The sequence below is a fragment of the Aquisalibacillus elongatus genome (assembly GCF_003843875.1).
Lineage (GTDB): Bacteria > Bacillota > Bacilli > Bacillales > Alkalibacillaceae > Aquisalibacillus > Aquisalibacillus elongatus.
Window position 1 is genome coordinate 1 of the sequence record NZ_RKRF01000013.1, and the last position, 57671, is coordinate 57671.

The following is a 57671-nucleotide window of genomic DNA, read 5'->3' on the forward strand; positions in this document are numbered from 1 at the left end:
TGTTTCGCCCAATCAAATGCGAAACATGTGAATTGACGACAGGCTATTTTGTTTAGTTTTCAAGGTTCGAATGGCGCCGCTCAAAAAGCGACTTAAGAATCATAACATCTCGCAAATTAATGCGTCAACAACTTATTTAAATTGTTTTAATGAGATGTGTTGCCGCCTCAAAAAAGCGACTTTCATAATTTAACACGTGTGAAACAGCATCGTCAATAACTTTTTTAAAGAGATTAAATAGCTTGTTTCATGTGTCATTCGCATCTTTAAATATATCATAACTTTTTGTTAGAAGTCAATATATTTTGTTGCGTTTTGTTAAGGCCGCTTCAAAAGCGACAAGTAATATAATAATATGCACAAACGTATAAGTCAATGGGTAAATCACATTTTTTATTATAAAATTATCACTTCAAAAGCAACCTTATTTTAACCAAAATGAATTAAAATATGACTTCGCCTTTCCAATCTAGCATGCCGCCTTTTAAGTTATGAACAGTGTAGCCTTGTTCAGCCAAATATAGTGATGCATTATAACTTCTTCTTCCTGAGCGGCAAACCATTACATATTCTTTGTCCTTCGAAAATTCTTCTAATCGATCTGGAATTGTATTAAGTGCGATATGTTTAGCACCTGGAATCATTCCATCTGCTACTTCTTCATCTTCACGCACATCGACAACTTCATATTTACCTGAATCTAATTGTTCGTCTAATTCTTCTGGCATTATCTCATGAATCTCTTCGCTCACATTTATCCTCTCCTTCTTCTATTTCTACTTCCATCTTATAAATACAGTTTTTATAGTGTCAATTTATATCCATTAGAAAACGCCCCCAAACAAATCGTTTGAGGACGTTAATAAAGTTTTCTTTAAACTATATGACTAGTTGGCCACAATGTTGACTAATTTTCCTGGAACGACAACAACTTTTCTTATTGTCTTGCCTTCGATCCACTCTTGAACGCGTTCATCGTTAAGAGCTAGCTCTTCTAGTTGTTCTTTTCCAGCATCTTTAGGGACTTGTGCACGCCCGCGTACTTTACCCATCACCTGAAGAACAATTTCGACTTGGTCTTCTACGAGTTTCGATTCGTCATACGTTGGCCACGCTTCATAAGCGATGGTGCCTTCATGGCCTAGAATGGACCAAATTTCTTCTGCTAGGTGTGGTGCCACTGGAGATAGTAGTTTTACAAATCCTTCTGCGTACTCTCGTGGAAGAACCTCATTTTTATAACATTCGTTTACAAACACCATCATTTGAGAAATGCCTGTGTTAAAGCCTAGTTCCTCAAAGTCTTCGGTTACTTTCTTAACCGTCTCGTTGTAAACTTTCTCTAAGCTTTCGTTCGCTTCATCTGAAATGCGTGATGAAAGCTTATCTTCTTCCACATATAATCTCCACACACGATCAAGGAAACGTCGCGCGCCATCTAGGCCGTTCGTGCTCCACGCAACCGATGCATCTAGAGGCCCCATGAACATTTCGTAAAGGCGAAGTGTATCAGCGCCATGCGTTTGAACGATATCGTCAGGGTTTACTACATTACCTTTCGACTTACTCATCTTCTCATTACCTTCACCTAGGATCATCCCTTGGTTAAAGAGCTTCTGGAACGGCTCTTTTGTTGGTACAACATCAAGGTCATAAAGGACTTTATGCCAGAAACGTGCGTAAAGTAGGTGAAGAACCGCATGCTCAGCACCACCAATGTAAAGGTCAACAGGTAGCCATTTCTTAAGTTTTTCAGGGTCAGCTAGCATGTCGTCGTTGTCTGGGTCAATATAACGAAGATAGTACCAGCAGCTTCCCGCCCATTGCGGCATCGTGTTTGTCTCAAGGCGACCTTTTTTACCTGTTTTAGGATCAGTATATTCTAGCCACTCTGAGATATTCGCAAGCGGTGATTCGCCAGTGCCAGATGTTTTGACTTGGTCCGTCTCAGGCAGTTCTAACGGCAGCTCGCTTTCATCAAGCGCCGACATCGTTCCGTCTTCCCAATGCACAATCGGGATTGGTTCACCCCAGTAACGTTGACGACTAAATAGCCAGTCGCGAAGACGATACGTGGTCTGACGTACGCCGTGACCTTCATTTTCTAGCCATTCAATCGCTTTTTCAATGGCTTCATCTGTATTTAGACCATTTAAAAAGTCCGAATTGACGTGCGCACCGTCTTCCGTATGAGCTTCTTCATCAATATTTCCGCCAGATACAACCTCAACAATTGGGAGCTCAAACTTACTCGCAAACTCATAGTCACGCTCATCGTGAGCTGGAACCGCCATTATAGCGCCTGTTCCATAAGTCATAAGCACGTAATCCGCAATCCAGATTGGCATCTTCTCACCATTTGCTGGATTAATTGCATAAGCACCCGTGAAAACGCCCGTTTTATCCTTAGCTAGATCGGTACGCTCAAGTTCACTTTTCTTTTGTACTTCATCTTTATATTGTTGAACGGCATCTCGTTGATCATCAGTTGTAATGTCATCAACTAGCGGATGCTCAGGCGAGAATACCGCATATGTCGCACCGAAAATCGTATCCGGACGTGTCGTGAACGCCTTAAAGGTTTCGTTGGTACCATCTATAGAGAATGTAATTTCAGCACCTTCAGATTTTCCGATCCAGTTACGCTGCATATCTTTTAGACTCTCTGGCCAATCAAGCTCATCAAGGTCTTCAAGTAGGCGGTCAGCATACTCTGTAATCTTAAGCATCCACTGACGCATCGGTTTTTGAATCACCGGGTGGTCGCCGCGCTCACTTTTTCCGTCAATGACCTCTTCGTTGGCAAGAACAGTACCAAGCGCTGGGCACCAGTTAACTGGAACTTCATCCATATAAGCGAGCCCTTTTTCGTACATTTTAAGAAAAATCCACTGCGTCCACTTATAATACTTCGGATCTGTTGTGTTAATTTCGCGATCCCAATCGTATGAAAAACCTAGTGACTTGATTTGACGCTTAAACGTCGCGATGTTTTCATTAGTAAATACAGCAGGGCTGTTACCTGTATCAATTGCATACTGCTCAGCTGGAAGGCCAAATGCATCCCACCCCATTGGATGAAGCACTTCATAACCTTGCATCCGCTTCATGCGCGAGATAATATCTGTCGCTGTGTAACCTTCAGGGTGCCCGACGTGAAGACCTGAACCTGAAGGGTACGGGAACATATCTAGCGCATAAAACTTTTGCTTTTCTGAATGAGAATCTGTTTTAAACGTTTTGTTTTCTTCCCAATATGTTTGCCATTTTTGTTCAATACTCTGATGATCAAATGCCATATCAATTCCTCCTATTATATTTTTAAGGGCCAACCAATAAAAAAACTCCCATCCCAACTATTGCTGGGACGAGAGTTTACCCGTGGTACCACCCAAATTAGTACGTTTATGTACTCACTTGAAATCCTTAACGCGGATGAGACGGCTCATCTTACTTCAGTTCAGATGAACAACTACGAAGGCGAGTTCAAAAGCTGTAAGGATAGCTCGCACCAACCGCTACCTCTCTGAAAACTTACAAAACTTCTTACTACTCCTTCATTCACGTCGTACTATTTTAATTTAATACATATTCTATTCAATTGGCCGCGAAATGTCAACTGTCTTTCTATCTATATTATTAACCATGATGACGTGATATTATAAGTATGAGATTTTTTATTTAGAAGGAAGATGAACATGAAGCAGATTATCCCATTTGCGCACGACCTACTAGCTCAATCTATAACTACTGGTTCGACCGTCGTCGATGCCACGCTCGGTAACGGCCATGATAGTTTGTATTTAAACGAATTAGTTGGACCTGAAGGAAAAGTCATCGCGTTTGACGTTCAAGATGAAGCCCTTCAGTCGTCAAAGTCATTGTTTGAGCAACACGGGATTAAACAAGTTGAGATGCATTTAAAAGGACACGAAAACGCTCCATCAATTTTAGATGATAAAGGAATCCATGAAATAGATGCCGTCATATTTAATCTTGGCTTTTTGCCAGGTAGCGACCATCAAGTAACAACCTCTGGTGACACAACCATTCAAGCGATCAACGGCCTGTTTCCAATACTGAAAAGTGGCGGCTATATCGTCATCGTTGTTTATCCGGGGCATGAAGAGGGACAAGCTGAGAAAAATGACTTGATGAACTACCTCAAAACCTTTCCTGCCAATAAAGGTGACATTGCCCAATACAAAATGGTCAACCGAAGTGACAAAGCACCTTTTGTGGTCTATTTATATAAAAAATAAAACCTTATGTTATAAATTTCGATGATACAAATTGAATGAGTAAACTTATATGAAAATATAATATGGCAGGCATTAAACCCATTATTATTAACGCAAGCATGTTAAGATCAAACAAGTTCCCTTGCAGTAATGCAAAAAGTGAAATCGCCACCATTCCACCTAATCCAAAAATAGCAAGTGACATTATATATTTTTGAAAGGGTCTATTAACATTAATTTTATCCAATACGTAAAATTCAGTTATATATGTACATACAAGGCCTGCTATTAAGAATACAGGTAAGGATATCAAAAATACTGGTTTGAAGTATTGAAAATCGTTAGCAAGTATAACTGCCAAAATGAAAGCACTTAGTATGGAAGTAAAGACCTTTTCAATTAAAAACATAAAATGACACCTCTTCATAAGTAATATAGCCAAAATACAATAAGTTCTGAATAATCCTCTTTAACACAATTCAATCAACACTTCTGAAAGGCAACTGAAGCTCAACGTTATACAACCTATCTTCACCAAAATCCCAATAACGACCTTCAACCTCTAAATTCATAACTTTTTTATAATAGCCCATTTTAAATAGCGTTTCTTCATTATGATTAAAATGCACTTCATAATCAGGTGAGTCAAAGTCCATAGATGCAGTTGAAGCTGTTCTGGCACGATCTAACTCATTTACAAGTTCTTCTATAAATTCTTTATCCTCAATAGTAGCGACCAGATCTTGACTTTCCCATTCGTACACCTCGATACTTGTAACATCGTCGCTTAAGTTTAAGTTATTATTTTGGCAACCTATTAATATAAAAGAAAATAACAAGAGTACAAAAACTAATTTAGTTTTAGCCATGAAATATTCTCCTTTAATTATGTATACTTATTTCTCATTTTTCTTTCACCTGTTTTAACAACTCTATAATTTCTTTGTTTTGCTCAATGGCTTTCCTCAATTTAGCTTCAATTGATAGAGAAGTTATAGCAATCATAACAACTCCGATCGTTATCACAATTATCACAATATCCATGCCATCTTCCTCCCACTATCACAACTTTATATAGTTACTGTTCAATTCTTTCTGTCATTGGGAAATGTCCTTCTAACATTTCTTCTTATAAAAAACCAAAGTTGCATGATTATTTATTTTCTTGCTTACTTCTGTTCTGGAGTATCCCATCTTTTCGTAAAGGTGACAGGTACGCTCTTCTTCCAAGATTGTAGCTAGTTCCCAAGACCTTGCTTGAGGAAACATATTCTCGGTTATTTTGATAACCTCCTGAGCTATACCTTTTCCTTGGTAATTAGGGAGAATGAACATAGGACTGATCCAAAACTGTATATTCTCCTTCCAAAATATGCATATAGCTCCCACGAGTTTGTTGTCATCTAATATTTTATAAAAACAACCATTTGGATTATCAATTCTTGACTTTACTCTTTCAATGGTTTCATTAGCTGGATTAGTATCATAATCTTTATATTTATCCAATAAAGGGGTAAACGCCTTAACCTGAATCTCGAAAATAGAATCTGCATCTTTATCGGTTGCCTTTTCTAACCTAATTCCCATTTAATTCACCCACTCTTCTTAAGAACATTATTTAACTAATTTTACCATAAATAAATTAATTATCTTAAAATTCCCCCAATTATTTTTTAATATAAAAAAAGCAGTTTAATTAGGGGTACTTCCCAAACTGAACTACTTAAGTTTGCTTCACAGCTATTTTATTGCCCCAACCCTTTTTTCTTCTTCCACTTACGATAAGCCCGTCCGTTTAAATAAATCAATCGGGCTTTATGGCCACTGTGACGAAGAAGTTCTTTCTTAAATTTTTCACCATTATGAAGTTCATCTGCTTTTAAGTCCGATAAGTACAAGCCGACGAGGCCTGAGACAATCAGTTGGTGAAAATCAGAGTCCGGTAAGTTTTGGGTCGAATCTTGACTGCCATTAATAAAAAACTTTAACCGCTCGATCGTCTTTTTCTCATCATCATAATAATGACAAAAGTTTAAATCGCCTTCTTCTTCATCCTCCTGTTGATCGATGTAGTAATCTAATAAAATATGTAGGCCTTGCATGTAAGGAAAATAGGCATTCATGATTTGGTTACTATAATTAAAGCCATTTAACGCATAGGACACAATCGAAAAGATGCCGATCGTTGAGCCCGTTACCGCCGAAAATTCATTCCACAACACATCGTCGTGCTCGTTTTCGTTATCATACCAATGAGTCAGCCGAGGTACACGTTCATCGAGTTTCACGTGTTTATGTACCTGGAGATCGATGTATAACTGCGCGAGCCGCCTGACCTTAGGATATACCGCTTCATAATTCGGAGTCGACTGCACGACTTCTTGGCACGTATCAACTAATGATGCCAAGTAACCACCATCATCTTGATCTTCTCTTAATTCGTAATAATTCGTTTGATTGGCGACCGGATCTTTGGAAATGGCATTTAACATGGAATCATGTAGTCGTCTAAAGTCATCAGGGTCCATCGACGTGCTTCTGTCACACAAGTTGTCCAAGTAATCGCTAATCGTCTGATAAGCGACAATAAACCGGATCGCATCGTACCAGCGACTTTTGGCCAGTGTGGCGTAAATTGCTCCGCCCTCACAGTGAAACGTCTTCGTATCAATGCTTGCCAAAGCCTGTGTGCGCAGTTCCTCGTTTGGGATTCGCTTAGCATAATCTGTCCAGTAAGCTAATTCCTTCCGCACCGCGGGAAAAATATGTTTATAGCATGTAATTAATAATGTCGGTAACGTTTTCGGGACACGCAAAGACAATGTAACGTCCTCCTAGTCAATGTGCTGATTGATAAAGTTAATGACATCATCCAATACTTGATCACGTTCGGGTTCGTTTAAAATTTCGTGGTATAGATTTTCCCATATTTTAATAGATTTTTCTGTCGTGTCAATGCCGTTAAACCATTCTTTAACAGCGTCAATGTCGACTAAATGATCGACGCCACCTTGAAGTAAAATCGTTGGTACATCATTAGGATATTTTTTAATGTCTTTATGAGCATGAGCAATTGCTTTTTCAAACTCATGGTACCAGCGAACAGACACTTTTCTTAAAAACAACGGATCAGACACATCATGCGCATTATATCCTTCATTACGTGTAGCCACTTCCGTTTTGACACCTGTTTTAAACCGCACAGAAGGCGTTGCGACATTTAAAATTTTAGATAAATAATAGACTGGGCGCGCCAAGCCATTTTTCATGCCTAATGCCGGAGATGATAAAATGATCCCCGCAACATCTGGTTTATATAGTTGGGCTGCTCGGATTGCGGTCAAGCCACCCATACTATGGCCAAACAGAAAGACAGGTAGCTCGTATTTTTTCGCTTCATCGAGCCAAGATAGAACGGTCACAATATATTCTGTAAACGACTTGATATGTCCTCTTTTTCCATTTGTTTTCCCTTGGCCCGGCAAATCGCCAGCTACGACATGATAGCCGAAATGATTAAAGCGATCGAACAGCCACTCGTACCTTCCAGAGTGCTCAAACGCCCCGTGGACTGCGACAATGACGGCCTTAGGGTTCTTCGATTCTCTCACCAACATCCCCATCGCTCCCAACTATGTATTGTTATTATTATATTAGCATAAGACATCAAAAGTGGCACATAGGAAACATTTTCGATTAAGCATATCAAGCTACTTTTCATTCATTTTATCAAGGATCAATCGCAATTGTGAGATGATATAGCATAGGAGTAGTACAATTACAGTTCCTATTGGAAGAATAATTTCCTCTAAATTATTTCCACTGTGAATGAGAATGTTCGAAACAATAAAAATTAAAAAACTTGATAAAAACGCTAGAAAAAATGTCTTGATGAATCGCTCCATATTACAACACCTCTATTTTCAAATTTTAATTTTACTCTCCCATTTTTCAAGCTTTTGACTGATGAAATGATGGATTTCCTCTTCGTCATCACTCAATTGATAAAACATTGCCAAAGCCACGAGCACAACATCGACACATTCCTCTTTGACATCATTAATCCCTAATTGCTTATAATCGCTACCGCTTGCCTGCTGGTAGGATAGGACTGCTTGGGCGGTTTCACCCGCTTCTTCCGATAATTTCAACGCCATTTGTTCTAGAGTCTTTGGTTCTTTTTCACTCAGTACCTGAATTTGTTTTAACAACTGTTCCATTAATTCATCCCCCTTTGTCAACACATATATTAACATAATATTCCAAGTTCGGTTGTCAAATTTTCAAAGTTTTATGTTAAAATACTAATCACATTGAGGTTTAATAAAGGAGGCGCAACATGATTCTTCCATACAAAGGTCAACATCCAAAAATCGATGAGACAGCCTATATATCTAGCGACGTCGTCATCACGGGCGACGTAACCATCGGTGCTTACAGTAGCGTGTGGTTCAAAACCGTCATTCGCGGTGATGTGTCACCGACGATCATTGGTGATAACGTCAACATTCAAGACCAGAGCATGCTCCACCAAAGTCCGAATACGCCTCTTATACTTGAAGATGGCGTGACTGTCGGACATCAAGTGTTACTTCATTCGTGCCATATTAAGAAAAATGCTCTTATCGGTATGGGAGCTACGATTTTAGATGATGTCGAGATTGGCGAAAACGCGTTTATCGGGGCAGGGAGCTTAGTTCCTCCAGGCAAAAAAATTCCGGCGAACACGCTGGCATTCGGCCGTCCTGCGAAAGTCGTTCGCGAACTGACCGATGAGGACTACCAGGAGATGGACCGCATCAGGCAGACTTATGTAGATAAAGGACAGGTTTATAAAGAAATAGAAGAAGAAAATTAAGGTGACGCTTGGAGACAGCTCCAAGCGTTTCGTGTTTACTAAGTGCTTAAAAGGAAGCAATTAGTACTCAAAAGAGCCTTGTGAGTGCTCAAATTCATTCGATTACTGCTCAAAACCAAGTTGCGAGTGCTCAAATAAAGTCTAAATGCTGATTCCCATAGAAATTTTTCAATATAAAATCCTTAGCGGGGACATTCTCCTTTTCGAACTGTAATAAAAACGCTTTATTGTCATAAGGAACTTCAATAAAAGAGACATCTATCTCGCCTGATTCTCCAATTTTCACTTTAGCATATGGAGCTAGTGGGTGCTGGTGACACCCTAAAGAGCTGGGATTGATATATAGACCTTGGTTTGATCTAAAGTGATGAATGAAATGATGGTGCCCGAAGCAAATAATATCTGCTGGGGCATCTTGATAGAGCTCATCAAGCCGATCAATTGTTGGACGATGATCAATCGGCAAAAAATGTAGGTTTTGGTCCATATGATAATGAATAAACCTGCACTTCTTACCGGCAATAGTTTCCCGATGTTCCTTAGGCATGTTTTGTAACTTAGGTAAAAATTCGCTGCTAAGCCCTGCCGCAACCCATTGGTGATGTTCTCTTTCTTCACCAACACTTTCAGGCTCCTTGCCCGAAAGAATATCCAAGACCGCTTCATCATGATTACCTATTACATATATAATATCGTTTCTAGAAAAAAGCTGGTCTAACACTTCATTCGTCTCATGACCGATGCCGATTAAATCGCCTAAACAATATATGTGGTTGATGTTGGGGTCACAGTCTATATCGTTTAACACAGCGCTGAGCGCAGCATTATTACCGTGAATGTCAGTAATTATAGCGAATTTTTGTTCCACTAATATCACCATCTTTTGGGGGATTTAAATGATTAAGAAAAGTATTCAGTTACCTATCATATATCTAATTGCAGCGACTATTTGGCATTTGATCGCTTCGCCAAACATGAGTTGGCTAGAGCACTTAATGATATCTTTTATAATATTTCTAATATTAGTGTTCTACCATTGGGCTAAAATATCTCATAAAACGTAATTGGTTTACCCGCAGGTTTTTGATACTTATCAGCAGGTTTTCGGGAAATACACGCAGGTTTTTGAAATTTACCTGCAGGTTTTTCCTATTTATCAACATGTTTTTGAAATTTACCAGCAGGTTCCTTCATTCATACCACGCCTTAATCGGTCTATCATGAGGATGACCGTTAAGTTCACGATATGCCTTCCGTTCATTTGTAAAATCAAACCACTGCTTATCACTTTTGGGATGGTTCGCATAATGAATGACGCAACGAATTTGATCTTCCACACAGCTATCCGTCCACACGCCTAATCGTTTTTCTAATTGATCAAACAGATCAGCACCGTCTTGATCTTTTATATCAGTCAATGAATAAATATTTAGCTGATAAACTAACTTCTCAGCCAATTGATATCCAATAGAAGGAACAGATTGAAAATCAGCTAATCCTTTTAAGATATCTGCCCTATGCCGTGGGATGTTTAGCATGTCTATGAATTCTTCGACACTACAATGTTGTAGATCACTGATTTTGACCTTAGCTTGTCTCAGGTTGGATTTTTCTTCAGGTGTTAGTGGTAATTTTACTCTTGAGCTCATAACACCTTCCTCCTTATAGCTTTAAAAATTTTAAAAATAAGAGCACCGAATTTATCTTCGATGCTCTTATTCCTTAGACCGTCTTATGACTTAAATAATTTTTCAATTCCTCTACTTTATCCGTCTGCTCCCACGTAAAATCTTCATCCGTACGTCCAAAGTGACCGTATGCCGCTGTTTTCTTATAGATCGGGCGGCGTAGGTCTAGCATTTTGATAATTCCTGCTGGGCGTAAGTCGAATATTTCGCGTACCGCTTCAACTAATTGTACTTCACTAACCTTCCCAGTTCCGAACGTGTCAACCGAAATCGATACTGGCTGAGCAACGCCTATCGCATAAGCTAGTTGAACTTCGCAGCTATCAGCTAAGCCTGCTGCAACGATGTTTTTCGCAACATAGCGAGCCGCGTATGCCGCTGAGCGGTCAACTTTTGTGGCATCCTTACCACTAAAGGCACCGCCACCATGACGCGCATATCCGCCATACGTATCGACGATAATTTTGCGGCCAGTAAGTCCAGCATCACCTTGTGGGCCACCGATCACAAAACGGCCAGTCGGATTAATAAAATACTTCGTTTTGTCGTCAATCAAATGCTTCGGCACCACTGGGCGGATGACTTTTTCAATTAAATCATCATTGATTTGCTCTAGCGTGATTTTTGGATGATGTTGTGTTGAAATAACAATCGTATCAACACGTTCTGGCTGTCCATCATCGTCATATTCCACTGTCACCTGAGTTTTTCCATCAGGACGTAAGTAACTTAGTTCGCCCGATTTACGAACGACACTTAAACGCTTCGCTAGCTTGTGAGATAACGAAATCGGAAGTGGCATTAATTCATCTGTTTCGTTTGATGCGTAACCGAACATTAAGCCTTGGTCCCCTGCACCGATCGCTTCTATTTCATCATCGGTCATTTGGCCTTCGCGTTTTTCAAATGCCTCATCTACCCCCTGTGCAATGTCAGGGGATTGTTCGTCAATCGAGGTCAACACCGAACATGTTTCAGCATCAAAACCGAACTTCGCGCGCGTATAGCCGATGTCTTTAATCGTTTTACGGACAATGGCTGGAATATCCACATAAGTAGTAGTCGAAATTTCCCCTGTTACTAGTACTAATCCAGTCGTTACTGTCGTTTCACATGCGACTCTGGCATTGGGGTCATCTTTGATAATTTCATCTAAAATTGCATCCGAAATTTGGTCAGACATTTTATCCGGATGGCCTTCGGTTACGGATTCCGAAGTAAATAGGCGTCGTTGATTTGTCATTTAATCGTTTCCTCCTCGATTATTGGCTTCAACGGCTCTCTTATGTCGTGAAAAGCTTCTATTATTAGTCTTACCATAATTCTTTAAACAAATAAAAAACCTTCCCCGCTAGAGGAAAGGTTAACAAAAACTGCCTTTCACTCTTATCGTTCAAGGGTATTCCCTTGCATCAGGTTAGCACCTGTCACGAATGTGATGGTTGCCGAGCTTCATAGGGCCTGCTCCCTCCGCCTGCTCTGGATAAGAGAAATTCCGTTTCTGCATTATCATAACGTGAAACATTTTGCCTGTCAATTCTCGTATGAAAGAACTATAATAAGGGATATATAATAAAAATAAGAATAAAATGTGAAAGTTAAATAAATAGTATGGTTTATTTAATCAAATGTGTTATACTATTAATCGAATAAGACAAAATGATAAATCTGGAGTGTAAAGGATGATCAATGTGAAGACGATGAATACGCAAACTGCGGTTTCTCAATTAACTGACCATAAACAAAATCAGGATAATTTATCCATTGCTAGTTTAGTAGAACGTATTTTAGCTCGTGATGAGGGAATTATCACGTCAACAGGTGCTGTTAGCGCGACAACAGGTAATTATACAGGTCGTTCACCAAAAGATAAATTTATCGTAAATGATGAGGAATCATCTGATAAAGTCGAATGGGGTTCGGTTAATCAGCCAATCGATGATGACACGTTTTTAAATTTATTTCAAAAAGTAACCGATTATTTAGGCGAACAGGAAGAATTTTTTACATTCAACGGATTCGCTGGTGCTGATGAAAAATATCGCTTACCGATTCAGGTTGTCACTCAGTTTGCTTGGCACAATTTATTTGCCAACCAATTATTTATCCGCCCGACAAAAGAGGAGCTAGACAATCATAATCCACAATTCACAGTTGTATCCGCTCCAAAATTTAAAGCTGATCCTGCTGTTGATGGTACGAACTCAGAAGCTTTTGTCATCATTTCATTTAAACATAAAATCGTCTTAATCGGTGGAACTGAATATGCCGGTGAGATCAAAAAGTCCATTTTCTCAGTCATGAACTATCTACTTCCAACAAAACAAGACGTGCTACCGATGCACTGCTCAGCAAACGTTGGACCTGAAGGTGATGTTGCACTATTCTTCGGACTTTCCGGTACGGGTAAAACGACATTATCTGCTGATCCAAACCGCCGTCTAATCGGTGATGATGAGCACGCGTGGTCACAACACGGTATTTTTAATATCGAAGGTGGCTGCTATGCAAAATGCGTGAATTTGTCTGAAGAAAAAGAACCGCAAATTTATAACGCAATCCGATTCGGTGCCGTTTTAGAGAACGTCGTCGTCAATGACGATACGCGCATGCCGGATTATGACGATACAAGTTTAACAGAAAATACACGCGCAGCCTATGCCATTGATCATATTGATAATATTATTACGCCAAGTATTGCAGGACATCCGAATACGATTATCTTTTTAACCGCAGATGCGTTTGGCGTCTTACCGCCGATCAGCAAATTGACAAAAGAACAAGCGATGTACCATTTCTTAAGCGGATACACAAGTAAATTAGCTGGAACAGAGCGTGGCATCACAGAACCTGAAGCAACGTTCTCGGCTTGCTTCGGCTCACCGTTCTTACCACTTCCAGCGGCTGAATACGCAAAAATGTTAGGTGAGAAAATTGATGAGCACGACGCACAAGTTTTCTTAGTGAATACAGGCTGGACTGGAGGCCCATACGGCGTAGGTTCACGCATGAAGTTAGGTTACACTCGCGCGATGGTTCAAGCTGCATTAGAAGGCGAGCTTGCGAGCGTTGAAACGTTGCAGGATGAATTCTTCGGTTTATCTATTCCAAAACACTGCCCTGGCGTTCCAAGCGATGTTCTAAATCCAAAGAAAACGTGGGATGACCCTTCTGCTTACGATGAAAAAGCAAAAGACTTAGCATCTAAATTCCACGACAACTTCAAGAAATTTAACCATGTGACAGAGGATATTGTAAAAGCTGGCCCTGTGTTTAGAGGGTGAATTCACAAAAAAACTTTTTCTTAACCTTCCGTTGTGAGGTGCAAAGCGATAAACCGCTGTTAAAATCACAATACAATTCACTCTAAAATAAATTAGTAACCACCACACAAAAAGGACTTAGATTTTTTTCTAAGTCCTTTTTGCTTATATTTCCCTTCTTCAACTAACGCCCCCGTTAGTGTAATAGGAGCTTTCAGACTCAAAATTTATTTAAATGATTTCTATAGTCATTTAAAATACAATGTTTGATTCTCTTTTATAATCTCATTAAATTTTTCAATACTCATTTTTTTATTAATTTGTCCTTGTTCTTTTGAATCTTCTTTCACTTTTTCTAATGCTTTTTTGATATTGTTTAGTTTTGATTTCTCATTTTCGGACAAACTTCCATCTTTGGCAAACTCCATTATAGGTTGATGATAAAAAAATCCTTCTAAGCTACTACGATTTATACCTCTATTTAAAAAAAGATGCCCGGATTCCATTACAAGAGCTGTACGTGTCAAACTTTTATCTATTCGGTTAAGTTTATAGGTTAACTCGGTACCTTCATCATCTGTTGATACATTTTCAATATCGGATATTGTATTGTTTAGCTCATAATAAAATGATTTAAAAAATGCTTCTTGCAGTTTTTGATTTTCATTCTTCTCTTGATATATAACAATTCCTTGGACAATTACTGTAATTGTGAGAATTCCTATTAAAAATGGTCTTATCGTTTTAAAAGTTTTTTTAAACAAATTAAATTCTCCCTTCTCAAATCATCCTGTCCGTTAGCTTAAGAACAAACGCTCTTACTGAACTAACGCCCCCGTATAGTTTAAGTATTTTTTTCTGTTCCAATTGAGTAATTTAATATAAATCCAGCTTTAGAAACAATTTGTGAGACTTGTTGAAGAAAGCTTTCACAATTCGTTGTTATTGAATTTTTAAACCTAGTTTATTTTTTGATGGAGAGTAGGTTTTATAGATTTCACCAGATTCAATAAAACTTAGGTAAGTATTTATTTTTTCTTAAAGTAATAACAAATGTTCACGTTCATTATCCCATTCAAGGCTATCAATTATCGTTAGAGTACAAAAGTCTGTTTCTTTATTAATTCCAATAAAGTCAACTTGGTTTGTATGCTCAACACCCACATTAATTCACCTCAAGTTCTAAAGACTAGGTTATTATAATTTCATTTGGACTTTCTGTTTGTTTTTCAATTTTAATTGAACAAAATGGTGATGTCGTTATTAAACTATTGCCCCCTATAGTTAAAGAAGAATTAACAATATAAAATAAGTACATCTATTTTAAATGAATAAAACCTTATTCAACATAAGCCCCTTTAGCTTAATATCCTACTCCAAAACTTGGGTCTGAGATTATAAATGCTATGTACAATAAAACCAAAGTAATAATTGTAAGTAAAACTGAATTGTATTTTTCCATTTAAATATCCTCCCTTTAAAAATAATGTTAGAGATTATTGTCTCTATAGTTGGTCAACACGGGATTTACATATTCAACTCTTGCCCCAATTAGCTGAATAAACGTTTACTTATTTGTTGACTGACCCTTGTTACTAAAGGTCCCAAAAACACCAACAAACAGACCTAAATTCATAATCAAGAAATTCATTGTTTGATGTCCATTTAGAAAAAGGATGCCACCAAATAAAATTATGTGAATACCTAATAGTTGAATTTGTAATGATGTTGGCTTTATAAAACCTAAATAATAATAAATACCAAAGAACAATATCATAACAAAAATAATAATAAAGGAAATTATGTCTATCATTATTTTTCTCCCCCCTAAAATTTTAACCTATTACAGGTGGTTCGACGATTACTCCTATTAAAGAATTACACCCGTTACTTGAATTAGAACAAACTCGATATGTTCTTTCTCAACACACGTATAGGACATAACTACAATAATTATTTCAGGTATCTATCCTACTTCAAAATCAAATTTTAAATTAACTTGTTCATGTAAAGGATAAAAGTGAAAATCAACTAAATATTTTCCGCTAGGTATAATATCACCTAAAGCTCCCTTAGTTAAGACCATTTCCTCTTCTGGTGCAAGAAGAAAACTATTTTCGTTTCCTTCCTTATTCCAAACGCTAGTACCAGTGGCTGTAAGTATTGTCTCTGATTTATCCTCTAAAATAAAATCATAGCTGTATTTTAAATCATCTTCTAATTGTAAGTTATAAGACTCTGATGACGTATTCTTTAAAATTATCGTATACTGATATTTAGGTTCTGATGGCTTAGCATCCTCTATAGGCTCGAAATGGAATGTTATATCGATAGGATGTCTCTCTGCTCTTATATCTTCCTCTTCTTCATTGATAGTATTTTGTGAGCAAGCTGAAAGCATAATTAATACAAGTATAAAACCCAAAATATTAATTAATTTCTTCAAAAATTCTTTCCTCCTTTCGAAGTTATTGAGAAGTTTATCTAATATATTAAAAACGAAAACTTAAGAATAAGTGCTAATTAAACTCTTCTGCCCCGTTAGCTTAAGAGAGATCACTCTTATTGAACTATCGCCTTCGTTAGTTCAATATTCTCTGAAAATAATTTAATACTTTTCAAGCTCTCTTACCAATTCATTTAATATATTTAACGCTTGATTCGATTTTTCTTCTAGCCGTTCTCGGGAAACTTCCGTTAGCATTTCTGATAAATCTGTATCAGTGACAGAATAATAAAGGTCTGCAACTTCTTTGACTTTTTCATGAATTAACTCAGATTCTTCCTTGGTTATGTCATCTTCTAATTTTTTATACAAATAATTTAATGGTTCTTCAAATTCATTATATGAAATTGGTCGACCACGATAGTCACCATTAATTCTACTCATTTTGGCGTGAGGATTTGCTATTCCAAAAAATGTTTTCGATAGTTCATGAGGCTGTTCATTATACAAAAATAACTCACTAAGATTATCAAAACTTCTTGCTAATTCAAATATTTCCATACCATGTTTATCTCTTGAGTCTTCTAGTAGTTCGTTATATAAATTCCAATAGTGATATGTACTCCATGATAAAAATAAAATTAAAGAAACACATAAAACCCTTATAAAATTTTTATTCTTCAAAAACTCATCCCTCCCAAAAAATTCCTTACAAAACTAAACTGCCCAGTTACTTTAAGTACATTTCTTCACAAACTTTTTACTCTAAGCTCTTTTTTGATGTCAATTTTTTATCTAAATAGAATTCTTTAGCTCAAAGTGAAAATATAAAATGTTCCAGAGAATACAAATAAAAAGGTCATAATACTAAGCCAACCATAACCTTTCCGTCCTTTTTGTAATTCTTCTAATCCCATTACTAACATCATTAGACTCAAGAAAAGAAACATATATGGATAGACCTCAAAATTCTTAGTCATTAATGCATAAACAGCAAATATACCAGCAATGACAGAAAAAATTATTCTTAGGATTTTTAACATTTGTAGTCCCCCTTTTTTCAGACGATTCTATACCTTCTTCTCAAAGTTCTTTATTGTCCAACCTTCAACTTCTCAATTTGCTTTTCTAAATCTGAAATTCGGTTTTTGAAATATGTATTTTGGCTTTCAATGTGAGCGGCTACCTTATAAATCGAGTAACTAATGAACATCAATATAAATCCAATGGCTAAGGTGAGGATCCCACTTGAGTTTTGACTGATCAATGCCTCAGTTAACCCAAAAATTAATATTATCGTACTAACAACGCCAATTGAGATTGTGAATTTATAAACAATATCCATATCCACCCCCCCTTCTTTTCTGCCTATTTTACTATAAATTTCTAATTTTTGTACCAGTGTTTATGGTAAAATATAGCTTTAGGGAGGAGACATTTATGAGCACAATACAAAAACTAATTACGGTAGGTATATTGATCGTTTTCTTATTTGGATGTCAGGAGGATCAAGAGAGTGAAGCTAATCCCGAGCCTGTCATTGATGTAGAATTCTTATCGGTTGAAGATGAGCTTCCTAAGAAAGCTAATGAATGGTTACAGAGATCAATGAAGTCTGGCGGCGTTCATAATTACAGTCTTGAGGGTGAAGAATACGTTTATGCCCAAGGATTCGAGCAAGCCAAGGCTTCCTATTTTTATGAGGAATTTGATGGAAGAAGCCATAGCACCGTCCAAACGACTTTCCTTAAAGGTGATGAACTGGATGAAGTTCTAATTAGGGTTAAGTTTAATAAAGAAATTAACAGCGTTACGATGGATTTCATAGATGATCGAGATCAGTTTTATAATTAGTGAATGACACCCTGTTGGAGGTGAAACTCACCCGCTGGATACATAAAAAATCCTGTAATGTCAGTGACATCACAGGATTTTACTTTATAAGTAAGTTTCTTGAATAACTTTTAGCGCATGATTCAGCACTTGGTCTTTCATCATGAAGCTAAATCGCGAATCTTCTAGAATTTTGGTGGGTAGAGTGTCCATCAAGACAGGACCTTCTGTTTCGTAATAATGCTCTTCCTTTTCTAACACATCTACCTTAGCGAAATAAATGTTCTTTATGATTTCGCTGCCTTTACCATCAACATGGTACTGGCCTACGAAATACAGCTCCGAGACTAAACCTCCAGTCTCTTCTTTTACTTCACGGATCGCGGCTTCTTCGGCGATTTCCCCTTTTTCGACCTTACCGCCAGGAAACTCCATCCCTCGATCGGCGTGTTTAGTGAGAAGCCACTGATTTTCATAACGTGTGATTACCCACACATGTTTTGGATGTTTTGAGAAATGTTCTCTTCCGATGACTAATTTTACCGTATTGTGATAATAATCTTTAAATACTTCCACTAGCTGCTAACAGTCCTTTTGTGTTTATTGGTATTGTACGTTTATTATATACGGTTCGTCATTTTCATTCAATTTTATATCAAAGATCACTCGATATTTTCCATATAATTCGATATCATTGGTCTGCGTTACACGGAACGTATCGTCACTTAAGCGTTCTGTGTTAAAATCATTGTCAGGAATTAACCAAGCTGGAGTTTCTGTCGGTTTAATGTATAATGCTTGTCCACGTTCCTCATAATAATAATCTACGAATTGATCGACAACATTTTTCGAAGCTAAATCTTTGAAACTAGATTTATATTCTTCTAAAGATTGATAGTTTTTAACTTCATAATCAGATTCAGTTTCCTGAATTAAGTGATCCATGAACTGATTTGTGATCGTGATTACCTGTTCATCTGATAGTTCTTTTTGCTCTGTAGCTTGTCCTTTAACTTGACTGATCGGCTCTTTTCCAAAAGCCACGCGTTCTTGAGCTTGTTGTGCTTTGTAAGAATTCGAATCAGCCTCTACATGAGCTAATGTAAATGGAATTAAAACTAGTATAAGTGCGACTAACGTTAATAGATAAATAAGTTTTTTCACGATCCTACCCACCTTTCTATTAATTTAACTCTCATAAATACTATTCCTATTTCGAACTATTTATAAACGGGATTTTCAAATTTTATTCAAAATAGCACTTTTAGTCTATAATTTAGGAGGTTTACAATGAAGCATTCATTATTGTATTTATTAGTTTTATCTATGGTATTAGTCGGTTGTAGCGATGATAAGGTTACAGATGAAGGAGAAAATCAGACCGATGCATCAGAAATTTTACAAAAAAGTGTCGATCAATCTGAAGAAGTATCCAATGTCATGGTCGACTTTACTTTAAATCAGGAGTTAGAGCTCCCTGAGCTAAAAGACTCATTAACCGTTGAGCAAGAAGATACCACTTATATTCAAACAAACCCGTTTCAGTTTTTAACAGAGCTTGATACTAATTATGGTAATTTCACTATTTTTCTTAGAGATGACCAGTTATATGTTGTAGATGAGAATGATTCTGTGAATCCTATTGTTAAGGAACCACTTACAAACTTAACGGATTTAATGAAAAATCAGCGTCATTTACCAACCATTCTTAATCGAATGCAGGAACTCCAAGATGACATGACAGTTGAAGAACAAGAGAATGGTTATGTATTAAATCTAACTAGTGAAGGTGAAGATTATCAGTCATATGTTTTTGAACAATTGACGACTTCTGCCTTGGGGGCAGAAGAATTGCCGATTGAAGAAGGCAATATAGATGTTCAAGAGGTAAGCATTGAAGTAGAGATTAATGGTGATTATCAAGTGCAGGCCCTTAACACTAGTTTTGTGATGAGCCGACAAGATGACTCCGATACTACTGTAACTCAGACGATTGAACGTACGTATTACGATTATGATGAATCTACAAAAGAGATTCCTGAAGCTTAAACGTGAAAACCGCCCTTTTGAAGAGGGCGGTTTTATTATTCAATTTTATTAAATTCATCAAAAAACGGCATTTGTTCAATATGTTCCTTAGCTGTCTCATCGCCTAGTTCGTATATCATCTTATACGTTTTTAACAAACAAGCATCATACGCGTCATTATCTTCATCCCGATGATATTCTTTAAAAGGCATATGCGAACGCCAGAACGTTCCCATTTCTGCGTGTTCCATATCTTCTAGACATTCACGCAGTTCAATAATGTCATTTGGCGTTCCGTAAATCACAAACTCATCATTATTTCCTGCTTTAAGCTCCGAAATTTCACGCGATTCTATGTTGACATAAAATTTACGTTTATCCATCTTATCCACCTCATTCTTAATGTGGACAAAATTTATTTCCATATACAAAAAAACTCTTAAGGCTTAGTTCGTCGCCTTAAGAGTTGATGTTAAGCAATTATTTCGATAGCCTGTTTTCTCAGCATGTGCTTCGGCTAGAATACAACGTCCTCTTCCGTGAGGGATGCACATTGGTGTCCCGAATAGTGGGTCATACGTGACATCGCAATTCATACCGAATACGTTGTACACAAGATCACAAGTCACAATATCTTCTGGCTGGCCTGTTTCATAAACATTTTTATCTTTAATTGCCACGATGTGATCGGCATAGCGGCATGCAAGATTTAGATCGTGAAGAACCATCACAATTGTGCGGTTGTCTTTTTCGTTCAGTTCGAAAAGCAGGTCTAACACATCAATCTGATGCGTCATATCTAAATACGTTGTCGGTTCATCGAGTAAAATTAAATCTGTATCTTGCGCAAGTGTCATCGCAATCCAAGCGCGCTGACGTTGACCGCCAGATAATTCATCTACAGATTGGAATTTCAGATCTAATAAGTTCGTGTCTTCCAACGCTTGATTGACCGCATCTTCGTCTTCTTGAGACCATTTCTTAAAGACACCTTGATAAGGATAACGACCCATTTTAACGAGTTGATAAACAGATAAACCTTCTGGTGTTTCCGGACCCTGAGGTAAAATCGCCATTTGCTTAGCAACTTCTTTCGTGTTCATCTTCGCAATATGGTTACCGTCTAACACCACTTCACCTGATTTTGGCTGAAGTAATCTCGCCATCGAACGTAGTAATGTTGATTTACCGCAACCATTACTGCCGATTAGGACGGATACCTTACCTTTAGGGATTTCTATATTTAATTCATCTATAATTATTTTGTCACCATAACCAAGCGTTAAATTGTTCGCTGATAGGGTTTCCATATGACAACGCTCCCTTAATAATGAAACATCGCGAAACATTAAGTATCTACTCTTACTGTAAATGAAAATCATTATCATTGCAAGATTAAAGTTTGTAATTTAATGAAATGTGCTTTTGGGAATTGAACTCTCTATTTGAGAATTGACTCTTTGTTTCCGGGAATAGAGCATTCATTTTCGAGAATAGACCAACACACATCGTTATCGAGAATAGACCTGCTACGTTCGAGAGTAAACTAATCTTGTTCGAGAGTAACCTCTCTGTATTCGGGAGTAAACCCAATACGTTTGAGAGTAATCTCACTACGATCGAGAGTATCCCCTCCACATTCGGGAGTAAACTCACCTAAAATACATGATCAAATGAACGTATAGTTCGTTTATCTAACAATTTTTCATTTACAGTGACACCAATCCCCGGCTTATCAGGAACTTTGACACAGCCTTTTTTCACTTTAAAAGGCTGTTTTATAATATCTTCTTCCCAATAGCGTTCTGATTCGGATAAGTCACCCGGTAACGTAAATTGTTCTAATGATGCTAAAGCAACATTGTGGGCGCGGCCGATTCCGGTTTCTAGCATGCCGCCACACCAGAGCGGCATGCCGGCAACTTTGGCATATCCATGAATATTTAAAGCTTGCTGATAGCCACCTACACGTCCGAGTTTAACATTTATGTTGTCGCAGGCTTCAAGTTCAATGGCTTGAAAGGCGTCATGATCGGATTCAATCGATTCATCTAAACTAATCGGTGTTTTCATCTGTGTCTTCAACTGATTATGATAGTAATAATCATCGGTGCGGAAAGGTTGCTCGATCATCAATAAATCCAGATCATCTAATTGCGTTAAGTGAAGCATGTCTTCGGGGCCATACATGCCATTTCCGTCAAACATGATTGGTGTATCTGTCACGACGTTTTTTACGCGTTCGATTGTTTCGCGTTCTTTCCCTTTTTGAACCTTCAGCTTAAAACGCTTATACCCTTTTTTATTATATTCAGCGACTTGTTCTTCTATGTCATCCATCAGCGATAGGACAACGCCACTTTCGACTTCATCTCGCACACCGCCAAGGACTTCTTTTAGGGGCTGTCCTTGTTGTTTCGCATACAAATCCCATATCGCGGTCTCGACACTGGCTTTTGCCATTTGGTGTCCTTTGACGCCAGAAAAAATGTCATCCACTTCACTTGGGTGTTTCAGCTTTTTCTTATTTAGCATGGGAAGTAAAAAGTTCTTTAACTGATCCCAAGCGGTTGTCGTCGTCTCTGGACTGTAAAATGGATCTGAAAAGGCAACACATTCCCCATATCCTACACGCCCGTCACGATCATATACTTCAACAATTAACGTGTCTCTTGTGACGACGAGTCCATTAACGGTTTGAAATGGTTTTTTTAGTTTCATTGACACGTGTCTGACTTTAGCTTGATCTAATTGGATCATGCGTCGTTCTCCTCTCTTAAAAGCTCCAGTAATTTATGTCTTTGGATTTTCTTAGAGGCATTTCGAGGTAGTTCATCTACAAAATAATAAGCTTTAGGGACTTTATACTTAGCCAAATTGGCTTCTGCAAAGGCTTGAATGTCGCCTTTAGAAACAGCGTCATTTAGAACTACAAAAGCTGCCGGTACTTGTCCCCACTTATCATCATCGACTCCTACAACGCCGACATCCTGTATGCCATTCATACCTTTTAAAACAGATTCAATTTGAGCGGGATATACATTTTCGCCACCTGAAATAATCAAATCCTTACGTCGGTCGACGACAAATAGGTATCCATCTTCATCTAAGTAACCTAAGTCACCTGTCTTCAACCAGTCGTGATCAAATGTATCTTCATTTGCATCCGTCCGGTTCCAATAGCCCGGTGTAATCGTCGGGCCTTTCACATAAATTTCTCCAATCTCATTTGCCGAGCATTCCTGACCTTCTTCGACAATTTTTAATTGCCCAGGAAATAATGCCTTACCTGATGAGCCAATTTTCGACAGCATGCTATCTTCATCTAATGTACAGAACTGCGATGCCGTCTCGGTCATACCGTAGGACTGGAAGACTGGGACGTTTTTATCTCGGCAATGTTCTAATAAAGATTGCGATGCGGGACCGCCACCTAATAAAAAGCATCTAAAGGTATCAGGATATTGCCCATCGCCTAGCCGCTTCATAAGCTCTTCTACCATTAACGCCACCACCGACATAACGGTAACTCCCTTATTCATAATATCATGGTGAATGGTATCTACATCAAACCTTTCGTGTAAATGGACGGGCATGCCATAGATGACACTTTTGAATAAAATAGACAATCCGCCAACATGAAACATCGGCAAACTTAATAACCAACGATCATTTGAATGAAGACCCAGATTTAATACGGATGCTGTAGCGTTCCAATAATGATTACCGTAAGTCAGTTGAACGCCTTTAGGATTACCGGTCGTCCCTGACGTATATAAAATATGTGAAACGTTATCTAATTTCAGTTCGGAATCACTCTCAAGCCACTCTACGTGAGGGATTTGAAGTGGTACGGTTAAAACTTCCAGCTCTTCTTTTAATTTAAGAGCGGTGTTTTCATATTTTGATTGAAAAATAAGCCCTTGGACATTCGCATCTTCTAACTGAAAAGCTAACTCAGACTTGGTCAAACGTGTATTCAGTAAACAACCGACTGCCCCAATATAAGACAAAGCATGAACGGCTACAGCAAATTCATAGCAATTATCAGATAAAAGCGCGATGTGGTCTCCTTTTTGAAATCCTTGATTAGAAAAGTGCTTAGCTAACCTTTTGGCATCATTTTGTAAGTCTAAAAATGTATATGTCGTATCATCTGGCAGTACAATAGCTTCTTGGTGAGGTGTTAAATAGGCTCTCTTATCCAGCCAATTCGGTGTTGTTGTCATGATTGCTCCCCCTATCTTTAGCAATTAACATGAAAAAGATCGCGCACAGGACGCGATCTTGATTTTCGACTTATGGGAAACGCGGGAACTGCTTGAAGTCCGGCTTACGCTTTTCTTTAAATGCGTCACGACCTTCTTTAGCTTCCTCTGTTGTATAGTAAAGTAACGTCGCGTCGCCACCCATTTGCTGTAAACCAGCTAAGCCGTCTGTATCTGCGTTGAATGAAGCTTTTAGGAAACGTAGAGCAGTTGGTGACTTCTCTAGCATTTCTTCGCACCATTGAATCGTTTCTTCTTCTAGTTTTTCTACTGGTACTACTGTATTTACAAGCCCCATATCTTCTGCCTCTTGAGCATTGTACTGACGGCATAGGTACCAAATTTCACGCGCTTTCTTATGGCCTACGATACGTGCTAGTAAACCAGCGCCGTAACCTGCGTCAAAGCTTCCTACTTTTGGACCTGTTTGTCCGAAAATAGCATTATCGCCAGCAATTGTTAAGTCACAAACGACGTGTAAGACGTGGCCGCCACCAATTGCATAACCGGAAACCATTGCGACAACTGGCTTTGGAATCGTACGAATTAGACGTTGTAGGTCTAGTACGTTTAAACGTGGAACTTGGTCTGTTCCAACATAACCGCCGTGTCCACGTACGGTTTGGTCGCCTCCTGCACAGAACGCCTCATCGCCAGCGCCTGCTAGTACGATCACACCAATATTAGAGTCGTCACGTGCATCAGCGAAAGCGTCAATCATTTCCTGAACCGTTAACGGTGTGAAAGCATTACGCTTTTCAGGGCGATTGATCGTTACTTTTGCAATACCATTATACTTTTCGTAAATAATTTCTTCATAGTCGCGTACTTTTTCCCATTGTACTGCCATGATGTTTGCCTCCCTTTATATGTAATTGTTTAAATGCTTCATAACTATTTTACCAAAAAAATCAGGATTTTCTAAGTGGATTGCATGTCCAACGTTTGAAACGGTTGTATGAATAGCAGTCGGAAACTCGTCATCCATCTGTTGATTTAAGTTCACAAATTTCCGGTCGAGTTCTCCGCTAATTAAAAAAACAGGCAAATTTAGATTATTTAAATGCTGCCACATCGAAAGTTGTACGCCCGTTCCCATCGTTCTTAACGACAACGCCAAACCACTTTCCGTTTGTGATAATCGTTCTCTTCGAATTTCTTGTTTAACTGAGTCAGGCAAAGACTCTTGCGTTTGAAATAATGGGATGGTTTCCCAATAATTAACAAATTCCTCGATGCCGTTTTCCTCGATATACGTCGCCAACTTCTCATCTCGCAACTGGCGGTTGTTCTTCTCATCTCCATCAAGTCCAGGCGAAGCACTCTCAAGGATCAATCGCTTCACACTTTCAGGATACTGATGCGCAAATACAAGCGCCGTTCGACCACCCATTGAATAGCCGAGGAGATTGAACGTTTCCGTTGTCACCTCTTGAATAATCTGTTTTAACTCACGACAAGCTTGCTCCATATCAGTAACGTCGGCATTTGTTTGACCATGTCCCGGTAAATCAACCGTGATACATTGAAAATGCTCAGACAAATAATTGACGAGCAAGTCCCACGTTCGGAGCGAACCCGTGAAACCATGGAACATAATAACAGGCTCACCTTTGCCCGTGACCTCTACATAATATGAATTGTCTCCAACATTGACCTTCATAATAAACCCTCGCGATCGAGGTTTTCATAGATCCTTTGCCATAAGTCTTTGTGCCACTTCATATTATGATCACGTTCCGTCACCACTTCAATGACGTCCTGGCCGTCTATCGGTTTTTGATAAGCTTCCTTAAATGACTCAACGGTCTCTGGTGCTACATAATCAAAACCTAACGCTTCGACCATTTGTTTAACAGGCGGGTTAAATGGTGTGCCAAATAAAGCTTCAAAATGCTTTTTCTCCTGGTACTGTGGCAAAAATGAAAAGATCCCGCCGCCATTATTATTTAGCACAATCACCCGAATCGGCAATTGATACTGCCTTGCAATAAACAACGCCGTATAGTCATGTAAAAACGTCACATCACCTAATATTAACGTCACTGGAACGCCTGTCGCACTGACACCTATTGCTGTTGAAATAACACCGTCAATGCCGTTAGCACCCCGATTCGCCATCACTTCAACTTTTCGATTTTCATTTAAGAAAAACGTATCCATATCACGGATCGGCATACTGCTTCCGACGAAAATAACTTGTCCTTCTTTTGACTCTTCTGAAACCGATAAAACTGCTGAACCTTCCGTCAGTTCATCTTTTGCTTCTCTTAAAATCGATTGTGCAATCTCATCATTATTTAGCCAGAAACGCTGCCAGTCAGAGTCTAAATCAGGTTTCTCTGACTGAATTAATTGTTTTAAAAATGCCGCCGGTTCACTATAGACCATCGTCGTGTCTATGCTCGTCGGCTCACGATGCCCTTGGTTTTCATCCACTACGATGTGCACAGATGGCTGTTGTTTCGTGATCCATTGCAAATAGGGTTTGGATACAGGCATCGGACCAAAACGAACAATAAAATCAACCTCTAAAGACTCACGAATTTCTGGCTGTTTTAAAATAGCATCGTAGGTTGGAATAATGTATGAGTGAACACCCGCTGTTTGGCGTAAGTTAGAAAGCACATCCGCTAACACCGGAATCTCCCATTTTTCTGCAAGCTCAAGGACTAATTCACGTTCATTTTCTGACTTAAGCTCACCACACACGATCACGCCGCGTCCTAGTCCCTTTAACTGATTTAGAACATCATTTACCGCTTCATCCGGAAGTTGTTCTCTTCCTGTGATAAAATTCACATGCGATGGCTCACAACTTCCCCAAAGATTCGGTAACGATAAATCAGGAATAAGCGGATCGCGCATCGGAAAATTCAGTTGAACCGGCCCTTGATTATGATCGCTTGATACCGAATACGCCCGACTTGCCTGTCTTCTGGCATACCGTTTCATTTGATCTGTATTTTCAGGAATCGCCATTTCATGAAAATATTTCGTGTAATCGCCATACATTTTGATCTGATCAATCGCCTGTGGCGCCCCGTTATCTCTAAGTTCGTGCGGACGGTCAGCAGTTAACACAATAAGCGGAACGCGACTGTAATAGGCCTCTACTATAGCCGGATAATAGTTAGCCGTAGCCGTCCCAGACGTACAAACTAACGCAACCGGTTTTTGCGTTCTTTTGGCGATTCCTAACGCAAAAAACGCAGAAGACCTTTCGTCAAAATGGACCCATTCCTGAATAGACGGATGTTCTGAAAACGTCATCGCTAAAGGCGTCGACCTTGAACCTGGTGAAATCACTACATGCTGAAGGCCATTTTGATACAATTCATCTATAAAATTGCTAACGAAATACGTTTGTTCTCCCATATTCATTGAGAGATGCCTCCTAAAGCCTCGAGCATCGGCGTAAACTTAAGCTTCGTTTCTTCGTATTCCTCTTGTGGATCTGATTCTTCGACAATTCCGCAACCTGCAAATAACGTCGCCTGGTCTTTTTGAACTAATGCAGAGCGAATAGCGACCGCAAACTCACCGTTTCCTTGATGGTCCACCCAACCGATAGGTGCAGCATACCAACCTCGTTCAAACGGCTCGTAATGCTTAATAAAACGCATCGCTTCGTTTCGCGGTTCACCACCTAATGCTGGTGTCGGATGAAGTTTTTTAATCAAATCAAAAATCGAATTCGAATGCTTAAGCTTCGCTGTAACAGGTGTATATAAATGCTGTAATGCTCTTAGTGGATAAATGACCGGTTTTTCAGGTATATCAACCGAATCCGTTAACGGTTCAACCGCTTCTTTAATCATATTCACGACGTATTGATGCTCGTTGCGATTTTTTTCATCATTTAGTAAAGAGGAAGCTAATGCCTCATCTTCTTCGAGCGTTTCGCCACGCGAGATTGTTCCCGCTAAGCACGTCGATAATAATTCATCACCATCGACACGGACTAAACGTTCAGGTGTCGCGCTCACAAAGACTTCTTCTCCTTGGTCAAAAACATAAATGAAACTGTCTTTCTGCTGATTAACCATTCGCTCTAAGACGCTGTTAATTGGAATCACTTGTTCAAACGTCGCCTCTAATTCTCGAGCCAATACGACTTTGCCAAGCTCTCCACTTTTAATCGAAGCGACAGCTTGTTCAATTAACTGGTTCCAATTGCGATAATCTAGACTATTCGTCGAAACCAAGTCCGTTTTATTCTCAGCAGCAGATGAAACTCCTTGTTCCCAATTTTTCAACCTATTGACCAGTTGATCTAAGTCCGTATTCTGTGACACCGTCACGTTATATGTCATATAACTGTTTTCATTAAACACAGATAGCATCATCTCAGGCAAAACCATTAAACCTGGTTCAAAACTACTCCACTTATCACTGCTTATTTTTTCATTAAAAGAAAATCCGCCCATTAACATAGGGCCTGTCCCTTTTGGTGCCTCATTTGGAATACTAATGTTTGATATGAAGTGGTTCCACTGTTCCTTCATTGAATCAAAACGTTGTTTACCTTTTGATTCAAACGTTTCCAATTGTCCAACACCAATAAAGAAAGTACCCTCTTTTGGGTCTTTCCAAAACGTTCGAACGAGTTCCTGTCTGTCAAATGATGCAAAAAAATCAACCGGATTTATATCATCAATCGATTCAACGATTGAAACATTAACCTGTTCATGTTTGTTCAATTGTTCTTGGATCGTCATCAGTTGTTCTCTCAACGAAAGCTGTTTCGTCTGTAACATAGTTAAGCCTCCATTAATGACTTCTTCAAAAAGTCATCAAACTCAAAAAACACTCTTTTATTATTGTATGACTTTTTTTCACATCCGACAAGACTAACGCCATGTACCACTTATTGACATACCCTTCTCCTTTATCTAAACTATGTTTAGATTGAGAAGCTTTATAGAGTATGGAAAGGGATGACGAAATTGTCGAATGAACAAACAACAAAAGACGTCTTAGGGAAAAAATCAGGTTTTCAAATCTGGTGGCGAATGCTAAGGCCTCACACCTTAACAGCTTCATTTATACCGGTTTTTGTCGGAACCGTTATGGCAAGCATATATACATCGATTCACGCAGGATTGTTCCTTGCGATGCTGACTGCGTCTATTTTAATTCAGGCCGCAACAAATATGTTTAACGAGTATTATGACTTTGTTAAAGGGTTAGATACAGAAGAATCGGTAGGTATTGGCGGAACAATCGTCCGGGATGGTATAGCACCTGAAAAAGTACGTAATCTGGCATTTATATTTTATGGGATCGCCGTCGTTTTAGGGTTTTATATATGTATTCAAACGACTTTCTGGATTGCGGTAATCGGTATTATTTCTATGTTATTCGGATACCTTTACACTGGCGGGCCTTATCCAATTGCTTATTCTCCATTTGGCGAGCTTTTCTCAGGATTTTTCATGGGAACGATTATTATTGGCATCAGTTATTATATTCAAATTGAAGTCATCACTGGCGAGGCTCTTTTATTATCACTTCCAATCGCAGTGTTAATCGGCGCCATTATGCTTTCGAATAATATACGCGATTTAGAAGGCGATAAAGAGAATGGTCGTAAAACGTTAGCCATTTTAGTAGGACGCAACAATGCAATCGGCGTGTTAGCTGGATTTTTCTTGGCTGCTTATGGACTAACCATTGCATTTATGATCATGGGGATCATGCCTATTTGGGGACTTATTACATTGTTAAGTGCTAAAAAAGCGTTTAACGCCATTCAAGTGTTTAAAAACAACCATACACCTCTTGAGATGATGCCTGCGATGAAATTCACAGCGCAGACCAACACGATTTTTGGTTTTTTATACGGAATAGCATTTTTACTCAACCATCTTTATGCCCTACAGACTTTATCGTAATAAGAGTATAATTTTTTTCATCCAAACCACTATAAAAAGGAGAGGGAAATATGGAGTTTGATCACACACTTTTTGAAACGTTAGATATTGAGGTTGTAAAATCCGAAAAGGATAAAGTCATTTTGGAAATGCCGGTTACATCAAAGGTGCACCAGCCTTTAGGCTATTTGCATGGTGGGGCTTCAGTTGCCTTAGCTGAATCTGCTGCAAGTATCGGCGGATTTTTAAATGTTGATCCTGAAAAACAAGGTGTCTTTGGCATTGAAATTAATGCAAATCACGTTAAAAGTAAACGTGACGGCGTTGTTAGAGCAGTTGCTAAGCCTATTCATATCGGTAAATCAACCATGGTTTGGGAGATTAAGATCCTAGACGAACGTGATCAACTCATTTCCGTATCTCGTTGTACATTAGGTGTTGTTCAACGAAAATCATGAGGTGAGGCTATGGATGAACGTTTAAAGATTGAATTAAAGCGTCAGCTTCTCGAGGATAAAAAACGCGTCGAAGAGGAGCTGCAATCGTTTGAAACAGACAAGTCGTTTATTGAAGATAGTGTAGGGGAGTTAAACTCAGTCGACCAACAACATCCGGCTGATACTGGTACTGAAATGTACGAACGTGAAAAAGATATAACATTTCACGTTAGAGCTGAAGAAGAATTACACGAAATCGATAATGCGCTCAGAAAAATGGAAGAAGGCACGTATGGCATTTGCGAACGAACGGGAAAACCAATTCCAGACGAACGTTTGAAAGCCATGCCAACCGCCCGATATACGATAGAAGCAAGCCAATCATAGTCCTATATGGTTGGCTTTTTTCCTTGTTTAAAACGGTCTGTCTCTGGACAAAATGGAAATAGTGTCTGGAGGGGGAAGCGCCATGATTTACAAACTCAAACGATGGTATTTTAAAGTGCCACAATTTTTAAGGTTGTTTGTGACAGTCATATTATCTATGTCTATTTTTGGGTATATTATGAGAATTTTAGAACCCGATAATTTCAAGACTGTTTTTGACGGAATATGGTGGGCATTTATCACTGGGTCAACCATCGGTTACGGTGATTTTGTGCCTCAAACAACTATTGGCCGGCTAGTTGCCATTGTTTTAATAATGGCAGGCGGAGGGGTGTTAACTTTTTACATGATTTCATTTTCTAGAAGTACAGTATCAAGAGAAAAATCCTATGCAGAGGGTAAAGTATCATTTAAAGGAAAGGATCATTACATTATTGTCGGCTGGAACGAGCGGACAAGAAGGCTTATTAAATTACTTCATGATCAGTACCAAGATGAGACATCGATAGTATTAATAGATGAATCAATCCAACAAGACCCGATTGATGTGACTTACGTCCATTTTATTAAAGGCGATCCAAGCTTAGATGACACGTGGAAAAAAGCGAATATCGATCACGCTAAAAAAATCATTATTACATCTGATCAATCAAAATATGAGCGTGATGCAGATACGTATTCGATTTTAATTACAATAACGGCTAGAGGTCTTAACAGTAAAATCCCTGTTTTGGTTGAAATTTTAACGAGTACGCAAAAAGCCAATGCCGTGCGCGCTGGTGCGAGTGAGGCTATTTGTACAAATGAATCGACGAGCACCTTATTTTTTCATGAATTAACAAGCCATCAACAAATTCAAACATTTGAATACGTCATGTCATTGTTATCTGATCAGGAATTTATTAAACATAATGTGGCGGACCAATGGAAGGGTCATACAATTGTAGAGTTGACGTATAAAATGAAGAAGGAGGGTCTTTTGCTTCTCGGATTAATTCGCGAAGAAGAGATTATTATGAATCCAGACCCTCAAATTGAGTTAGTTGAAGGAGACCAAATCATTTTCTCAGAAAAACTAATGGAGTAACGCCCGTTCGACTTTTTGCAATACTTGTTCAGCTTCTTCCACATATTGTGCATCCACCTCTGCATCAGGATCTTCAGGAGCCGCAAACTGATTAAAAGTTCCAGTAGCATTATTCGAAATACCCTGCTGATCCGTGCCCGATTCAAATCGATGCGCCAAAACAAATGGTTTTCCAATTCGAACTTGCGTATCCGGTTCATCTAAGCTACCAATTTCAGTCGAAACTGGGATTCGTAAAAAAACATACTTCTCCGTATCGGATTCAATTTTGTAATCAAAATAAGCATGATTGTATTCCCAATTTCCACCGATGACAAAGTCTAACCGTTTTAATATATTTTCTAATTCATCAAAGTCAAACATTTGGTTATCAATACCAGATTCTAGCTGTTTCATCTCATCACCTCACCCCTAGTATGTACGCCAAAGGGATTATCATGTATAACGAATCGTGACTTTTCATAAGTGCTTAATACACCTCGATTACTGCTTAATAAGGCAAATTTAGTGCTTAATTATGAAAAAACCTTCAGCTCGCGAGCTGAAGGTTTTCGCCATTTATAATGACATTTCTAAAATCTGTCTTACATCTTCATCTTGTAATTTATTGAAGTTACCAAACGGGCCGCGCTTCATCGCACGATCAACCATTAGATCAATTTGTGATGCATCAATATCATAATCAGCTAAACGTGATGGTGCGCCTAGGGCTGTCCAGAATTCGCGTAAACGCTCAATTCCTTCATACGCCACTTCTTGAGCAGATTTTCCAGTTGGATCAACACCAAACACTCTCACAGCCATTTGCTTAAAGCGTTCTGGCTGAACATCGACATTATGCTTCATCCAGTTCGGGAAGATGATCGCAAGTCCACCAGCATGCGGGATATCATAAACCGCTGAAACCGCGTGTTCAATATTGTGTGACGCCCAGTCACCACGCGTTCCCATTTGAAGCATGCCGTTTAACGCGACGGTACCTGAATACATAATCGTCTCGCGATACTCATATGAATCTAAATTATTAATCAGCTTCGGTGCCGTTTCAATAACAGTTCTTAAAACACCTTCGCACATACGATCTTGTACAGGGGCATTTGTAGGACGATAAAAGTACTGTTCAAATACGTGACTCATCATATCTACAATGCCATAGATTGTTTGGTCTTTTGGCACTGAATAAGTATGAACCGGGTCCAAAATCGAAAATTGAGGGTACAACAACGGTGAACCCCAGCCATATTTCTCATTCGTCTCCCAATTCGTAATAACAGATCCTGCGTTCATCTCTGAACCAGTCGCTGCAAGTGTCAACACCGTACCAAGTGGTAGTGCATCTTCAGGAGCTACTTTTTTCGTTACAAGATCCCAAGCATCTCCATCATACTTGGCAGCTGCAGCAATCGTTTTCGTCGCATCGATAACACTACCGCCACCTACTGCTAAAAGAAAATCAATGCTATTTTCCTTACAGAAATCTGCACCTTTTCTTACGGTTGATAATCTAGGATTCGGCTCAACACCACCGAATTCAAATGGCTCATAACCATGATCTTTTAATTTCTTTTCAACATTTGCAAAAATACCATTGCGCTTAATACTGCCTCCGCCATAAACAATTAACACTCGATTAACACCTTCAGGAATTAAATTGGGAAGGCTCTCAAGCTGTCCACGGCCGAAAACTAATTGAGTCGGATTATAAAACGTGAAATTTTCCATACTATTACTCCTTTCTTACAGTAACTAATTTTTATTATGAGGAAAATCATAAAATTAATCAAAAAAAGTGTCTTCAAGAATTTATCTTAAAGACACTTTTCAACTTAATTTCGATAAGTTTGTTCACGATCTTCGGACTGTTCAATCCACTCTTCAAGCTTATCCTTTAACACGTTAAAACCAGTTCCTTCCTGGTCTGAGCTTGAAGCAGCAACTGTTTGCTTTTGCTTTTTGTTATTTGGCTTTTCTTCAGTTGCACGGATTGATAAGGAATATTTTCCTCCATCTTCATCAACATTTAGGACTTTTACCTTAACGTCATCGCCAATTGAAAGATGATCGTTAACATCCTTTACATAACCGTGTGTAACTTCTGAAATATGAACAAGCCCTTGCACGTTTTCGTCGATTTCAACAAAAGCACCATAAGGCTGGATGCCTGTTACTTTCCCCTCAACGACTTGTCCTTCTTCGATGATCTTTGACATATTATACAACTCCCGATACCTATTTCTTTGCACAATTTCGTATTCTAACATATTATGGCCTTATTATCAAAAATCATCAGGGAAAACATAACATAACACTGGTTATAAAACTGGTCGTAAAGTTTCAAAAGAAATCTGTGAATACGGATTGACCTTATTTAAAGAGGGTAATCTATAATTGTTTTTTTATAGGTTCAAATTCAAATAGTTTACCCTCATAAACCATCTCTAGCTGTTCATTTTTGCGGAAATCATCAGGGGTGACCATTGCTGGGAGTTTATTCCAAAGTTTAATCCCCGAACGTTGTAATACCTCTGCGACAAACTGCGAACAAAAATATGAATTGCTAAATTCTATTGGTTCTTTAAATGAGACACCGAGTACACCTAAAATATTATATAGAAATTTATCATCATTTTTTATAAATACATTTAAAATTCGCTTCATTTTCTCCTTTTCCCGCTCTGTAACGTTCAACCTATAAATCACACAAGTGGTCTCTTTATATCGACTATATGTACCAGTTAAAATATCTTCTTTAACAAATCCACCATGCATAGGATTTCTAGGATTTTTCCTTCCAAAACTATACATTTCATGAAGTTCTGCATCGAACGAGATCGATGCGTGATTATAAGGCGCTCTCGTGTATGTTTTAATTAAACTTGTAAATAAAGTACCTGTATTCGAAAGTACGATGTACACTTCTTGGCTACTCATCATATCCCCTCTTTGAAAGTGCTAAAAAATTCTCACTTTTCATTATATACTATTTACTGTAAAATGAATGCAGTTTTATTTTAAACGAGGTGAAATTATGAATGAAACAGTCTGGACTTTATCGATTATTTTACTCGTTTTACTCGTAGTTACGACTGCGTTTTATATTGTTAAAAAGAATCAGCCAAATATAGATTTCTCTACTATTCATTCGCGAGTGAAAACATGGTGGGGAATGTTTGTAGTTTTTAGTTTTGCAACGTTATTTAATACGATTGTATCGTTACTTTCTATTATGGTGCTTTGTTTATTTGCCTTAAGAGAATACTTCTCTATGATGAAAACGAGGAAATCTGATCGTCGCTTATTTCTGTGGGCCTACCTTGCGATTCCGCTTCAATTTTATTGGATTTATATTGGATGGTATGGAATGTTTATCGTTTTTATTCCAGTTTATGTTTTCTTATTTCTACCGATTCCACGAATTTTTGGCAAAGGTACACTTGGTTTCCTTAAATCAGTGAGTTCTACACAGTGGGGATTAATGTTAATGGTCTTTGGACTTAGCCACTTAGCCTACTATCCTGTTGCTTCACCTGATTATGGTGCAAACTTAGTACTATTTTTAGTTGTGTTAACTCAGTTAAATGATGTGGTTCAATACACTGTTTCCCTTTATCTAGGTAAAAGTAAAGTAGTTCCAACTGCAAATCCTTATATTACCTGGGAAGGGTTCCTCGTCGCATTCATTTTAACAACCTGTACATCCTATTATCTTTACCCTTACCTAACAACATTTGGTCTGACGTTTGGAATATTATCAGGGGTCATCATAAGTATCACGGGATTTCTTGGGTGTTTAACAATATCCTTCTTAAAACGAGACTTATTGATTGGTGATTTCGAAAAACAAGAAACCTTTAAAGTACGGTATTTAAGTCGGGTTGATAGTCTTACGTATACTTCGCCAGTATTCTTTCATACGATTCGATATTTCTTTGACTTTATGTGAATACAATCTTAGCAACAAAAAATTTAAAAAAGACGTTTATTTTTTTAAAAACAGGTTATAAATAATAGTGTAATACTTTCTCGTATTCCCCCTTTGGCAAAGTGTTCTGATGACACTTTGCTTTTTTTTTGCTATAAAAACCTCAATTCAGTTATTCGCATTATAAATCACATTTAGATAAACTATATTAGAGAGGTGAAACAAGATGACATATGATTTTAAACAGTTTATTGATCGCGAAAACACGCGTGCAGCTAAGTTTGTATTTAGAGAAAAACTTTTTGGTAGGTCAGATGTCCTTCCATTATGGGTTGCAGATATGGATTTTTCATCTGTACCTGAACTGCAAGAAGCGCTCATTGAACGCGCTAAACATAATATTTACGGTTATACGATGTACGATGATGAAATTCTAAACGCTGTGACTAATTGGTTGAAAGAACGCCATGATTATGACGTTGACAGTGAGTTATTAAGTTTCAGTCCTGGGGTTATTCCATCATTACACGCACTCGTTCAGATTTTTACAGAGGAGAACGATCAAATTGTAATTCAACCACCCGTGTACCCTCCGTTTTTCTCTGTCGTTAAAGCTCATAATCGCGAGCTAGTTGAGAATCCATTAATCAATGAAAACGGTCATTATAAAATGGATTTTGACCATCTTGAGGAAACGTTTAAGAACGGTGCAAAAGCATTTATTTTATGTAGTCCACACAACCCTGTCGGACGCGTCTGGACGAAGGGCGAACTACAGACCCTAGCTGATCTTTGTGTGAAGTATGACGTTTACTTATTCTCAGATGAGATTCATGCAGATATTATTTTTAACGGCCATAAACACTTGGCGGTTGCGACATTAAATGAGCAAATTGCTGAGAAAACGTTTACGCTAATGGCACCGTCTAAAACATTTAATATTGCGGGACTTCAAGCGTCATATGTCATTTCACCAAATAAGGAGTTAAAAGAAAAAGTTGACCAACAACTGATGCGCCAAGGCTTTTCGATGTTAAATACATTTGCTTATACAGCGCTTGAAGCCGTCTATAAACACGGTGCAGACTGGCTAGATGCCTTAATCGAACAACTTGAAGAGAATAAACAGTTGATTGATCAAAAATTAGAGGAAAGTAACGCACCAATCACGTCCGTTCAAACAGAAGGTACTTACCTAGTTTGGCTCGATTTTTCAAAAACCGGATTGGACCATGATGAGATTAAACGTAAATTGAACGATGAAGCCAAAGTCGGCCTAAATGACGGAAAATCATTTGGTGAGCAAGGTGAGCAGTTTATGCGCATTAATATCGCTTCACCACCGTCAACAATTGAAGAAGGCATAGATCGAATTATCAAAGCCTTTGAATAGATAAAAAAGTTCAGTTCATAGAGCACAAGAGGCTCTGAACTGAACTTTTTTTATACTGGTTGGCCCGTGCTTACTAATTGAGCCATTCTTGTATCGTAATGTTGGATAACTTCGAAAGATTCGTTTTCTAAAATTCCTCCTGTATAACTATGTACGCGCTTATTAATATAATCATTCGACTTAATAAAAGGCTTCATGTTCATATAGTGATCGTCGACAGCGTAAACAACGTGACGTATATTAGTCATCACAATCGTTGATAAACACATGATACATGGTTCTAAACTTGTATAGAGCACACACTCTCTAGCATGTTTCTTTAAAAAAGGTGCTTCTTGATTAATCGCCGACATCTCTGCATGCAATGTTCTATTTTCCTTCGTGTTTATTTGGTTGTTGCCACGAGAAATAATCTTACCTTCATGAACAATCACAGCACCCACCGGTAGGTCCCCACGTTCTCCCGCCACTTTCGCTTCTTTAATAGCTTCCTTCATAAAAAACTCATGATCAAGCTCATCGACATTAACCATAGCTGCACTCCTACACTCCCAAAATTTCTATATTTTTCAAAATAATTAAATTTATTATACCATATTAATCAACAAAAAAAGCACGTGATTCCACGTGCTTTTAACTATTCCTTCTCTTCCTCTTGCTCCTCTACTTGATCACCAGGATTCTGACCGTCGGAACGTTCTTCGCCTTTTTTAATTTCTGCACAAGCGGCTCTCTCACCTGCGTCTCCTGCCGGTTGGCTAACACCATCATCCTGTCCAGAGTGAATGATTAATGCCTTTCCTTCGTCCTTAAAAATGGAGTTTTTACCATCTTGTAGGGATGCTTCCTTAATGACATACTCAAAGGTTGCTGTGCCATCACCACTGACCTCAAGATTTGGCATATCGCCAATGTGATGACCATCCGGATGCATTAATCCGTGTTTTTTATCACCTTGGTTACTCCAATGGTTCCCGGCTGACTCAAAAGTAGGTGGCTCACATTTCGGAAATTCATGCAAATGAATCCCATGAAGTCCCGGCTCAAGTCCTTCCAAGTTGACGGTTAACTTCACCCCACCCGGATCCGATTGAAATTTAGCTTTACCAATAATATCTAAGTTTTGATTTTTAATATCTGCTTCATGAATGGTCTCATCATTCGCCTGACAAGCTGTTAGAAATAGGCAAAATACAATTAGTCCTAAAATCCGCATATGTATCACCTCACTTTTCAGTTTGGCAATAAATGCGAAGACTTAAACGTATAAATTGAATAAAAGATTTTCTAATATGCGATAAAAATTTCTAATAAACTCACACAAAAAACCTAGATGACACCGGTCACCTAGGTTCTTTCGTCTCGCGTTTAGCTTCTGGATATTTAGATTCAAACTGCTCTCTTTCACGCTGGGCTTTTCTCATAATTGCCTTCATAACAATGACGGCGAAGGCGATGAATAATACCAGTGTGATTAAGGCAGGAATATATTCAACTTTATTCTCTGGAAAATATAAAAATTCCATCATAGCTAATCACCTGTTTCAATTGAATTAGTCCTATTATAACAGATGAGCTGTCGTCAAATGTTAATAGAATGTTTCAGCTTTATGACGATTTATTGGTCCATATCTTTCATTAAGTTGGCCATTTCGATTGCGCCAACAGCAGATTCATAGCCTTTGTTACCAGCTTTTGTGCCTGCGCGTTCGATGGCTTGCTCAATCGTATTCGTCGTAATAACGCCAAACATGACTGGTACACCTGTTTCTAAACCGACAGAGGATACGCCTTTTGCCGCTTCATTACATACATAGTCAAAGTGTGGGGTTGCACCACGGATCACGCAACCTAACGTCACAATGGCGTCATATTCGCCTGTCATCGCCATTTTTTTAGCAGCAAGTGGGATTTCATAAGCTCCAGGTACCCACGCTAAATCGACTTGATCTTCATCCACGCCGTGGCGTTTAAAGCTGTCAAGTGCTCCTTCTACTAATTTCTCTGTAATAAATGCGTTGAACCTTCCAGCGACAACGCCTACTTTTAATCCTGAACCTACTAGATTTCCTTCATATGTTCTCATTTTTGTCCCCTCCATTAAAATAAGTGTCCTAGTTTATCACGTTTCGTATCTAGATACTTTTCGTTATCTTTATTCGGCTTCATTTTTAACGGCACACGTTCAACTAACTCTAAATCATAGCCGTGAAGCCCTTTGATCTTACGCGGGTTATTCGTTAACAATCGCATTTGTCGAACCCCTAAGTCTTCTAAAATTTGTGCGCCTATGCCGTAATCACGAAGGTCAGCTGGATAGCCTAATTTTTCGTTCGCTTCAACCGTATCATAACCTTCTTCTTGTAGCTTATAAGCTCTCAGTTTATTTAAAAGTCCAATACCGCGGCCTTCTTGGCGCATGTATAGTAAAACGCCTTTGCCTGCTTCTTCAATTTGTCTTAAAGCAGATTCTAACTGTGGGCCACAGTCACAACGGTGTGACCCAAACACATCACCCGTTAAACATTCACTATGGACACGTACTAACGTCGGTTCATTCGGTGTAACATCGCCTTTGACTAACGCCACATGCTCACGACCGTCGATTTGATTCGTATAAGCGATCGTCCTAAAATCGCCATACTCAGTTGGTAAATTAACTTCAACTTCACGCGTCACGAGTTTTTCGTGCATACGGCGATATTTAATTAATTCTTCAATCGTCACAAGCTTAAGCCCGTGCTGATCCGCTATTTTGCGAAGCTCTGGCACTCTAGCCATCGTGCCGTCTTCATTCATAATCTCACAAATCGCACCAGCTGGTTTACCGCCTGCAAGTCTAGCCAAATCAACCGCCGCTTCCGTATGGCCCGCTCGGCGAAGGACGCCGCCCTCTTTAGCAATTAACGGAAAAATGTGTCCTGGTCGTTTAAACTCAGTAGGCACGACATCTTCCTCAGCTAGACGCATAATCGATTTAGCACGTTCATCCGCACTGATCCCCGTTGTCGTCTCCACATGGTCGACACTTACGGTAAAAGCTGTTCCGTGACTATCCGTATTCACATCTGCCATTAAATTCAGCTGCAGTTGATCAGCCTTCTCTTGTGTAATTGGCGTGCACAACAAACCACGCCCCTCGCTAACCATGAAATTGACCACATCAGGTGTCGCATGCTCAGCTAAAGCCACGAAGTCCCCTTCGTTTTCGCGGTTTTCATCGTCCACGACAATAACGACTTTCCCCTGTTTTAAATCGTCAATTGCTTCTTGAATTGAATCAAACATGTAAGCCCCTCCTGTATATCAAACAATCCTCTTCCCTTTTTCTATAATCCCATAAAACCGGACTGTCTAAGTTTTTCCATCGTTAAACCTTCTTCACCGTCTTGCTCTGGTTTCATCAATTGATAAACGTATTTCATCAACATATCACACTCTATATTAACTAAATCACCTTCATGCTTACTCGTTAAAGTAGTCGCATCCTGTGTGTGTGGAATTAGCGAAATCGTTAATTGATGATTCTCGATTCCAAAAATCGTAAGTGACGTTCCATCAATGCTAACGGAACCTTTCATCATCATGTATTTAGATAAATCTTCTGGAACATCAATATGAAAATATTCTGCATTGTCTCTGCGATCACGTTTAGCAATTTTGCCTACTCCATCAACGTGACCCGATACAAAATGACCGCCAAAACGACCATTCGCAGGCATTGCACGTTCTAGATTTACTTTTGAGCGTTCTTTTAAGCCTTTAAGCGCTGTCTGGTGAAACGTCTCTGGCATAATATCGGTGTTAAACGTAGTTTCCGTAAAGTCTGTGACCGTTAAACAAACACCGTTAACAGAAATACTATCGCCAAGTGCGACATCCTCCGTCATTTTTTTAACATCAATCGTTAATTCTAACGATTCCTGCCCTTGCTTCATTTGCTTGATCGTACCTAGTTCTTCAATAATTCCTGTAAACATCTTAACTCTCCTCTACTCGAGGTTTTGCGATTATTTTCAAATCATCCCCGATGTGCTGAACTTGATCGAATTCAATTTGGATTGAGTCTTTAACCTCGTCAAACCCAAACTGATTATAAAATCCTTTACTCATAGCTCCGCCAATTAGTTTTGGCGCCATATACAGATGGATTTCACTAAACCATTGCTCTTGAATAAAAGCCGAATGAATCGTCGAACCGCCTTCGACATAGAGGCTCATTAATTTTTCATCTGCCATTCGATTAAGTAAGGCTTCTAAATCAGTATGTTCCGACTCTAAACGCCACACTTCTGCATGAGAAATCGCGTTAATGTCGTTTTCTTTAGTAGTATTGGCGTTTTTTCCACAAACTACTATCGTTTTAGAACTGTCATCTTGTAATAACTTTGCGTGTAAAGGAATCGATAAATGTGTATCGAGGACGATACGTGTAGGGTTTATACCTCCGTGGGGCAAACGGGTGGTTAAAAGCGGATCATCTCGTAAAACCGTCTCACGACCAACTAAGATCGCATCGTGTTGATGCCGATTCAAATGAACATCGTGACGTGATGCTTCACTCGTAATCCATTTACTGTCACCACTATTAGCTGTCATTTTCCCATCTAAGGAAACAGCTGTCTTTAGCGTGACATATGGCTTACGCGTTTTCATAAAGTGAAAAAACTTATGATTTATAGCTTTTGCTTCTTCTTCTAATATTCCAACTTCTACATCAATGCCTTCACGCCGAATCCACTCAACTCCGCCTCCAGCAACTTTCGGATTCGGATCAAGTGTTGCGACATAAACCTTTTCAAGACCATGGTCAATAATCGCCTTTGCACAAGGCGGTGTTGAACCGTAATGCGCACACGGCTCTAACGTCACATAAATTTCAGCACCGCGAGCCTTATCGCCTGCTTGTTGAAGTGCTAATACTTCCGCATGAGGCTCTCCTGCTGTCATGTGCGTGCCCGTTCCAACGACTCGACCGTCTTTGACGACAACCGCTCCAACAGAAGGATTCGGTCGCGTCTGGCCAATCGTCAAACGCGCTAACTCTAAGGCATGATGCATAAAAAATTCTTTGTCTCTCAATCGTTAACCCCCTTATAATCAATTCGGTTAACGATCTGATCCTTCTCCCATCCAGACTGTAACTGTCGGCTCTAGATTCTCACTAGATCCACCGCACGCTTGCGGGTCGCGGACTTGGTATAACCCTTACCGCCGGTCGGGAATTTCACCCTGCCCCGAAGAACCAGCATTCAGACTGCATTAATCTAAATGCGACTAAACCCTAGTCAGTTAATTTTATTAGACTGTTGACTAACTGTTGAATATTATACATCAAGAATATTTTAAACGCTATAAATGTAAATTAATATCAATTTACATTAAGTAAATAATTTGTAGTTATGAAGTTTTAAAAATTGGACGTTTGTGCTAAATAAAAGAATTAGCATTAGAAAACATAGATCGTGCGCCAAAAGAATTAACGCATATACTAGAAGTAAAACATGACGCGGTTATAAACGGAAAATAATGGAATTTGATTCATCTTTATTTATTTCAATTCTGCTCTTAACTTTATACCTTTTTATAAATCATGTTTATGACTTGAAAATAAAAGCCACCTTAATTGGTGATTTAATAAAGATCTGACCATACGCTTTTTTCACATTTAGTACAATTCGTTAGTGATCTCGCATTATCGCGTTCGTTTACATGCAATCTAATTAATTTGCTGCTATTATCCCAACAACCTGTACAAAAAGGACCATCATTACCTTCAACATTTTCAAGGTAATATACATTGTCTTGAGTTATCAGTTGTTTGGCAATATCACTATTATCCTTCAATTCTTCTATCTGTTTTTTGAGCTCAGCATTTTCATTCTGTAACTCCAATGCTTTCTCTTGAATCTCAAGTATCTGAGAATATAAATTAATATTTCCAGCTTCTTTTGCCACTTTAGCTACATCTTTAGAAAAGCTATATAAACTCATAACATCTACTCCCAGCTAACAATATTTAATAATAAAAGCCCCAATGTGTGCCTAATAGTAAAATTTCTACAAGCAATCATCTAAAATCATTTTATAGAAATTAATACGATTTTTCTTTCTATGTAATTTGTATAAAATAAATGCACTAATTCCTATGCCTATTACAGTTGCAATAATTATATTAGCCATTACGCTTGAAATAATATCTGTTAAACTATTAGTTATATAATTAGCATCCTCTGGATTTGCAGTGTTATAAAAATAGCCATATCTAATTGTTAGAAATGCTATAATTGATGTAATTAACCCACTGAGACCAATACTTAATATTGTGTTTAATATGCTTAGATCAGAGAATGAGAATCTGTTTTGATAATATATATTCAATTTCCTGTGTATTATTTTTAAATCATAATAACTAAAACTAGACTTCAAACTCCTTTTAACATTTTCGTAGCCTGTATCACTCCAAGTCTTTATTTTTTTATATTCAGATTCTAGATAATAATAAATATTCTTGTTGTCATAATAATCTTTTCTCACTCTTATCCCTCCCAACTATTATATCGGTTCTGGATAGTGCTTATTTAACAATTTTCCCCAGCCATTTGCAATCTTTAATGATACGTTGTACTCAATTAAATTCAATCCAATAATTCATCCACTATTTATATAATATTTCTCTCCCCATATCTTTCATCTCAGCTTGACTTTTTTAATTTAGCACCCATTTCCTATTGTACATTCTCTTAAATAAAAATTAATATAAGAGGAATTTGTTATCAATTAGATCACGTGCAGCTCTTTTTCTATGAAAAAAAAGAAGGAAGAGAACCTGAATACGAACATAACAAAAATTTGCAAACTATTTTAATGTATCTACAAACTTCATTATCGGTAGAACCGTTAAAAAAGAGACAAACTTTGACCCTATGGTCGAACATACCCGTTTACTTGAAAAATAATTGAAAGTTCTGTATTCTTTAATATAGAGAAAGGGAAACAGTTGGGATTGGAGGAATTTAAACAACTGGAAAATTACATCAACTTTACAGTTGAGTAAGCTAAGAAGAGACAAAAGATAAAAGGTAGCTGTAAATAATCAACAATACTATCGAGGCGCACTGAGTAAGTGTGTCTTTTTTCGCAGCTAATGGCGAATTTTGACGTATTTTCTAAGGGGGAGAATGAAATGCCTAATGATAGAAACAAAATAAGCAATATACATATAGAGAAGTTTAGAAAATTAAAGGAAATAGATATTGAAATTGCTGATAGAATAACTGTAATTGCTGGACATAATGGTATAGGTAAATCCACTTTGCTTGGACTAATTGCCAACGGATCCGAACTTAAAGGACATAGAAGTTACTTTGATAAGATTTATCAGAGTCAATTTCAAGAATTATTCCACCTTGATCATGATAGTGATTATAGCAATAATCCAGATAAAAAATATTCAGTAATATTAGAGTATGACTATAGTGAAGAAACATTGTATAAAAAATGCACCATCTCAAAACATGGTGATAGATTAAAAATAGTTCCAAGAAACTCAAATGAACAAGGTGTGCTAAAAAATGAATCGGTATTAGATGTTGGTGCAAATGCAAAAGTTCCTATGCCTACTATTTATATTGGTATGAGTAGGGTTATACCAATTGGAGAATCTGATAATGAATTATATTCTCTTTCTACCAGTTCAAACGCTCACCCTGATGATATTGAATTTTTAAATAACAGCTATAGAACTATCATCGGTAACGAGGATATGGATAATGAAAGAATCTCTAAGCAAAATTTAAGATACTCAACTAAAAGGTCAATGGGGCCAGAATATAAAGACTATCCTTATCAAGCAGTTTCACTTGGTCAAGATAGCTTAAGTACTATAATAACTGCTATAATTTCCTTTAAAAAGCTGAAAAGAGAATTAGATGAGGATTATAAGGGCGGAATTCTTGTAATCGATGAGGTAGATGCATGCCTACACCCTGCTGCTCAAGAAAGGTTATTGAGCATACTTGATAAAGCCTCGAAAGAACTAAGTTTACAAATAGTAGTTACTTCCCACTCTTTAACAATAATAAAAGAAATTATGTCTAAAAAAATTCAAACATTACAAAACCCAGCTGATGATAACCTTTATTATAACGTTATATACCTCCAAGATACTATCAAACCAGAAATAATGGACAACCCTACTTATTTAAAGATAAAAAATGATATGTTTCTTCAATTCAATAGATATCAAGACAATACTATGGACTTTAAGGTATACTTTGAAGATTATGAAGCTCTCTTTATTTATCAATCTATACTAAAGCATTTAGATATTGACCGACTCAATGATGTGAATTTAGATTTAATAGAGGCACAAATAAACTGTGATACGTTATTAAAATTACCGGAAAAGGACTCCTACTTTCAAGATGTTTTAATTATTCCAGATGGTGATGTTAAAACAAAAGAGAGATATAATATGTATATAGATAGACATAAAAATATTTGTCCTTTACCAACAAATGATTCTCCAGAAATACTAATATATAAATACCTTAATGAATTATTACAGAACACTGATCACCCTTATTGGAAAAATAACCAACAACACCTTCATGCACAATTAGTAAGGGACCGTATGATAAAAGAGATAGATGATAATATCGAAAGGCAAAATGATAAAAAGGTTAGAGAATATTTTAAAGAATGGTTTTTAAAATACGAAGATGTATTCTCAAAGACAGATATTATTAGTTATTGGATGAATGATAATCAGGATGAAATAGTTAATTTTGAACTCAATTTTAAAATAGCTTTAGATTTCCTTATGCATAAATCAATAAATAATTATGATTAATTTATGGCCATAATCAAAATTTACTTTTATAATTAAAAGGGGGTGTTTTAAATTCCTGTTACAGATTCTCCTTTAAGATATCCAGGCGGAAAGACACAAATGAAAAATTTTATTAAAGACTTATTAGATTATAATAACTTAGATAACAATATTAAATACGTAGAACCTTATGCTGGTGGAGCAGGTCTCGCTCTTCACTTGCTATATAACAATATTGTTTCTGAAATACATATTAATGATTTTGATTTTAAAATATACTCTGTCTGGTATTCTATTATTAACTATACAAATGATTTCATTAATCTGATACAAAACACTGAAATATCCTTAGATTCTTGGGAAAAGCAAAAGTATATTTATAATAATTATAAAAAATTCAACATACTAGAAGTTGGTTTCGCCACCTTTTTCTTAAATAGAACCAATGTCTCAGGTATAATAACTGGTGGACCAATTGGTGGTCAAGAACAAAATAAGATTAATAATATTGATTCACGATTTAATAAAATAGGATTAATTCAAAAAGTTAAAAAAATCTCATCATTTGAAGAGAAAATTAAATTATCTAATCAAGACGCTGAATTTTTTATTGATAATAAAATTAATCAATTAAATTTTGAGAACACATTTATATTTTTTGATCCTCCTTATTACAAACAAGGGAAAAATTTATATTCAAATTTTTATAAACATGAAGACCATTTATCTTTATGTAATAAAATTTCGCAAATAGAACATCCATATTGGATTATCACATATGATTATGTATCTGAAATTAATGAACTTTATAGTAGCTACCCCTCGATTTTATATACTATTAACTATTCAGCAAATAAAGTCAGGAAAGAATACGAATTTTTAGCTCACAGCAAGTATATTCGACTACCTGAATCCAATAACATAAAATACCTTCAACTTAATTAAGCATCCATCCAAGGATGCTTAATTAAGTTGAATTATTAATAGAATGTTCGAGTAATGTTTTTAAAGATAAAGCGGGTGATTATAAAGAATTATTACTCTAATAGTTACAAATATAAATACATTATATTATAAAATTAACTTATTTCCCCACTATTTTATGCTTATAAAATTTAATATTTTAAATTACTAATTTGTTTATCTTTTTTCTTAATTCTATCAAGACTTCTGCACCTACGTTTAATTAAAAACGAACCTGGGAATGCCATTAACAAATCCTGATAAAGGAGTGGATTCTAGATGGATTTAAAGAAATGGATTAACAAACTTGAAAACTATTATACTGAAAAACCAAATCGTGTGTTTACGATGTATTTAAATACCGACCCAGCTGACCCAGCCAATCAAGGCGGTGAGTGGCGCCTTCATCTTAAAAATGGTCTTAATAACTTTGAGACGTATATGAAAGAAGATGGCGATTCTGATGAGAAGCGAAATTTTTGGGCCGTTAAAGAAAAAGTTCAAAACTTTATGGAAGAAAACGTACAGAATTTAAAGAAAAGTGTCATCATCTTTGCAACGGCTGATGAAGACGTCTGGTTAGCAGAAATTTTACAAATGCCTGTTAAAACTGAATTTTACTGGGAAGATGAACCTCGACTTGAACAGCTTAAAGAGCTTCATGAATCATTCCCGAAAACAGGTATTATTTTAACTCAGAAAAACCAAGTGAAATTTATCGATGCTGAACTTGGTAGTGTAAAAGAGACAGGCGTGTACGAGCTTGATTTAGATACTGAAGACTGGAGACAACATCAAGGGCCGCATAAAGCTGATGCGAACCTTGGTTCTGGCGGAGCTAAATCATCTCAGAAAGATGAATTAGCTGAGCGTTTCAGCGAAAACCGTGCTCGTTGGTATAAAAGTATTGCACCAAAACTAGATAAGGTCGCGAAAAATCGAGACTGGGATCAGATCTATTTAGTCGGCGAATCTGACGAGGTGAATGATCTTGAAAGTCACATGAACAAACAAATTCAAGACAAAATTAATAAAAACCTGCTCGACCAAGAAGAAACAAAAGTATTAAATGAAGTCGTATAAGTCAAAGCTGAGCTCACAATGGGCTCAGCTTTTTTAACTGAAATGATTGAATTTAATGACTAATAGCTTATAAATTGTGAAGCTACTTTAATTATGATACTTTAAAAGCGTAATGATGATGAAGGAGGAAAAGTTATGAGTACACATATTGGAGCGAACAAAGGCGACATCGCAGATACGGTCCTACTACCAGGAGACCCGCTTCGTGCTAAATACATTGCTGAAACATTTTTAGAAGATGTAACATGTTATAACGAAGTACGCGGTATGTACGGGTTTACGGGTACATACAAAGGAAAACGTATTTCCGTACAAGGCACGGGAATGGGTGCCCCTAGTATCGCGATTTACGCGAATGAACTGATTCAAGAGTATGACGTACAAAACTTAATCCGCGTCGGTTCTTGCGGTGCTTTACAAAAAGACGTTCAAGTACGTGATGTGATTTTGGCTCAAACGTCAACAACGGATTCTCAAATGAACCGTATGGTGTTTGGTAACATTGACTACGCACCAACGGCTGACTTTGGTTTACTTAAAAAAGCTTACGATGTAGGTGAAGAGCAAGGATTAAACCTACGCGTCGGAAACGTCTTTACAAGCGACAGTTTCTACCGCGAAAATGCGATGGAACTGTTCCAAAAATTAGCTGAATATAACGTATTAGCGGTTGAAATGGAAACGACAGCATTATATACGATCGCAGCTAAATACGACCGTCAGGCTCTATCTGTTCTAACGGTGAGTGACCACATCTTAACAGGTGAGGAAACAACATCTGAGGAACGTCAAACAACGTTCAATGACATGATTGAAGTAGCTCTTGAAGCAAGTGTTAAATAAAATGCTATTAAACGTCCTTGTACCAGTCAAAGGTGCAAGGACGTTTTTTGTAAATTTGCATTGTTTACCTTTTAAAAATTATTGTTGACAATAACAACTCGATTGTTTACTATAATTTTCAGAAGGGAGAGACAAATCATGAATTCTAGATTTAAAACCATTGATTTAACACTTGGTTCTGTATTTGTTGTACTAATGATGATTGGAGCGAACATCGCTTACTGGTTCCCAGCATTCCGAATTACATATGCCGGTGGCGAAGTTCCAATTACGCTTCAGACTTTATTCGCTATTTTAGCAGGACTGATCTTAGGTAAACGATTAGGCGCGTTTTCGATGATTGTTTATTTAGCCGTTGGGATTGCAGGCGTTCCGGTATTCGCTGAAATGACAGCTGGCGCCGCTCAACTCATCTCACCGACTGGCGGATTCTTAATTTCATTTATTTTTGTTGCCTATCTAAGTGGTTTAGTCGTTGAAAAAATGAACCGTCAAAGCATCAGCACTTATATGACAGCCACAATCGTCGGGTTGTTAACTAACTACCTAATCGGTACACCTATTATGTACTTATCTATGAACTATGTAGCTGAAGCAAGTACGCCCATGAATGTAGTCATCATGATAATGGTTCCATATTTCATTAAAGACTTTATTATAACAATTGCATTAGCTGCCGTACTGCCACAATTTATTACAAGATTAACAAAAGCTATTCCTTCACTGGCTGCAAGGTAGGATTGAGAAAACAAGGGATAATCCAAAATAGGATTATCCCTTGTTTTATACTAATTATATTACTCTATAAAATAGGTATCGTATGTTGTTTTTAATTGATAACCTAGTTTTTCTGCCAACCTAGCAGATTCAAAATTTGCTCCGTCCCAGCTTGGGTATAGATCTCGATTAAGGCATTCTTTAATTAATGCTGATGCAGCAATGGTAGCCAACCCTTTCCTCCTATGATTAGGGTGTGTAGCGATCTCAATCTCAATACCATCATCGAATATACTATATGATGTTGCTCCACAAACTATCTCGCCTTCTTTAAGAATGGCAAAGCCAATACCCCTTTTCACAAAGTCATTAACAGAATTAAATTGACTTATAAAATCCTCAGAAAGTCCATGCAATGTGGGGTCTTTTGCAATTTGTGAATCAATTTGAACTAATTTATATCCTTCTGGAATTTGCTTTAAATACTCGTTTAAATCTGCTTTATTTAGATGACTAGAATTTTTATGGAATTCAAACCTCTGAAATTTTTCAAAATAGCCTTTGTGAACTGATTCAATTTTTTCTTTCCATTCTTCAGTGTTGGCAATTGCAAGAGTAAAATCAGGTAGGTTATAAAGCAATTCATCAGATTCCTTTGCTTTCGAGTTCCCTGCATAAAACACAAAGATACCAACTATTAATTGAGCAACTGTTGGTTTATTAAGGTCATCAACCCAAGCAGTCCCCATATGCCCCTGTAAACATGATAAAACTACAGTACTATCAAACTCTTCAAACATTGGTAATAACTTTTTTCTAAGTTTATTATCTGCCTTATAAATCATAAGTTAATGTTCCTCCTAATTAATTGAAAGAACAAAGACATTAGGATTTAAGCATATTACCCAAAACATAAAAAAGACTATCGTATATCTACGATAGCCCATAGTTTTATTGATCAGTATATAACAGAAGGATCGATATTGGGTAACGCAGCTCTTTTGTTCTTTCATTAAATTTTTGATGTACCACAATATCACCTTCTTTCCAATTTATTTCCTAACAAAATAAATATATCAGACATTCACTAAGAAGTACACAAAATTCCAAATAATCCCTTCATAATATAAAAAGTAGTCCAGCCAAATATTAAACTCCTAGACTGAACTACTCTTGTTCATAATTTAAGACATATGATTCATAACAGCTCTAGCTAACGTTCTAGCCATAACTCCTGTTGGGCCTTTAGGGCCGAGGTCGTGTGCTGATTCTGTCATGGCTGTTCCGGCGATGTCTAAGTGAACCCAAGGTGTATCTTCGACAAATTCACCGATAAAGCAGCCTGCCAATACGGCGTGTCCTTTTCGGCCAGGTGAGTTATTTAGATCTGCGATGTGGCTATTGCGGACTTTTTTCTTAAATACATCATGATAAGGTAGCTCCCAAACGAGTTCTCCTTCTTCTTCTGAAGCTTCGTAGATGTGGTCGAACCATTCGCCGTCATTTGTCATGGCACCTGTCATTTCATCGCCTAAGGCCACGACGACACCGCCTGTTAATGTGGCAACGTCAATAATTTTAGAAGCGCCATTTTGTCTTGCGTACGTAACGGCATCAGCTAATGCCAGGCGTCCTTCGGCATCTGTGTTTCGCACTTCAATGGTTTTGCCACTCATGGATACAATGACATCATCTGGCTTGAAAGCTGAGCCACTGATCATATTATCCGTACTCGGGATAAGACACATAACATTTTCCTCTGGCTTAACCTCACCAATTGCGTCCATGGCGCCTAAAACGGAGGCGGCACCGCCCATGTCCATTTTCATGCCGATAATGCCTTCTTTACCTTTCAGTGAATACCCGCCAGTATCAAACGTAATGCCTTTACCGACTAACGCGACTGGGTTTGTCCATTCACTTTTTCCTTGGTATTTCATCACAATAAAACGTGGTGGTTCTTGGGATCCTTGGTTAACCGCTAATAAAGCTCCCATTCCAAGCTCTTCAATTTGTTCTTTATTAAAAACTTCAATCTCCATACCGTGCTTCTCCGCAATTCGCTCAGCATAGGTTGCTAAATCGGACGCTGTTAGAAGGTTGCCTGGTAAGTTCACTAAATGACGCGTTGTATTAGCACCTTGACCTAATGCATAACCCGTTTGAAATGCCTCTTCTACCCCATCTGTTGATGATAGAATTTGAAGGTTTGTTAAGTAAGTCGAATGCTCACGTGACGTGTGATAAGTCTCTAATTGATAAATCGACATCGCAAACGCTTCACCCATTGCTTCGGTGAACGTTAAGTCTTCGGTTAAGCTTTCTAAAGCAACTGTTACTTCTTTCACTTGATCCGTATTAATTTTTTTAAAGGCTTTCCCCATGACATTTCTAAACTGATGAACATCAAGCTCATCTTTCTTGCCTAAGCCGACAAAATAAACACGTTTCGCTCCAATATTGCCTAAGCTATGCACTTTGGAAATTGAACCGTAATTATTTTGAACGTCCAAATTCTTTACAAGATCATCTAATTGTTCATTAAATGCTTCGTTCAACTGTTGATAAATCGGCTGTTCGTCTTTATTTTCCTCATACAACCCTACTAGTAATGCTTCACTTTGGACCTCTAGTATGTTTTCTGTTGAAATGTTAACCATCATGACACCTCCATTAGTAATAGCTTTATTTTATCAGAAAATTTGTTAAACCAAAAAGGACTAGCAGGTAGTTTTTTTCGAATGTCATATAGGGTATGATGTATATATAAATAAAAGAAATTCAGAAAAGGTGGACGTCTAATGGAACTTCTAAATAACCACCCATTGATCGTGGCATTATTCGCTGTAATTTTTGCACAAGTCATTAAGATTCCTATCAATTTTGTTGCCTCAAAAAAAATTGACGTTTCATTAGCTTTCTCAACAGGTGGCATGCCTAGCAGCCACTCTGCGGCAGTTGCGGCTTTAACGACATCTGTTGGAATTGAACACGGGCTTGATTCTCCTTACTTTGCGATTGCCTGTGTTCTAAGTATTATTGTGATGTATGATGCGACCGGAATTCGTCGTCACGCCGGAGAACATGCGACAATTTTAAACCAGTTAGTCAAAGATTTTCAGCGTTTTGTCGATGAAGCGAAACAGTGGCAAGATAAACAGGAACAAGAAAAACAACGTGAATTAAAAGAATTGTTAGGCCATCAACCGATTGAAGTCTTTTTCGGGGCAGTAACGGGGATTTTGCTATCTATATTGGTTTATAGCACTATTTTTTAAGAAAATAAGGCTGAGGACGCAATGTCCTCAGCCTTTTACTTATTCATTAAACACAGGAAGTGCCTCTGATTCTATTTCATTTTTCCAGTATTCTAAATCCTCTTCGGATACCGACCCATCACCCATTTGAATGACGTAAACTTCAGTCGATTTTTTACCCCATTCAGAATACACTTCATCCACTGTCTCATAATATAAATCTATTTTATTTCCTTTAATAGCGCCACCTGTATCCATCACAATACCATAACCATAGTCTGGCACATACATGACTGTTCCTAGCGGAAAAATATTCGGATCAGCAGCAATCGTTGAAACAACATCCCGTTGTACCGTCAATCCTGAAAATGTAACGCCGTATAACGGGTGATCCGCTGTCTTTCCAGTAGACTCATAACCAGCTGTATATCCAGTTGCCACCACTGTCCTCACAGGGTATTGTTTAAACGCAACTTCAGCTGACATTGATGCCAACTCGACCTCCTCATGTTCAGCTTCCTCTGCCTCTTGATTTTGCTGAACGGCTTGAATCGCCTCATCTTCTGTAACAGATTCATCTTTTTCCCCTGTTTGTTCTTCTTCTAGCTTGTCCTCTACCCATGAATTAGATTTATGAGTTAATGATACCTGAGATTCTTCGTAGCTATTAGATTTGAGGGCGACCGTGTCTTCTTCTGGTGTCAAAGCTAGTATATTAATTACTAGTGACAACGAAGCGACACAAACCAATATAAGGCTTAAAAATAAAAAGCTTCTAAATTGATTACGCATGTTAAACACCTCTTTGTGATGAAGCGTAACCAAATTTAGAAGCTTTTATACATTTAACTGAATTTTCTTAAAACATTTGATAACCTTTTTTGCGCAGTAACTTAATGACATAACCTGCAAGAAGTGTTCCAAGCAGACCTGAAATTAAGACAATGACATCAAATGTCTCTAAGTTTACTAATCGATCACCAAGTGCTGAAAATGAGCTACCTGGCGAAGTGAAGTATCTCCAGAATGAAAGGTCATCAATAATTAGGATGACAATGATGGGATAGATGAATGCCAAAAGCCACGTGGCTCTTAAGAGCATATTGATAATAAAGGCAATCCCAAAAAATAACACGAAAAATAATAATGCAACGACAAAGCCAAATAAAAAGCCCAAAGCTGTCCCCTACCTTTAATTCTCTATTATTTACCGTTTCATATTTTAACATAAAAGAAAAGCAAAGACCTATGCCTTTGCTTTTCAATCGTTACAATTTAGTGATACATATCTAGTTTACCTTTTTTAAGCAATAAACCTAAACCGCCGAGTTTCATTAAATAACGGTTGTCGATCGCTTTTTTCATAACCGATGCTGAACGGCCGAACAGTTTCTTATCATCAAACACGACACCTATTGCGTCAGTGTGACCAAGTGATGCAACGGTTCCTTGAATATTAGGTTCAAATCCTTCTAGCTCATCACTGCCGCTTAACATTTGCTTTAAGTTATGAGCAACTGTATCCGCCATTTGAATAGCAATTTGAGCTGTTGGCGGGTAAGGGCGCTCTGTTTCAGGGTTCATGATAACCGCACAGTCACCTACAACAAATACATCGTCATAATCTGGTGTACGTAAATCGCCACGTACCGGTACACGACCACGGTTTGTTTCGAATCCTGATTCTTGAACGATGGAATTACCTGTTACACCTGCTGCCCAAATAACGTTTTTAGATTTAATTTCTTCTTGCTCTTCGTCTTTTTCAACGACGATGCCTTCTTCGTTAACCTTCTTGATCATCGTGCCTAGTTTGAATTCAACGCCTTTTTCTTCTAGTCGATTCATTGCATACTCAACTAATTCAGGGTCAAATCCAGCTAAAGCTGTTGGACCAGCCTCAACGTTAATGATGCGTACTTTTTCACGAGGTACATCGTATTCTTGGCATAGCTCTGGTACACGGTTCGCCACTTCTGCTACGAATTCGATACCTGTAAAACCTGCACCACCTACGATGATCGTGATTAGGTCTTGACCGTCTTCTTCTATGTTATACTGTGCAAAATTGTATTCAATATGATCACGGATTAAACGTGCGCTATTGATATTTTGGATTGAGAAAGCGTGTTCTTTTAAGCCTTCAATACCGAATGTTGCAGACTCAAAACCTAGTCCAATCACTAAATAATCGTATTGAAGTTCCCCGTCTTCTAATTTGACGACTTTCTTTTCCGGATCAATGGATTCCACTGTGTCTTGGATGAATTTAATTTTGTTAAAGTCAATAACATCTTTAATAGAAATTCGTGTACGGTCATGATGCAATGTGCCAGCAGCATTTTCATGTAACCAAGTTGTTTGATAATGGTAGTCATGCTTGTTCACAAGCGTAATATTTGCTTCTTCTGGCGATATTTTTTTCTGAAGATTCACTGCCGTCATAATGCCACCGTAACCTGCACCCAAAATGACAATGTTTGGTCTGTTCATAGTTATCCCTTCCATCTTTTAAAATTTTTACATTAAAATGAACCACAAAGCACTTTGTGATTTTTTTCACAGATTCGAATATAAATTGTCATAATTTCGTAATACATTACCTAAAGTCAATCATAGAACTTTTTTTATACATTTTCAACCCTCTCAATATTTTCAAATGTTTCAGATAATTTACGAGCGAAAAAAATTAACATAAACTCATCTATAATGTTATAATGTACATTGGTGCGAAAATGAATTCATAAAAAGGTGGAGGAATATATATGAATGATCATGTTAGAGATATAACGATCATTGGCGCCGGTCCAGTCGGGCTTTTCACTGCGTTTTATGGTGGTCTGCGCCAGGCAGATGTCCAGATCATTGAAAGCCTTCCTCATATCGGTGGTCAATTATCAGCTTTGTATCCTGAAAAATACATTTTTGACGTAGCTGGTTTTCCAAAGATCAGTGGTCAAGAATTAGTCGATAATCTTTGGGAACAAGTTAAACCCTTTAATCCTGAAGTTACTTTAGATCAGGCCGTGCAAAAGGTTGAACGTGTCGATGAGAATTTATTAAAACTGACTACAGATAAAGAAACTTTTTATACAAAAACTTTAATTATCACAGCAGGTAACGGGGCTTTTGAACCTCGTAAAATTAAAGTAGATGGTGCTGAAAAATATGAAAGCACAAATCTTCATTACTACATTAAAGACCTTGAAGCTTTCCGCGATAAGCATGTGCTTGTTTTAGGTGGTGGAGATTCAGCTGTTGACTGGTCGTTAATGTTAGAACCAATCGCTAAAAAAGTGACAATCGCTCACCGTCGCGACCAATTCCGCGCCCACGAACATAGTGTTGAGCAGTTAAAAAATTCATCAGTTGAAATTTTAACACCTTATGTTCCTCTTGAATTACATGGTGACGATCGTATTAATAAAGTCGTCTTACAAAAGACAAAAGCTGAAGAAACGGTGGAAGTTGACGTAGATGATGTCGTCGTGAACTACGGCTTCATCTCATCTCTCGGTCCGATTAAAGATTGGGGCTTAGACATAGAGAAAAATAGCATTGTCGTTAATTCTAAGATGGAGACAAATGTTGAGGGCGTTTATGCTGCTGGCGACATTTGTACGTATCCTGGTAAAGTTAAGCTTATTGCTTCAGGCTTTGGCGAAGGTCCAACAGCCGTTAACAATGCAAAAGTTCGAATTGATCCAAACTCTAAAGTACAACCGAAGCACTCAACATCGATGAAGATTTTTGAGGACAAATAATCTTTTAGAACAAATTCGTACTGTGATTAAACATAGTACGGATTTTTTTATTGGTTCGTATCGGCAAGTTTTTTCGGTTTACCTGCAGGTTTTTCTAATTTACCCACAGGTTTTCGAAATTTATCAGCATGTTTTTGGAATTTACCCGCAGGTTTAAAAAAAGTCATAAAAAAAACGCTTGGAAACCCAAGCGTTAACAATTCTCTGGTGTACCTTCTCGATCTTTTGCTTTGAATGATGAGCCACAACCACAAGATACGATGGCGTTCGGGTTCTCAATCGTGAAACCGCCGCCCATCATGTTTTGTTTAAAGTCAATCGTTGTTCCTTCAATAATTGGACGATCCATTTGTGCTATGACGACTGGAACATCAAAATCTTCATGTAATTCGTCTGTTTCCTTAACCTCATAATCAAAACCTAATTTATATGAGAGACCACTGCAGCCTCCACCTTTTACACCAAAACGAAGATAGACTTCTTC

Annotated in this window: 66 protein-coding genes, 1 pseudogene, 2 riboswitches and 1 other annotated feature (1 of these 70 running past the window's edge); of the genes and pseudogenes, 19 read left to right on the top strand and 48 right to left on the bottom strand. The window is 37.8% G+C overall.

Going from position 1 to position 57671, the window contains the following annotated elements; translation table 11 throughout:
- Positions 1–443: 443 nt before the first annotated feature.
- Entirely contained in the window at positions 444–728 is a 285-nt protein-coding gene (locus EDC24_RS13100; RefSeq protein WP_124223631.1) for a rhodanese-like domain-containing protein, read from the bottom strand.
- A gap of 159 nt (positions 729–887) precedes the next feature.
- Positions 888–3299 carry a leucine--tRNA ligase gene (gene leuS, locus EDC24_RS13105; protein WP_124223371.1) on the bottom strand — a complete coding sequence of 804 codons (2412 nt, stop codon included), beginning with the start codon at positions 3297–3299 and terminating at the stop codon, positions 888–890.
- Positions 3300–3360: 61 nt separating this feature from the next.
- Positions 3361–3573: a binding site (T-box leader), on the bottom strand.
- Positions 3574–3698: 125 nt separating this feature from the next.
- Between leuS and mnmM the strand changes: the two genes are divergently transcribed.
- Positions 3699–4262, top strand: coding sequence for a tRNA 5-(aminomethyl)-2-thiouridylate-methyltransferase MnmM (gene mnmM, locus EDC24_RS13110; RefSeq protein WP_170158591.1), 564 nt, complete (start codon positions 3699–3701; stop codon positions 4260–4262).
- 4 nt (positions 4263–4266) lie between these two features.
- Here the strand turns inward: mnmM and EDC24_RS13115 are convergent, their stop codons facing one another.
- The 7 genes from EDC24_RS13115 to EDC24_RS13140 all read right to left on the bottom strand — a co-directional run bounded on the left by EDC24_RS13115 (position 4267) and on the right by EDC24_RS13140 (position 8461).
- Positions 4267–4650, bottom strand: coding sequence for a hypothetical protein (locus tag EDC24_RS13115; protein ID WP_124223375.1), 384 nt, complete (start codon positions 4648–4650; stop codon positions 4267–4269).
- A gap of 70 nt (positions 4651–4720) precedes the next feature.
- A complete protein-coding gene (locus EDC24_RS13120) occupies positions 4721–5110 on the bottom strand; it encodes a DUF5301 domain-containing protein (RefSeq protein WP_124223377.1) in 390 nt (129 codons plus the stop codon).
- A gap of 34 nt (positions 5111–5144) precedes the next feature.
- Positions 5145–5285, bottom strand: coding sequence for a hypothetical protein (locus tag EDC24_RS15225; RefSeq protein WP_170158592.1), 141 nt, complete (start codon positions 5283–5285; stop codon positions 5145–5147).
- Positions 5286–5357: 72 nt separating this feature from the next.
- Complete coding sequence (locus EDC24_RS13125) at positions 5358–5828, bottom strand: GNAT family N-acetyltransferase (protein WP_124223379.1); 471 nt, start codon at positions 5826–5828, stop codon at positions 5358–5360.
- Between the two features lie 158 nt (positions 5829–5986).
- Positions 5987–7063, bottom strand: a complete 1077-nt coding sequence (locus EDC24_RS13130) for a tetraprenyl-beta-curcumene synthase family protein (RefSeq protein ID WP_124223381.1) — start codon at positions 7061–7063, stop codon at positions 5987–5989.
- A 12-nt stretch (positions 7064–7075) separates the two neighbouring features.
- Complete coding sequence (locus EDC24_RS13135) at positions 7076–7858, bottom strand: alpha/beta hydrolase (protein WP_124223383.1); 783 nt, start codon at positions 7856–7858, stop codon at positions 7076–7078.
- Between the two features lie 306 nt (positions 7859–8164).
- The gene (locus EDC24_RS13140; protein WP_124223385.1) at positions 8165–8461 is read right to left on the bottom strand and encodes a MazG-like family protein; all 297 of its coding nucleotides are present in this window, start codon (positions 8459–8461) and stop codon (positions 8165–8167) included.
- Positions 8462–8580: 119 nt separating this feature from the next.
- On the opposite strand from EDC24_RS13140, the gene EDC24_RS13145 reads away from it, so the two are divergent.
- On the top strand, positions 8581–9099 hold the full coding sequence (locus EDC24_RS13145) for a gamma carbonic anhydrase (RefSeq protein ID WP_124223387.1): 519 nt from the start codon (positions 8581–8583) through the stop codon (positions 9097–9099).
- A 130-nt stretch (positions 9100–9229) separates the two neighbouring features.
- Here the strand turns inward: EDC24_RS13145 and EDC24_RS13150 are convergent, their stop codons facing one another.
- The gene (locus tag EDC24_RS13150; protein ID WP_124223389.1) at positions 9230–9967 is read right to left on the bottom strand and encodes a metallophosphoesterase family protein; all 738 of its coding nucleotides are present in this window, start codon (positions 9965–9967) and stop codon (positions 9230–9232) included.
- Positions 9968–9995: 28 nt separating this feature from the next.
- Here EDC24_RS13150 and EDC24_RS15230 point away from each other — a divergent pair, with 28 nt between their 5' ends.
- Positions 9996–10163, top strand: a complete 168-nt coding sequence (locus EDC24_RS15230; RefSeq protein WP_170158593.1) for a hypothetical protein — start codon at positions 9996–9998, stop codon at positions 10161–10163.
- Positions 10164–10289: 126 nt separating this feature from the next.
- On the opposite strand, the gene EDC24_RS13155 is transcribed toward EDC24_RS15230, so the two are convergent.
- Together EDC24_RS13155 and metK are read right to left on the bottom strand one after the other, a co-directional pair.
- On the bottom strand, positions 10290–10748 hold the full coding sequence (locus EDC24_RS13155; RefSeq protein WP_124223391.1) for a helix-hairpin-helix domain-containing protein: 459 nt from the start codon (positions 10746–10748) through the stop codon (positions 10290–10292).
- A gap of 73 nt (positions 10749–10821) precedes the next feature.
- Positions 10822–12030 (bottom strand): methionine adenosyltransferase, encoded by a 1209-nt coding sequence (gene metK / locus EDC24_RS13160; protein ID WP_124223393.1) that lies wholly within the window; start codon positions 12028–12030, stop codon positions 10822–10824.
- A gap of 140 nt (positions 12031–12170) precedes the next feature.
- A riboswitch (SAM riboswitch) is annotated at positions 12171–12277 on the bottom strand.
- Between the two features lie 210 nt (positions 12278–12487).
- Between metK and pckA the strand changes: the two genes are divergently transcribed.
- Positions 12488–14071, top strand: a complete 1584-nt coding sequence (pckA, locus tag EDC24_RS13165) for a phosphoenolpyruvate carboxykinase (ATP) (RefSeq protein ID WP_124223633.1) — start codon at positions 12488–12490, stop codon at positions 14069–14071.
- Positions 14072–14298: 227 nt separating this feature from the next.
- Here the strand turns inward: pckA and EDC24_RS13170 are convergent, their stop codons facing one another.
- From EDC24_RS13170 to EDC24_RS13200, 7 genes and pseudogenes are all read right to left on the bottom strand, one after another.
- Entirely contained in the window at positions 14299–14814 is a 516-nt protein-coding gene (locus EDC24_RS13170) for a hypothetical protein (RefSeq protein WP_124223395.1), read from the bottom strand.
- 178 nt (positions 14815–14992) lie between these two features.
- Positions 14993–15214 (bottom strand): annotated as a pseudogene (locus tag EDC24_RS15455) (DUF6572 domain-containing protein).
- Between the two features lie 403 nt (positions 15215–15617).
- Positions 15618–15863, bottom strand: a complete 246-nt coding sequence (locus EDC24_RS13180) for a hypothetical protein (protein WP_124223396.1) — start codon at positions 15861–15863, stop codon at positions 15618–15620.
- A 153-nt stretch (positions 15864–16016) separates the two neighbouring features.
- Positions 16017–16496: a hypothetical protein gene (locus EDC24_RS13185; RefSeq protein ID WP_124223398.1), complete on the bottom strand. Its 480-nt coding sequence runs from the start codon at positions 16494–16496 to the stop codon at positions 16017–16019.
- Between the two features lie 162 nt (positions 16497–16658).
- Positions 16659–17057: a hypothetical protein gene (locus EDC24_RS13190; RefSeq protein WP_170158594.1), complete on the bottom strand. Its 399-nt coding sequence runs from the start codon at positions 17055–17057 to the stop codon at positions 16659–16661.
- A 248-nt stretch (positions 17058–17305) separates the two neighbouring features.
- Positions 17306–17539, bottom strand: a complete 234-nt coding sequence (locus EDC24_RS13195) for a DUF3953 domain-containing protein (RefSeq protein ID WP_124223401.1) — start codon at positions 17537–17539, stop codon at positions 17306–17308.
- A gap of 50 nt (positions 17540–17589) precedes the next feature.
- Entirely contained in the window at positions 17590–17841 is a 252-nt protein-coding gene (locus tag EDC24_RS13200; RefSeq protein WP_124223403.1) for a hypothetical protein, read from the bottom strand.
- A 95-nt stretch (positions 17842–17936) separates the two neighbouring features.
- On the opposite strand from EDC24_RS13200, the gene EDC24_RS13205 reads away from it, so the two are divergent.
- On the top strand, positions 17937–18350 hold the full coding sequence (locus EDC24_RS13205; protein WP_124223405.1) for a hypothetical protein: 414 nt from the start codon (positions 17937–17939) through the stop codon (positions 18348–18350).
- An 84-nt stretch (positions 18351–18434) separates the two neighbouring features.
- Here the strand turns inward: EDC24_RS13205 and ytkD are convergent, their stop codons facing one another.
- Both ytkD and EDC24_RS13215 read right to left on the bottom strand, forming a co-directional pair.
- On the bottom strand, positions 18435–18905 hold the full coding sequence (ytkD, locus tag EDC24_RS13210; RefSeq protein WP_124223407.1) for an RNA deprotection pyrophosphohydrolase: 471 nt from the start codon (positions 18903–18905) through the stop codon (positions 18435–18437).
- Positions 18906–18929: 24 nt separating this feature from the next.
- On the bottom strand, positions 18930–19493 hold the full coding sequence (locus EDC24_RS13215) for a hypothetical protein (RefSeq protein WP_124223409.1): 564 nt from the start codon (positions 19491–19493) through the stop codon (positions 18930–18932).
- Between the two features lie 126 nt (positions 19494–19619).
- Here EDC24_RS13215 and EDC24_RS13220 point away from each other — a divergent pair, with 126 nt between their 5' ends.
- Entirely contained in the window at positions 19620–20378 is a 759-nt protein-coding gene (locus tag EDC24_RS13220) for a DUF6612 family protein (RefSeq protein ID WP_124223411.1), read from the top strand.
- Positions 20379–20413: 35 nt separating this feature from the next.
- On the opposite strand, the gene EDC24_RS13225 is transcribed toward EDC24_RS13220, so the two are convergent.
- The 8 genes from EDC24_RS13225 to EDC24_RS13260 all read right to left on the bottom strand — a co-directional run bounded on the left by EDC24_RS13225 (position 20414) and on the right by EDC24_RS13260 (position 29385).
- Positions 20414–20740, bottom strand: a complete 327-nt coding sequence (locus EDC24_RS13225) for a hydrolase (protein ID WP_124223413.1) — start codon at positions 20738–20740, stop codon at positions 20414–20416.
- A gap of 63 nt (positions 20741–20803) precedes the next feature.
- On the bottom strand, positions 20804–21667 hold the full coding sequence (locus tag EDC24_RS13230) for an ABC transporter ATP-binding protein (RefSeq protein ID WP_124223415.1): 864 nt from the start codon (positions 21665–21667) through the stop codon (positions 20804–20806).
- A 346-nt stretch (positions 21668–22013) separates the two neighbouring features.
- On the bottom strand, positions 22014–23117 hold the full coding sequence (menC, locus tag EDC24_RS13235) for an o-succinylbenzoate synthase (RefSeq protein ID WP_124223417.1): 1104 nt from the start codon (positions 23115–23117) through the stop codon (positions 22014–22016).
- Positions 23114–24586, bottom strand: coding sequence for an o-succinylbenzoate--CoA ligase (locus EDC24_RS13240; RefSeq protein WP_124223419.1), 1473 nt, complete (start codon positions 24584–24586; stop codon positions 23114–23116). The genes menC and EDC24_RS13240 overlap by 4 nt, the downstream gene beginning before the upstream one ends.
- A 70-nt stretch (positions 24587–24656) precedes the next feature.
- Positions 24657–25475 (bottom strand): 1,4-dihydroxy-2-naphthoyl-CoA synthase, encoded by an 819-nt coding sequence (gene menB, locus EDC24_RS13245; protein ID WP_124223421.1) that lies wholly within the window; start codon positions 25473–25475, stop codon positions 24657–24659.
- A 15-nt stretch (positions 25476–25490) separates the two neighbouring features.
- Positions 25491–26288 carry a 2-succinyl-6-hydroxy-2,4-cyclohexadiene-1-carboxylate synthase gene (gene menH / locus EDC24_RS13250; protein ID WP_124223422.1) on the bottom strand — a complete coding sequence of 266 codons (798 nt, stop codon included), beginning with the start codon at positions 26286–26288 and terminating at the stop codon, positions 25491–25493.
- Positions 26285–28009 carry a 2-succinyl-5-enolpyruvyl-6-hydroxy-3-cyclohexene-1-carboxylic-acid synthase gene (gene menD / locus EDC24_RS13255; protein ID WP_124223424.1) on the bottom strand — a complete coding sequence of 575 codons (1725 nt, stop codon included), beginning with the start codon at positions 28007–28009 and terminating at the stop codon, positions 26285–26287. Before menD ends, menH begins: the two co-directional genes overlap by 4 nt.
- On the bottom strand, positions 28006–29385 hold the full coding sequence (locus EDC24_RS13260) for an isochorismate synthase (RefSeq protein WP_124223426.1): 1380 nt from the start codon (positions 29383–29385) through the stop codon (positions 28006–28008). Before EDC24_RS13260 ends, menD begins: the two co-directional genes overlap by 4 nt.
- 180 nt (positions 29386–29565) lie before the next feature.
- Here EDC24_RS13260 and EDC24_RS13265 point away from each other — a divergent pair, with 180 nt between their 5' ends.
- The 4 genes from EDC24_RS13265 (at position 29566) to EDC24_RS13280 (ending at position 32412) form a co-directional block, all read left to right on the top strand.
- Complete coding sequence (locus EDC24_RS13265; RefSeq protein WP_124223427.1) at positions 29566–30522, top strand: 1,4-dihydroxy-2-naphthoate polyprenyltransferase; 957 nt, start codon at positions 29566–29568, stop codon at positions 30520–30522.
- Between the two features lie 50 nt (positions 30523–30572).
- The gene (locus EDC24_RS13270; protein WP_124223429.1) at positions 30573–30959 is read left to right on the top strand and encodes a hotdog fold thioesterase; all 387 of its coding nucleotides are present in this window, start codon (positions 30573–30575) and stop codon (positions 30957–30959) included.
- A 9-nt stretch (positions 30960–30968) separates the two neighbouring features.
- Positions 30969–31325 carry a TraR/DksA C4-type zinc finger protein gene (locus EDC24_RS13275; RefSeq protein WP_124223431.1) on the top strand — a complete coding sequence of 119 codons (357 nt, stop codon included), beginning with the start codon at positions 30969–30971 and terminating at the stop codon, positions 31323–31325.
- Positions 31326–31407: 82 nt separating this feature from the next.
- Positions 31408–32412 carry a potassium channel family protein gene (locus EDC24_RS13280; protein ID WP_170158595.1) on the top strand — a complete coding sequence of 335 codons (1005 nt, stop codon included), beginning with the start codon at positions 31408–31410 and terminating at the stop codon, positions 32410–32412.
- Here EDC24_RS13280 and EDC24_RS13285 read toward each other — a convergent pair.
- The 4 genes from EDC24_RS13285 to EDC24_RS13300 form a co-directional block, all read right to left on the bottom strand.
- Entirely contained in the window at positions 32401–32808 is a 408-nt protein-coding gene (locus EDC24_RS13285) for a YugN family protein (RefSeq protein WP_124223434.1), read from the bottom strand. The genes EDC24_RS13280 and EDC24_RS13285 overlap by 12 nt on opposite strands.
- Positions 32809–32970: 162 nt before the next feature.
- A complete protein-coding gene (locus tag EDC24_RS13290; protein WP_124223435.1) occupies positions 32971–34134 on the bottom strand; it encodes an iron-containing alcohol dehydrogenase in 1164 nt (387 codons plus the stop codon).
- Between the two features lie 104 nt (positions 34135–34238).
- Positions 34239–34622, bottom strand: a complete 384-nt coding sequence (gene yugI / locus EDC24_RS13295) for a S1 domain-containing post-transcriptional regulator GSP13 (protein WP_124223437.1) — start codon at positions 34620–34622, stop codon at positions 34239–34241.
- A gap of 172 nt (positions 34623–34794) precedes the next feature.
- Positions 34795–35346, bottom strand: a complete 552-nt coding sequence (locus EDC24_RS13300) for a hypothetical protein (protein WP_124223439.1) — start codon at positions 35344–35346, stop codon at positions 34795–34797.
- A gap of 94 nt (positions 35347–35440) precedes the next feature.
- Here EDC24_RS13300 and EDC24_RS13305 point away from each other — a divergent pair, with 94 nt between their 5' ends.
- Both EDC24_RS13305 and EDC24_RS13310 read left to right on the top strand, forming a co-directional pair.
- Entirely contained in the window at positions 35441–36355 is a 915-nt protein-coding gene (locus EDC24_RS13305; RefSeq protein ID WP_124223440.1) for a phosphatidate cytidylyltransferase, read from the top strand.
- Between the two features lie 205 nt (positions 36356–36560).
- Positions 36561–37727: a MalY/PatB family protein gene (locus EDC24_RS13310; RefSeq protein ID WP_124223442.1), complete on the top strand. Its 1167-nt coding sequence runs from the start codon at positions 36561–36563 to the stop codon at positions 37725–37727.
- Positions 37728–37777: 50 nt separating this feature from the next.
- Here the strand turns inward: EDC24_RS13310 and EDC24_RS13315 are convergent, their stop codons facing one another.
- The 9 genes from EDC24_RS13315 to EDC24_RS13355 form a co-directional block, all read right to left on the bottom strand.
- The gene (locus tag EDC24_RS13315) at positions 37778–38260 is read right to left on the bottom strand and encodes a nucleoside deaminase (RefSeq protein ID WP_124223444.1); all 483 of its coding nucleotides are present in this window, start codon (positions 38258–38260) and stop codon (positions 37778–37780) included.
- 104 nt (positions 38261–38364) lie between these two features.
- Positions 38365–38943: a superoxide dismutase family protein gene (locus EDC24_RS13320; protein ID WP_124223445.1), complete on the bottom strand. Its 579-nt coding sequence runs from the start codon at positions 38941–38943 to the stop codon at positions 38365–38367.
- A gap of 127 nt (positions 38944–39070) precedes the next feature.
- Positions 39071–39256, bottom strand: coding sequence for a hypothetical protein (locus tag EDC24_RS13325; protein WP_124223447.1), 186 nt, complete (start codon positions 39254–39256; stop codon positions 39071–39073).
- Between the two features lie 89 nt (positions 39257–39345).
- Positions 39346–39813 carry a 6,7-dimethyl-8-ribityllumazine synthase gene (gene ribH / locus EDC24_RS13330; RefSeq protein WP_124223449.1) on the bottom strand — a complete coding sequence of 156 codons (468 nt, stop codon included), beginning with the start codon at positions 39811–39813 and terminating at the stop codon, positions 39346–39348.
- A gap of 14 nt (positions 39814–39827) precedes the next feature.
- Positions 39828–41015 carry a bifunctional 3,4-dihydroxy-2-butanone-4-phosphate synthase/GTP cyclohydrolase II gene (locus EDC24_RS13335; RefSeq protein ID WP_124223451.1) on the bottom strand — a complete coding sequence of 396 codons (1188 nt, stop codon included), beginning with the start codon at positions 41013–41015 and terminating at the stop codon, positions 39828–39830.
- A 41-nt stretch (positions 41016–41056) separates the two neighbouring features.
- Complete coding sequence (gene ribE, locus EDC24_RS13340) at positions 41057–41707, bottom strand: riboflavin synthase (protein ID WP_124223452.1); 651 nt, start codon at positions 41705–41707, stop codon at positions 41057–41059.
- 1 nt (position 41708) lies between these two features.
- A complete protein-coding gene (ribD, locus tag EDC24_RS13345; protein ID WP_124223454.1) occupies positions 41709–42809 on the bottom strand; it encodes a bifunctional diaminohydroxyphosphoribosylaminopyrimidine deaminase/5-amino-6-(5-phosphoribosylamino)uracil reductase RibD in 1101 nt (366 codons plus the stop codon).
- Positions 42810–42844: 35 nt separating this feature from the next.
- A riboswitch (FMN riboswitch) is annotated at positions 42845–42976 on the bottom strand.
- 385 nt (positions 42977–43361) lie between these two features.
- The gene (locus EDC24_RS13350; protein ID WP_124223456.1) at positions 43362–43721 is read right to left on the bottom strand and encodes a hypothetical protein; all 360 of its coding nucleotides are present in this window, start codon (positions 43719–43721) and stop codon (positions 43362–43364) included.
- A gap of 66 nt (positions 43722–43787) precedes the next feature.
- Entirely contained in the window at positions 43788–44264 is a 477-nt protein-coding gene (locus EDC24_RS13355; protein ID WP_124223458.1) for a hypothetical protein, read from the bottom strand.
- Positions 44265–44913: 649 nt separating this feature from the next.
- On the opposite strand from EDC24_RS13355, the gene EDC24_RS13360 reads away from it, so the two are divergent.
- The 5 genes from EDC24_RS13360 to EDC24_RS13380 all read left to right on the top strand — a co-directional run bounded on the left by EDC24_RS13360 (position 44914) and on the right by EDC24_RS13380 (position 50187).
- Positions 44914–46581, top strand: a complete 1668-nt coding sequence (locus EDC24_RS13360; RefSeq protein WP_170158596.1) for an AAA family ATPase — start codon at positions 44914–44916, stop codon at positions 46579–46581.
- A 51-nt stretch (positions 46582–46632) separates the two neighbouring features.
- A complete protein-coding gene (locus EDC24_RS13365) occupies positions 46633–47505 on the top strand; it encodes a DNA adenine methylase (RefSeq protein WP_124223461.1) in 873 nt (290 codons plus the stop codon).
- Positions 47506–47802: 297 nt separating this feature from the next.
- Entirely contained in the window at positions 47803–48606 is an 804-nt protein-coding gene (locus EDC24_RS13370) for a VLRF1 family aeRF1-type release factor (protein WP_124223463.1), read from the top strand.
- Positions 48607–48741: 135 nt separating this feature from the next.
- Complete coding sequence (gene deoD, locus EDC24_RS13375) at positions 48742–49449, top strand: purine-nucleoside phosphorylase (RefSeq protein WP_124223465.1); 708 nt, start codon at positions 48742–48744, stop codon at positions 49447–49449.
- Positions 49450–49587: 138 nt separating this feature from the next.
- On the top strand, positions 49588–50187 hold the full coding sequence (locus EDC24_RS13380; protein WP_124223467.1) for a biotin transporter BioY: 600 nt from the start codon (positions 49588–49590) through the stop codon (positions 50185–50187).
- Positions 50188–50246: 59 nt separating this feature from the next.
- On the opposite strand, the gene EDC24_RS13385 is transcribed toward EDC24_RS13380, so the two are convergent.
- Both EDC24_RS13385 and EDC24_RS13390 read right to left on the bottom strand, forming a co-directional pair.
- A complete protein-coding gene (locus EDC24_RS13385) occupies positions 50247–51011 on the bottom strand; it encodes a GNAT family N-acetyltransferase (protein WP_124223469.1) in 765 nt (254 codons plus the stop codon).
- A 339-nt stretch (positions 51012–51350) separates the two neighbouring features.
- Positions 51351–52826, bottom strand: a complete 1476-nt coding sequence (locus EDC24_RS13390) for a leucyl aminopeptidase (protein ID WP_245998178.1) — start codon at positions 52824–52826, stop codon at positions 51351–51353.
- A 141-nt stretch (positions 52827–52967) separates the two neighbouring features.
- Between EDC24_RS13390 and EDC24_RS13395 the strand changes: the two genes are divergently transcribed.
- A complete protein-coding gene (locus EDC24_RS13395) occupies positions 52968–53444 on the top strand; it encodes a divergent PAP2 family protein (RefSeq protein ID WP_124223473.1) in 477 nt (158 codons plus the stop codon).
- Positions 53445–53483: 39 nt separating this feature from the next.
- Here EDC24_RS13395 and EDC24_RS13400 read toward each other — a convergent pair whose 3' ends face one another.
- The 3 genes from EDC24_RS13400 to EDC24_RS13410 form a co-directional block, all read right to left on the bottom strand.
- Positions 53484–54215, bottom strand: coding sequence for a 3D domain-containing protein (locus EDC24_RS13400; RefSeq protein ID WP_124223475.1), 732 nt, complete (start codon positions 54213–54215; stop codon positions 53484–53486).
- Between the two features lie 67 nt (positions 54216–54282).
- Positions 54283–54600, bottom strand: a complete 318-nt coding sequence (locus EDC24_RS13405) for a YuiB family protein (RefSeq protein ID WP_124223477.1) — start codon at positions 54598–54600, stop codon at positions 54283–54285.
- A gap of 98 nt (positions 54601–54698) precedes the next feature.
- Positions 54699–55916: an NAD(P)/FAD-dependent oxidoreductase gene (locus EDC24_RS13410; RefSeq protein WP_124223479.1), complete on the bottom strand. Its 1218-nt coding sequence runs from the start codon at positions 55914–55916 to the stop codon at positions 54699–54701.
- Positions 55917–56188: 272 nt separating this feature from the next.
- Between EDC24_RS13410 and EDC24_RS13415 the strand changes: the two genes are divergently transcribed.
- A complete protein-coding gene (locus EDC24_RS13415; RefSeq protein ID WP_124223481.1) occupies positions 56189–57187 on the top strand; it encodes an NAD(P)/FAD-dependent oxidoreductase in 999 nt (332 codons plus the stop codon).
- Positions 57188–57380: 193 nt separating this feature from the next.
- Here the strand turns inward: EDC24_RS13415 and EDC24_RS13420 are convergent, their stop codons facing one another.
- On the bottom strand, positions 57381–57671 hold the 3' portion of the coding sequence (locus EDC24_RS13420; protein WP_124223482.1) for a HesB/IscA family protein. The gene runs 66 nt beyond the window's last position; the window shows 291 of its 357 coding nt (coding positions 67–357); its start codon lies beyond the right edge, outside the window; the stop codon is at positions 57381–57383.

Coding starts and splice junctions, on each gene's coding strand:
- EDC24_RS13260 (WP_124223426.1), bottom strand. CDS start 29,385: ATGTTACAGACGAAACAGCTTTCGTTGAGAGAACAACTGATGACGATC.
- menC (WP_124223417.1), bottom strand. CDS start 23,117: ATGATCCAATTAGATCAAGCTAAAGTCAGACACGTGTCAATGAAACTA.
- EDC24_RS13400 (WP_124223475.1), bottom strand. CDS start 54,215: ATGCGTAATCAATTTAGAAGCTTTTTATTTTTAAGCCTTATATTGGTT.
- EDC24_RS13135 (WP_124223383.1), bottom strand. CDS start 7,858: ATGTTGGTGAGAGAATCGAAGAACCCTAAGGCCGTCATTGTCGCAGTC.
- menH (WP_124223422.1), bottom strand. CDS start 26,288: ATGAAGGTCAATGTTGGAGACAATTCATATTATGTAGAGGTCACGGGC.
- EDC24_RS13290 (WP_124223435.1), bottom strand. CDS start 34,134: ATGGAAAATTTCACGTTTTATAATCCGACTCAATTAGTTTTCGGCCGT.
- menD (WP_124223424.1), bottom strand. CDS start 28,009: ATGAATATGGGAGAACAAACGTATTTCGTTAGCAATTTTATAGATGAA.
- EDC24_RS13320 (WP_124223445.1), bottom strand. CDS start 38,943: ATGCGGATTTTAGGACTAATTGTATTTTGCCTATTTCTAACAGCTTGT.
- EDC24_RS13200 (WP_124223403.1), bottom strand. CDS start 17,841: ATGGATATTGTTTATAAATTCACAATCTCAATTGGCGTTGTTAGTACG.
- EDC24_RS13315 (WP_124223444.1), bottom strand. CDS start 38,260: ATGGTTAATGTCGATGAGCTTGATCATGAGTTTTTTATGAAGGAAGCT.
- EDC24_RS13310 (WP_124223442.1), top strand. CDS start 36,561: ATGACATATGATTTTAAACAGTTTATTGATCGCGAAAACACGCGTGCA.
- EDC24_RS15230 (WP_170158593.1), top strand. CDS start 9,996: ATGATTAAGAAAAGTATTCAGTTACCTATCATATATCTAATTGCAGCG.
- EDC24_RS13350 (WP_124223456.1), bottom strand. CDS start 43,721: ATGAGTTTATATAGCTTTTCTAAAGATGTAGCTAAAGTGGCAAAAGAA.
- EDC24_RS13380 (WP_124223467.1), top strand. CDS start 49,588: ATGAATTCTAGATTTAAAACCATTGATTTAACACTTGGTTCTGTATTT.
- deoD (WP_124223465.1), top strand. CDS start 48,742: ATGAGTACACATATTGGAGCGAACAAAGGCGACATCGCAGATACGGTC.
- EDC24_RS13370 (WP_124223463.1), top strand. CDS start 47,803: ATGGATTTAAAGAAATGGATTAACAAACTTGAAAACTATTATACTGAA.
- EDC24_RS13280 (WP_170158595.1), top strand. CDS start 31,408: ATGATTTACAAACTCAAACGATGGTATTTTAAAGTGCCACAATTTTTA.
- EDC24_RS13100 (WP_124223631.1), bottom strand. CDS start 728: ATGCCAGAAGAATTAGACGAACAATTAGATTCAGGTAAATATGAAGTT.
- EDC24_RS13265 (WP_124223427.1), top strand. CDS start 29,566: ATGACGAAATTGTCGAATGAACAAACAACAAAAGACGTCTTAGGGAAA.
- EDC24_RS13305 (WP_124223440.1), top strand. CDS start 35,441: ATGAATGAAACAGTCTGGACTTTATCGATTATTTTACTCGTTTTACTC.
- ribE (WP_124223452.1), bottom strand. CDS start 41,707: ATGTTTACAGGAATTATTGAAGAACTAGGTACGATCAAGCAAATGAAG.
- EDC24_RS13415 (WP_124223481.1), top strand. CDS start 56,189: ATGAATGATCATGTTAGAGATATAACGATCATTGGCGCCGGTCCAGTC.
- EDC24_RS13285 (WP_124223434.1), bottom strand. CDS start 32,808: ATGAAACAGCTAGAATCTGGTATTGATAACCAAATGTTTGACTTTGAT.
- EDC24_RS13360 (WP_170158596.1), top strand. CDS start 44,914: ATGCCTAATGATAGAAACAAAATAAGCAATATACATATAGAGAAGTTT.
- menB (WP_124223421.1), bottom strand. CDS start 25,475: ATGGCAGTACAATGGGAAAAAGTACGCGACTATGAAGAAATTATTTAC.
- EDC24_RS13190 (WP_170158594.1), bottom strand. CDS start 17,057: ATGGAAATATTTGAATTAGCAAGAAGTTTTGATAATCTTAGTGAGTTA.
- EDC24_RS13140 (WP_124223385.1), bottom strand. CDS start 8,461: ATGGAACAGTTGTTAAAACAAATTCAGGTACTGAGTGAAAAAGAACCA.
- EDC24_RS13390 (WP_245998178.1), bottom strand. CDS start 52,826: ATGGTTAACATTTCAACAGAAAACATACTAGAGGTCCAAAGTGAAGCA.
- EDC24_RS13225 (WP_124223413.1), bottom strand. CDS start 20,740: ATGGATAAACGTAAATTTTATGTCAACATAGAATCGCGTGAAATTTCG.
- EDC24_RS13385 (WP_124223469.1), bottom strand. CDS start 51,011: ATGATTTATAAGGCAGATAATAAACTTAGAAAAAAGTTATTACCAATG.
- yugI (WP_124223437.1), bottom strand. CDS start 34,622: ATGTCAAAGATCATCGAAGAAGGACAAGTCGTTGAGGGGAAAGTAACA.
- EDC24_RS13145 (WP_124223387.1), top strand. CDS start 8,581: ATGATTCTTCCATACAAAGGTCAACATCCAAAAATCGATGAGACAGCC.
- EDC24_RS13300 (WP_124223439.1), bottom strand. CDS start 35,346: ATGATGAGTAGCCAAGAAGTGTACATCGTACTTTCGAATACAGGTACT.
- EDC24_RS13335 (WP_124223451.1), bottom strand. CDS start 41,015: ATGTTTGATTCAATTCAAGAAGCAATTGACGATTTAAAACAGGGGAAA.
- EDC24_RS13115 (WP_124223375.1), bottom strand. CDS start 4,650: ATGTTTTTAATTGAAAAGGTCTTTACTTCCATACTAAGTGCTTTCATT.
- EDC24_RS13205 (WP_124223405.1), top strand. CDS start 17,937: ATGAGCACAATACAAAAACTAATTACGGTAGGTATATTGATCGTTTTC.
- EDC24_RS13220 (WP_124223411.1), top strand. CDS start 19,620: ATGAAGCATTCATTATTGTATTTATTAGTTTTATCTATGGTATTAGTC.
- metK (WP_124223393.1), bottom strand. CDS start 12,030: ATGACAAATCAACGACGCCTATTTACTTCGGAATCCGTAACCGAAGGC.
- EDC24_RS13125 (WP_124223379.1), bottom strand. CDS start 5,828: ATGGGAATTAGGTTAGAAAAGGCAACCGATAAAGATGCAGATTCTATT.
- EDC24_RS15225 (WP_170158592.1), bottom strand. CDS start 5,285: ATGGATATTGTGATAATTGTGATAACGATCGGAGTTGTTATGATTGCT.
- EDC24_RS13275 (WP_124223431.1), top strand. CDS start 30,969: ATGGATGAACGTTTAAAGATTGAATTAAAGCGTCAGCTTCTCGAGGAT.
- EDC24_RS13240 (WP_124223419.1), bottom strand. CDS start 24,586: ATGACAACAACACCGAATTGGCTGGATAAGAGAGCCTATTTAACACCT.
- EDC24_RS13195 (WP_124223401.1), bottom strand. CDS start 17,539: ATGTTAAAAATCCTAAGAATAATTTTTTCTGTCATTGCTGGTATATTT.
- EDC24_RS13155 (WP_124223391.1), bottom strand. CDS start 10,748: ATGAGCTCAAGAGTAAAATTACCACTAACACCTGAAGAAAAATCCAAC.
- EDC24_RS13395 (WP_124223473.1), top strand. CDS start 52,968: ATGGAACTTCTAAATAACCACCCATTGATCGTGGCATTATTCGCTGTA.
- EDC24_RS13230 (WP_124223415.1), bottom strand. CDS start 21,667: ATGGAAACCCTATCAGCGAACAATTTAACGCTTGGTTATGGTGACAAA.
- EDC24_RS13180 (WP_124223396.1), bottom strand. CDS start 15,863: ATGATAGACATAATTTCCTTTATTATTATTTTTGTTATGATATTGTTC.
- EDC24_RS13325 (WP_124223447.1), bottom strand. CDS start 39,256: ATGATGGAATTTTTATATTTTCCAGAGAATAAAGTTGAATATATTCCT.
- ribH (WP_124223449.1), bottom strand. CDS start 39,813: ATGAGAACATATGAAGGAAATCTAGTAGGTTCAGGATTAAAAGTAGGC.
- leuS (WP_124223371.1), bottom strand. CDS start 3,299: ATGGCATTTGATCATCAGAGTATTGAACAAAAATGGCAAACATATTGG.
- EDC24_RS13270 (WP_124223429.1), top strand. CDS start 30,573: ATGGAGTTTGATCACACACTTTTTGAAACGTTAGATATTGAGGTTGTA.
- mnmM (WP_170158591.1), top strand. CDS start 3,699: ATGAAGCAGATTATCCCATTTGCGCACGACCTACTAGCTCAATCTATA.
- pckA (WP_124223633.1), top strand. CDS start 12,488: ATGAATACGCAAACTGCGGTTTCTCAATTAACTGACCATAAACAAAAT.
- EDC24_RS13120 (WP_124223377.1), bottom strand. CDS start 5,110: ATGGCTAAAACTAAATTAGTTTTTGTACTCTTGTTATTTTCTTTTATA.
- EDC24_RS13410 (WP_124223479.1), bottom strand. CDS start 55,916: ATGAACAGACCAAACATTGTCATTTTGGGTGCAGGTTACGGTGGCATT.